Raw genomic sequence first — 53,820 nt, 5'->3', positions numbered from 1 at the left:
CACTCATTTCAATCTCCTGTTCAACCATTGCAGGCACCGCCGCAGCCTGTTCATGATATGAGGTTCTGCATATCCGACAGCATCGCCAGAATATGAAGAACATAGCTTATGTTCAGAATGCATTCGCCTTCAGCCACCCCCCATTTCTAGGGCCTTATTCCAGCAAAACCGACAGGTCTTATCGGTATTCAATGAAACATTGATACCAAATACATGACCACTCAATCTTGCGAAGCAGCGGAAAGCACTCTCATTCCTGAAATATCACCCCTGATGTAAAAGTCCACTGTAATGATCTGCAAGTTTTAACAGGTGCAAAAATAAGTGTGAGTAAGCTTCACTTCTCTAGATCGAAGAAACTCTTCGCTTCTCAGGTCAATTCAAGTCACCGGTGAAAGCTGCCCATTACTTGGTCATCTCGTCGCAAACTGACACGGACGATAGTGGATAGCCGACCTTGTGGGCGGCGCGGGCGAGGAGATGGGCGGCAATCGGGGCCGTGAGGATGAAGAAGACAATGCCGGCAAACGCCCGCCCGAAGGTCGCGATATCGCCGGCATGCAGGCCAACAGCGAGCAGCAGCAGGCCGGAGCCGACCGTGCCGGCCTTGGAGGCGGCGTGCATGCGGCTATAGACATCCGGCAGGCGGTTGACGCCGATGGCGGCGATCAGCGAGAAGAGCGCACCGCCGATGATCAAGACCGAGAGAAAGAGCGCAAAGAGTGTGGCCATGCTCATGCCTCCTTGCCGGCTGTCTTGCCGGCTGTTTTGCCGGCTGGCTTGCCGGTCTTGCCGGCGGATTTCTGCTTCGACACGGGTTTCGACGCTTCACGCTTCAGGATCTGGCCGCTGGCCGCCGATTCGGCCCTGCCCGGCTGGTCTTCGCCCACCCGGCCACGGGCCAGGATGAAGCGGGCAAAGGCAACCGTGGCGAGGAAGCCGACCAGGCCCAGTGAAATGGCGATATCGATATAGAGCGTATATCCGGTCTTCAGCGCGATCACGGCGATGAAGCCGATGACGATGCCGACCAGCATGTCGAGCGCCACGACCCGGTCGGGCAGCGTCGGGCCGACCACGGCGCGCCAGACGGTGAGCAACATGGCCACCACAAGGATGAGGATGGCGAAGTTGCTTGCGAAATCAATGATCCGATCCGGTGTCATCTTGCGAAGGCCTCCATGATCTTCTTCTCGAAACCTTCGGCAATATCGCGCCGCGCGGCTTCGACATCACCGCAATCAATGCCGTGCACGTAAAGCGTCGAGCGATCCTCGGAGACATCGACCGACAGGGTTCCTGGCGTGAGCGTGATGAGATTGGCGAGAAGCGCGATTTCGAAATCGGTCTTCACCTGCAGCGGATAGGCAAAGATGCCAGGCTTTATCTCGAGATTGGGCCGGAGCACGAGGTGCGCGACCTTCCAGGCGGATTTGGCCAGCTCGACGAGGAAGAGCAGGATCAAGGACAGGATGCGGCGCGTGCGGCCGGGGCGGCCTGCCCCTTCGAACTGACTGCGCAGGATGCTGAGCGTCAACAGCGAGAGCACGAAGCCGAAAAGCAGATTGTGCAGGCTGAAGCCGCCGCTGACCACGGCCCAGATCACCGCCATCAGAACGCTGAGGGCATAAAGGCTCATGGCGCACCTCCCGGAAAGACGGAGCGGATATAGGCCGTCGGATCCGACAGGCCGGCCGCCGCCTGCTGGGTGGCGGCAATCAGGCTTTCGGGAAAGAGGCCGAACCAGATGACGAAGGCGGATAGAAGCAGGATCGGCGCCATGCGCCAGCTGGTCTGAGTGGCATCGATTGGTGGCAGCGCGGCAGCACCCTCACCCGCCGACGGGCGCCAGAAGGCGAAGAGGAACACGCGACCGAAGGCAAGCGTGGTGAGAAAGCCGGAGATCAGCACGCAGGCTGCCAGCCACCAGGCGCCGATATCGATGGCCGCCTTGACCAGCAGCGCCTTCGGCCAGAAGCCGGAAAAAGGCGGCAGGCCGCTTGCGGCGAAGAAGAGGCCAAGCGCCACTGCCGAAAACAGCGGGGCTGCCGTCCAGAGGCCCGCGACCCGATCCAGCCGGAAGCTGCCGCCGATGCGGGCGACCTCACCAGCGACGAGATAGAGCGCGGTCATCAGGAGGATGGAATGCAGGGCGTAGAAAATCGCCGCCCCCACCGCCATTTCGCCGCCGATGGCGATGCCGACCATCATATTGCCGATGCCGGCAATCACGACAAAGCCGAGCATGCGGCGGATGTCATTCTGGGCCAGCGCCCCCATGGCCCCGAGGACCAGGGTGAGGCCGGCGGTGACGGCAATGGCAAAGCTCAGCGTTTCGCGCTCGACCGGCAGCAGCATGACCATGACGCGCAGCAGGGCATAGACGCCGACCTTGGTCAGCAGGCCGGCAAACAGCGCCGAGACCACGGTGCGGGGCGTGTGATAGGAGGCCGGCAGCCAGAAATTGACCGGGAAGGCTGCCGCCTTCATCGAGAAGGCGAGCACGAACAGGGCCGACAGCGTGACCAGCGGCGCGGTCTCGGCATAGGTTGACGCCTTGCGGGCGATATCGGCCATGTTGAGCGTGCCGAAGATGCCATAGAGATAGGCGACCGCGATCAGGAAGAGCGTCGTCGCAATCAGGTTCAGCACCGCATATTTCAGCGCCCCGTCAATCTGCTCGCGCTCCGAACCGAGGATCAGGAGGCCGAAGGAGGAGATCAGCAGGACCTCGAACCAGACATAGAGGTTGAAGATATCGCCGGTGAGGAAGGCGCCGGAGACGCCGGCCATCAGCATCATCAGAAGCGGATAAAAACCATAGCGGCGGCCGCTGCGGTCAATCTCGACATGGGCATAGAGCGCTGAAGCCAGGGCGACGATGGCAGCCGCCAGCGCAAAGAGCGCCCCGGTCAAATCCACGGTGATGGCGATGCCGAAGGGGGGCAGCCAGCGGCCCATCATCATGGTCAGCGGCCCATCCGTGCCGACCTTGATGAGAAGGGCGACATTGTTCAGCACCAGAAGGGCAAGGGCCGTTATCGCGACCGGCGGATGCCAGTTCATGCGGTGGCGGATCATCATCAGGATGGCGCCGGCGGCAATGCAGAGCCCGACCGGCATGATGGCCAGCCAATCGGCGGCCGTTGCCGGGGCGGTGACAAGCGCTGCGGTGAAATCGACTGATGTGGTGGCGGGTGCAGCCATCAGGCACGACCTCCCGGATATGCGAAGGCGATCATGCTCAATACCCCATCGGCGGCAGCGGTTCGTCTGCCGGTTCGGCGACGCGCATTTCGTCGCTGTCGTCGGTGCCGAGGTCCTGATAGGCGCGCCAGGTGAGGACCAGCAGGAAGCAGAAGAAGGAAAAGGAGATGACGATGGCCGTGAGGATCAGGGCTTGCGGCAGCGGATTGGCGGCGGTCGGAGCCAGGGTATCGGCACCGGCGGGGATGATCGGCGGGATTTCGGCCGTCAGCCGGCCGGTGGTGAAGATCAGCATGTTGACCGCATTGCCGAGCAGGACCACGCCGAGCAGGATGCGGATCACCTTTTTCGACAGCATGAGATAGATGGCGGCAGCAAAGAAGATGCCGACGACGAGGGCGAAGATCGGTTCCATCAGGCGTCGTCCCTTTCTTCGAGCGCCAGCGCGATCGAGGTGAACGAGCCGAGCACGACGAGATAGACCCCGACATCGAAGGAGACGACGGTGGCGAGCGGCACTTCGACGCCGAAGAGCGTCGGATAGACCCAGATGCCGGTCATGAAGGGATAACCCAGCGGGGCGGAGATGAAGCCCGACAGCGTGGAGATCAGAAGCCCGCAGCCGGCAATCGACATGGGGTGGACATAAAGCGCGCGGCGGACGGCCCGCACCCCGAAGGCGATGCCGTAAATGGCAAAGGCGGAGGCTGCGATCAGCCCGCCGATGAAGCCACCGCCGGGCTCGTTATGGCCGCGCAAGAGCACGAAGATCGAGAAGAGCAACATCAGGGCCGTGAGGAAAGGCGCAAAACTGCGGAAGATCAGAGTGTTCATCGGGCCTTGCCCTTTTTCTTCGACGGCGCGTTGAACGGCGCAGCTTCGCCCAGGGATGCGCCAGCGGGTGACGGCGGCGCGACGCGGATGCGGATCAGCGCCAGGATCGACAGGCCCGTGATCATCACCACACCGATTTCGCCGAGCGTATCCACGCCGCGGAAATCGACGATGATGACGTTCACGACATTGGCGCCGTGGGCGATGACCTTCGAGTATTCCGAGAAGAAGACGGTGAGCGCCGGATCAAAGGGCCCCGATGTCACGGCCACCAACATGACGGCAAAGCCGATGCCGCAGGCGATGGCAAGCACCGCATCCAGCAGTGCTGCGATGGGCGGCCGGTGATCGGCAAGCGTCAGGCGCAGACGGGTCATGACCAGGGCCAGGATGACGACCGACAGGGTTTCGACCATGAACTGGGTGAAGGAGAGATCCGGCGCGCCATAGAGCAGGAAGAGCACGGCCATGGCGAAGCCCTGGATGCCGAGGCAGACAATGGCCGTCAGCCGGTCGCGGGCGGTGAGCACGGCGATGACGCCGATGACGGCAATGGCGAGCATGGCCAGTTCATGCAGCGAGGCATTTTTCGGCCAGGAGGGCATGGCGGGCAGTTCGCCATAAACGACGGGCGTGACCAGCAGAACGGCGGCGACGAGGATGAAGGTGGAGGTGATGTAGACTTCCAGCCGGCCGTTCTGGACGAAACGGGTGACGGCGACCGACAGGCGCACGAGGCCGGAGACGGCATGGTCGAAGCCGCGGTCCGGGCTCAAACCCAGCGCGGTGACGAAACGATCAATGGTCGCGCGCAGCCGGTCGAGGCCGAGATAGAGAACGGTGCCGAGGATGACCGTCAGCACCGACAAGGCGAGCGCCGCGCCGAGATGCGGGATGAGGCTGATGGTGACGACCTGCGGCTCGCCATGCACGACGCTTGCCATGGGGGACGAGATGAAGCGATGGGCGACGGACGAGAACAGTGCTGCGGCGAGCGACAGGACGGCGAGCGTCAAGGGGCCGAGCCAGAGCAGGATCGGGCCCTCATGGGCGTGTTTCGGCGTCTGCGTCTCCGCCCCGATGAAGGGCTTCAGACCGACGGCAAAGGCGATGACGAACATCAACGCATTGCCGATGACGGCAATGCCGGTGAAGAGGATGGCGCGGGGGCTTGAACCGGCAAGCGCTGCATAGATCTCTTCCTTGGCAAGGAAGCCGAAGAGCGGCGGTAGGCCGGCCATGGAAATGCCGGCCAACAGGGCTGCGGCAAAGGTGATCGGCATCAGCTTTCTGAGACCGCCGAGCCGGGTCACGTCGCGAGTGCCGGTTTCATGATCGATGGCACCGGCGACCATGAAGAGCGCGCCCTTGAACAGCGAATGGGCAACGAGATAGAGGACCGCCGCCTCGACCGCATAGGGCGTATCGAAGCCGGTCAGCATGACGAGCAGGCCAAGCGAGGCGACCGTGGTATAGGCGAGCATCAGCTTCAGATCTGTCTGGCGGACCGCCATGACCGCGCCGACAAGCAGCGTCAAACCGCCGAAGAAGGGCAGCAGGATCTCCCAGGCGGGTGTCGCGCCCATCACCGGATTGAGCCGCATCAGCAGATAGACGCCGGCTTTGACCATGGTGGCGGAATGCAGATAGGCGGAGACGGGCGTTGGCGCTTCCATGGCGTTGGGCAGCCAGAAATGGAAGGGGAACTGGGCCGACTTGGTGAAGGCGCCGCCGAGCACGAGGAAGAGCGCTGCCAGATAAAACGGGCTTTCGCGCAGGGTATCGCCGGTGAGCAGCAGCAGCGACAGCTGGCTGACGCCGGTGATGTTCCACAGGAAGAAGATGCCGGCAAGCAGGATCAGACCGCCGCCGCCGGTGACCACCAGCGCCTGCAGGGCGGCACGACGCGCGGCTTCGCGGCTGTGGTCAAACCCGATCAAGAGGAAGGAGGTGATCGAGGTCAGCTCCCAGAAGACGAAGAGCATCAACAGGCCATCGGAGACGACGACGCCGAGCATGGCGCCCATGAAGAGCAGGATATAGGCGATGAAACGCCCCTGCTCAGGATGGCCCTTCATGTAACCGCCGGCGTAAAGCACGATCAGCGTGCCGATGCCGGTGATCAACAGCGCGAAGGTGAGCGACAGGCCATCGAGCAACCAGGAGAAGGAGAGATTGAGGCTGGGCACCCAGGCATAACCGCCGGTGACGCGGCCGCCAGCCGCAATCTCGGGCAAGAGACCGGCGAAATGGAGGAAGGCGAGCAAGGGGGCGAGCGCCAGAAGCCAGGCGGCATTGGCGCCCATGCGACGGGTCAACCAGGGTGCAAGCAGGGCTGCAGCAAAGGGCAGCACCATGGCGACCCAGGTCAGATCGCTCGCTAATACAGGCATTCAACCTCCCCGTCGGATCATGCGATCGGTGGTGATACTCGGTGGTGACACAAGGTGGGTCGGTGTTAGGACATGGGATGCGTCGTCTCAAGCAAAAACGAACAAAAAGCAGTTCACGGACGCGTCAGGCCGAGGTTTGCCGTGTTTTCCCCATGTATATCAGGAATGGGTGAAGCGGCTGGACCGGCGCCCAAGCCGAAGGCTTTCCCGCGCAATTGCAGGAGCGCCGGTGCCGCCCTATCTATAGTGCAAGACCGGCCAGGCAATGCTTGGCCTGACAGAGCATTCCGATGAACACAGGCTCGCTGGAATGCTCTATCGTTTTGATTTTGCCGCATTGTCCGACGCCGAAGCGATCCCGCTCCGGCTGGAAATGCTCCAAGCGCTTGAGGAGACCCCCATGACTTTGACCCGATCCGCCACCGCGCCGCAATCGAAACTGGTGAAGACCGACGAGGAATGGCGCGAGCAGCTGACGCCGGAGCAATACCGGATCTTGCGCGAGCACGGCACCGAGCGCGCCTTTACCGGCCCCTACTGGGACAACTTCGACAAGGGCCTCTACAGCTGTGCGGCCTGCAACGAACCGCTCTTTGTCTCCGACACAAAGTTCGACGCCGGCTGCGGCTGGCCGAGCTATTTCGAGCCGGTGAAGCCTGACGCCGTGACCGAGCACCGCGACACGGCCTTCGGCATGGTGCGCACCGAAATCCGCTGCGCCAATTGCGGCGGCCATCTCGGCCACGTGTTTCCGGATGGGCCGAAGCCGACCGGCTTGCGCTACTGCATCAACGGGCATTCGATGGTGTTTACGCCGATCGAGTGAGGGGGTGAAACGGTGTGATGCCACCCGCCCTCGTCCTTCGAGGGGAGCTTGCGCTCCCACCTCAGGATGAGGGCTGATCGGTGTGCCGAGCGACCTCCGGATAAGAGCCGACCGCTGAGCCGCCCCACCTCAAGATGGGGCTAACCGGTATGCTCCGCCGCGGGCCAATTTTGATGGTGACGCCGGCTTCCCCAGATGCCCACATCACCCCTCATCCTGAGGTGCCTGCGAAAGCAGGCCTCGAAGGACCGAGGCCACAGCTACCCCGCCGATTCCAGCGTCAGCCAACCCTGCAAGCCACCGCCCTCGCCCTTCGAGGGGAGCTTGCGCTCCCACCTCAGGATGAGGGCTGATCTGTGGACGCAGCGCCAGCGGTCACCTCAACTGCCCGGCACAAGCCGTTGATTTCACTTCCCTTCTGCGAGCGCCTTCAAGCATTGCTCGAATCCGGTCAGATCGGTCCAGAGACGATCGGGCGCTGCATCATGGACGGCCACGGGGCCGCCGCGGCGGGTGACGCCGCCATGCAGCATGAGGTTTTCGATCATTTCGAAATCCTCCAGCATGGTGCCATCGGGCGCGCGCTTTCGGCCGTCTTCGGCGATGTGGACCTTGCCGTTGTAGAAGCCGGCGCTGCGGTCATAATGGCTGGCGGCGACATTGGTGTAGCAGGCGACGCGCTTGCCGGCGCCGCACATATAGCCAAGTTCGAAGACCGTGCCCGGATCGGCGGCGATGCCGCGAAAGGGGGTGAGATTGGCAATCACACCATCGGCGGCATTCATGAAGCCCTCGTCGACCTCGGAGATGTTGAGGCCGAACTGGTGTTTGGTCGGTGCCGGCGGAATGACGAGATCGCCGGGGCAGATGGGCTCGAAGCCATAGGTTCGCGTCAGCGCCGCCTTGGCATCGAGGATGGCGCGGGCATCGGGAAGGAAGACTTCGGGGCCGGCAAGATAGAGTTTGAGCGGTGTGGCGCTGGAAGACATGCGGGGGAGGATCCTGACCGTTGGGAGACGGTGATGAGGAGCAGTGGTGGACGGGCGATGCAAGCCGTGGCAGGGGCGCTTTGCGCGGTTTGCACAGGGTTTCGCTGGGGTGGGTGTGGGGCAGCGCCGCTGAGAGGGGCACAGCCTTCGGCGATCAGCGGGCGAACATCTCTTCGGCCCAGGCGGCAAATTCCTCAAGGCGCTCCAGAGAGCGATCCGCTTCCGCGCGCAGCATGAGACGCGCGCCGTACTGCACCTCATCCTTCTGCTCAAGGAGACTTCTCAGATTGGCCTCCTGCTTCGCAGGCAGTTCCTTGCCAAAGGCAGCACGCAGAAGCTTCACCACGGCCTGATGGTCACCCTGATTGATCTCGCCCTTGAACTTTGCCGTCAGGGCGTCGGCATAGGCGATGGCGCAGTTGATGACGGTCGACATGGTCGCATTGCCGAAATCGCCGGGATCGGCAAAGGCCGCGCTGTTGCGCGCCTCCTTCAGAAAGCCTCTGGCGATCTTCAATCGGGCGGACGCGTAAGCGGCATCCTTCTTCTTTGATGGCCCTGTCCTGACCATAACCCTATCCCGCCTTCGTCCGGGTTAGACCATCCGGGTGCCGCCCTGAGAGCACGACGACATTGTCCTCCACACCCTGCCACCAGGGATCACGCTCCCGCTTGAGCCTTTCGAGATCAGCACTGGAGAGGCCGAGGACATTGGGAACAAAGCCCAGGCGCTCTGCCGGTTCACGCAGATTTTCGCGCACGGACTGCAGGACGGTCTCGATGTCAGACCGGCCGACAACGACGAGAATGTCGAGGTCGCTATCGGGGCGATCATGGCCCTCTGCGACGCTGCCATAGAGGCAAAGGCTGAGGATTTCCGATGTCTGGCCGGCAGCGGCCTCCCGGATCGCTTCCAGGATCAGCGCATAGCGTTGGGCCTCCGCCTGGAACAGGGCCTCGATTGCGGGACCGAGGCAGTTGTCGCGGTTGAAGCGGTGCAGACGCGTGGTCCGCGTCCCCTCGGACGTCACCAGGCCGAAGGCTGCAAGTGCGATCAGGCCGAGCCGGACACTGCTCTTCGACGCGCCAGACCGGGCGACGATCTCAGCGCTTGCCAGCGCGCCGCCATGGCGCACCAGTTCGCGCAAGACTGCAACATTGGCATCAACGCCGAAGATGGTGTTCAACGGGTTGCGCACGGCACTTTGAAGCTGCAGCCTGGCCATGATTGCGCCCGCCCTATTCTTGATGCGCAGAGTTGATCTAATATTGAACCGATCGATCCGATATTAGATCGGAAAACATCACAAGACAAGTTCCCCTATCGCCATCCCCTGCCCGCTCGGCTAAACCCCTTGATCATGCCGACTCATTCCCTCACCGATCCGCTTTTTGCCGCAGAGGCCACGGGCACCCCGCTTGCCGTTTTAAAGCGCGTCTATGGCTATTCCGCTTTTCGCGGCAAGCAGCAGGCGGTGGTGGATCATGTCGTGTCGGGCGGCGATGCCGTGGTGCTGTTTCCGACCGGGGCTGGCAAATCGCTCTGCTTCCAGGTGCCGGCGCTGTGCCGCAGGGGTGTGGGCGTGATCGTCTCGCCGCTGATTGCGCTGATGCGCGATCAGGTGCAGGCGCTGAAAGGGTTGGGGATCCGGGCGGCGGCGCTGAATTCCACCTTGTCCAAGGAAGAGTATGTCGAGATCCGCAGAGCATTGTCCCGTGGCGAACTCGACTTTCTCTATGTGACGCCGGAGCGCTGCGCGACGCCGGGTTTCGTCGAGATGATGCAAGGGGTGGAGATCGCGCTTTTTGCCATTGATGAGGCGCATTGCGTGTCGCAATGGGGGCATGACTTCCGGCCTGAGTATCGCGAGCTGGGCAAGCTGACCTCGCTCTTTCCCGGCGTGCCGCGCATGGCGCTGACGGCGACGGCCGATCCGCATACGCGGGACGACATCATCGATCGGCTGGGGCTTCACGATGCAGAGGTTTTCACCACCTCCTTCGACCGGCCGAACATTGCCTATGAGATTGTCGAGCGCGACCAGCCGCGCCAGCAGCTCTTGCGGTTTCTTTCGCGCCACAAGGGATCGAGCGGCATTGTCTATTGCCTCTCCCGCGCCAAGGTGGAGGAGACCGCCGAATGGCTGGAGACGCAAGGCATCCGGTCGCTCCCCTATCACGCCGGCATGGACCGGGCGGTGCGCGACGCCAATCAGGATGCGTTTCTGAAAGAGGAAGAGCTCTGCCTTGTGGCGACGGTCGCCTTCGGCATGGGCATCGACAAACCCAATGTGCGTTACGTCGCGCATCTCGATCTGCCGGGCTCCGTCGAGGCCTATTACCAGGAGACGGGGCGTGCCGGCAGAGACGGCCTGCCGTCGGATGTCTGGATGGCCTATGGGATGGCCGATGTCATCCAGCGCGGGCGGATGATCGACGAAGGCGGCGCATCCGACGAGATCAAGCGGGTGGAGCGGGCGAAGCTCAATGCGCTCCTCGCCATCTGCGAGACGCCGGGCTGCCGGCGGCAGGCCATTCTCAAGCATTTCGGCGAAAGCCACGCCGGCCAATGCGGCAATTGCGACACCTGCCTGAAACCCGTCGAAACCTGGGACGGGCTGGATGCGGCGATCAAGGCGCTGGCGGCGATCTATCGCACCGGCGAACGCTTCGGCACCGGGCATCTGATCGATGTGCTGCTGGGCACCGAGAACGACAAGACCATCCGCTTCGGCCATACGGACATGCCGGTCTTCGGGGCGGGCAAGGATTTATCCGCAAAGACCTGGCAATCGGTGTTTCGCCAGCTGCTGGCCGCCGGTTACGTGCGCGTTGACCACACCGCCTTTGGTGCGCTGAAGCTGGAAGAGACGGCGCGCGCCGTGTTCAAGCGCGAGGTGGAGGTGCGCTTCCGCAAGGACCGGCCGACGACGGGCAAGGCCGCTCGCGGGGCTTCCTCCTCACGCACGGCACAGGCCAAGGCAGGGCTTGATCAGGCGGATCAGGAACTCTTCGAGGCGCTGCGCGCCCGCCGCATGGAGCTTGCCCGCGAACAGGCCGTGCCGCCTTACGTGATCTTCCCCGACACGACGCTGATTGCGCTGGCCACCGAACGGCCGATGGACGAGGATGAGATGCTCGGCATTTCCGGCATCGGCCAATCGAAGCTGGAGCGCTATGGGGAGGCGTTTCTGGAGGTGATCCTGGCCTATTCGCGGTGAGGTTGGGGGCGCGGGCGGCTATCGCGACGCCCGCGTCACCTCCTCTCCCCCACGGGGAGAGGGAGGCCGAGCGGAGGCAGGGTGAGGGGGTGGTGGGGCACGGCGTTTGTTGTACCTGACTGTGCCCCTGCTTCGCTCCCCCTCATCCGGCGCTTGCGCGCCACCTTCTCCCCGCTGGGGAGAAGAGGAAGTCGGCGAGCGACGTTAGCCTCACCCCCTGCCCTCCTTCATCCCCGGTGCACGATCTTGCACCTGAGCGCGTCGCGCCGCGTGACCTCCCTCCCCGTCACGGGCGTGACAGAATGGCATGGAACAATGGATCACGGCTGCCGTTGACTGGCTGAGAACGGGCGCTGCCGAGATGCGGCGCCGTTGGTTTGCCGTTCGGGCAGCCCTGGACCCGCGAAACGGGTCCGTGAGACACGCCCCTTAGCTCAGGAGACCATCCATGGCCCAATCAAACACCACCAATCGCCGTTTTGTGCTTGCCGAGCGCCCTAAGGGCGAACCGACGGATCAGACGTTGCGACTGGAAACGGGCGACATTCCTGAGCCTGGCGACGGGCAGATGCTGCTGCGCACCGTGTTCCTGTCGCTCGACCCCTATATGCGCGGGCGAATGAGCGATGCGCCGTCTTATGCGGCGCCGGTCGAGATCGGCCAGACCATGGTGGGTGGCACGGTGTCGCGGGTGGTTTCATCGAAGCTTGCAGGTTTCGAGCCGGGCGACTGGGTGGTCGGATTTTCCGGCTGGCAGGATTATGCGCTCTCCGACGGCCGGGGTGTGACGCCGCTTGGCGCGGAGCCGAGGCACCCGTCCTGGGCGCTTGGCGTCACCGGCATGCCGGGGCTGACGGCCTGGGCGGGGCTGAAGGAGATCGGGCAGCCGAAGGCGGGCGAGACGCTGGTTGTGGGCGGCGCGACGGGCCCTGTGGGCGCGACCGTCGGACAGATCGGCAAGATCCTGGGGCTCACCGTCGTCGGCATTGCCGGCGGGCCGGAGAAATGCGCCCATGCGGTGGATGTGCTCGGCTTTGACGCCTGCATCGATTACAAGGCCGATGGTTTTGCCGAAAGCCTGAAGGCAGCGGTGCCCGATGGCATCGACATCTATTTCGAGAATGTCGGCGGCAAGGTTTTCGATGCCGTCGCCCCCCTTCTCAACGCCCGCGCCCGTATCCCGCTCTGCGGACTGATTGCGCAGTACAATGCAACGTCGCTTCCCGATGGTCCGGACCGCCTGGGCTGGCTGATGGGCATGTTCCTGAAGAAGCGCATCACCGTGCGCGGCTTTATCGTCTTCGACGATTTCGGCCATCTTTATCCTGACTTTGCCAAGGAAATGGCGGGCTGGGTGGAGGCGGGCCGTATCCAGTATCGCGAAGAGATGATCGACGGGCTGGAACAGGCACCGCGGGCCTTTATCGGCCTCCTGCGGGGCGAAGGTTTTGGCAAGCGGGTGATCCGCGTCGGGCCGGATGCCTGACGGGGGTCTACGCTCTTTTGCGGTGGTTGGCGGGGCGGGCGGGATCCTGCGAGGCCGTCGCTATCGCGAGGGCACCTTACGATGAGGGCGTCTGCCGTTCGATACACCAATGTTTTCCCTCATCCCGAGGGGCCCGGCGCGGCCGGGCCCCGAAGGGCGAGGCCTCCCGAGAGATGGGCATGATTTGCCTCCGAACACCCAAGGAAAAGGACATAACACCATGAAAATTCTTATGGTTCTGACATCGCATGACAAGCTTGGCGATACCGGCAAGAAGACCGGCTTCTGGCTGGAGGAGTTTGCCGCCCCCTATTACGTGCTGAAGGATGCGGGTGCCGAGATCACGCTTGCCTCGCCGAAGGGCGGCCAGCCGCCGCTGGACCCGAAGAGCGATGAGCCGGATGCGCAGACGGAAGCCACCGACCGCTTCAAGGCCGATCAGACGGCACAGCAGCTGCTGGCCTCGACCACGGCCCTGTCGCATATCGATCCGGCCGATTTCGACGCGGTGTTTTATCCCGGCGGCCACGGTCCCCTTTGGGATCTTGCCGAAGACAAGGACAGCATTGCGCTGATCGAGGATTTTGCCGCCAAGGACAAGCCGGTTGCTGCCGTCTGTCACGCGCCCGGCGTGTTGCGCCATGTGAAGGGCAAGGATGGCAAGCCGCTGGTTGCAGGCCGCAAGGTGGCGGGCTTCACCAATTCCGAAGAAGAGGCTGTCGGCCTCACCAAGGTCGTGCCCTTCCTGGTGGAAGACATGCTGAAGGAGCGCGGCGGGCTTTATGAAAAGGGTGCCGATTGGGGCGTCTATGTGGTGACCGACGGCAAGCTGGTGACGGGTCAGAACCCGGCCTCTTCGGAAGAGGCGGCCAAGGCGCTGTTGAAGCTGCTTTAACGGAGACTGGGGACCTCAGGACGGGGGCACCGCGCTGGCCGCCCCTCATCCTGAGGAGCCTGCGCCAGCAGGCCTCGAAGGATCGTGCGCCCAAGCCCCCACCCGCCCCCGTCCTTCGAGGGTCGCTATCGCTCCCACCTCAGGATGAGGGCTGACCGTCTGGTGGCTCCGCACCTTGTGCCCGCTTCAGCCTTGCCTGCGCGTTCCTGGCAACCTCCCCTCCTGAAGGAGGTGGCAAAGGGAAGGCGCAGGCCAAATCTTACACCTGCAATTCCATCATCGTCAGATCCAGCCAGCGGCCGAATTTTTGGCCGACTTCGCGGTGGGTGCCGACGAGGCGGAAGCCGAGTTTTTCGTGGAGCGCGATGGAGCCCTGATTGCCGGCCTCGATGGCGGCGATCATGACGTGGATGTTGCCTGCCCTCGCCTCCTCGATCAGCGCCTGCATCAAGGCGCGGCCAAGGCCACGGCCATGGTGGTTCTTTTCGACATAGACGGAGTGTTCCACCGAATGGCGGAAGCCGTCGAAGGCGCGCCAGTCGCCATAGGAGGCGTAGCCGGCGACCACGCCGCCGACATCGGCGATCAAGACGGGGAAGCCACGGGCGCGGCGGGCCTCGAGCCAGGCGCGGCGATTGTCGAGATCAACCAGGATCTCGTTCCAGATCGCCGTCGTTTCTGCGACCGCATGATTGTAGATCTCAAGGACAGCAGGAAGATCGGCTTCAGTGGCATCGCGGATGATGAAGTCTGTGGTCATGGCTGGTACTCGCAGGCGATGGGGCACGGCAGCCCGGATGGACGAAAATGGGCGGGCGCCCTGGCAGATGATGCGGTCGAGGCGGGTGGACGGCGGAGAGGCGGAAGGCCGCAGCGGCGTCACAGGCACGCAGTGTGACCGGCGCCACTGCGCTAGCCTCCAGAAATCCGCCATCTCTTGGCGCATTGCAAGCCGCACCGCACCCGAAAGCCGCCCATGCGCCCCGTCTTCCCCAGCCTCATCTGGCACTATCTGCTTGCCCTTTTCGGCTGTGAACTGATCATGATGGCCGTGATGGAAGTGGCATCGGCGGACAGGACGATCGGTCTTGCCATGCAGGTGGCGGCTGCCATGGCAAGTGCGGCCTATGCGGGCAGCCATTTTGCGGCGGAACGAAAGCGCATGCCGGACGGGCGCGAAAGTCTGGCGGTGTCGGCGGTGCTGGTGGCACTCGGGCTTGTCTGGAACATCGGCATTCTCTCCTTGATCATCGCGACGGAGATGGTGTCGGGCGGCGGTATCGCGACGCTGATCGAAGCGCTTGGCCTGACAATCCTCAGCCTGGTGATGGTGAACACCGCCACGGCGCTTGTTGCCGGCGCGATCGTGACGCTGCCGGCCTTCCGGCTTGGCGCCGGCTGGATGGTGAGGGCTAAGCGGCGCGCCGACCGCAGGGCGCAGCCGCCGGCATCGCCGCCTGGACTGTGATCTGCGCCACTTCGCTGGACACAAAAATCCTTCATGAGCAGCGCGAAATTGATTGAAACCGCAAAGGAAGCGTGTCGATGTTTGCTCTTCTCCCTGGTCTCCTGATCCGCTATTCCGCGACCCTGATCGGCCTGCAGGTGCTGATGTTCATTCTGATGCTGGTGGCCGAGAGCCTTGGCTGGAGCGAAGACCTGTTTCGCGCCGCCAATGTCGCCGTGCTGATCGGCAGCGCCACAACGGCCGGCAATTATGTTGCCCTGCAGCTGCGCGGCCGGCCCAGCTGGCCGATGTCGCTCGGGCTTGCCTTCTTCATGTCACTGACCAGCATCCTTCTTGGCGTGCTGATGTTCGTTCTGATCATCGCGGCCGGCGGCGTGGAGATGGCCGACATCAACAGCCTGGTGGATGAGATCGGCATCGGCGCGGTCGGTGCGGCGCTGGTCTTCATCGCTTTCGGCTTGCTGCTCGCCTACCCGGTTACGCTGGTGGGTCTTCGGATCGGCGCCGGCGGCACCGCCAAGCAGATCGCCAAGGAAGAGGCGGCCAAGTTGGAAGCCGCCCCGGCGGCCTGAGCCAAACGGTTCGTGACGAACGGCGCGAGCGGCGGCGGAAGCGGCCGCTCGTTTTCGTTTGCCGCGCCTCAGGACAGGCCCAAGATTGCCGGAGGGCCGGGCCGAAGCCCGTTCTCAGCCCAGGCTGATCGCCGTGAAGACTGCCGAATAATGGACGATCGAGGCGGTGACGACAAAGGCGTGCCAGATGGCATTCTGGAAGCGCAGGCGCTCCCAGACGTGGAAGATGACACCGGCGGAATAGATGCAGCCACCGATGATGATGAGGGTGAGCGTCACGCCCGGGATGATTTCCGACAGCTGGCCCATGGCAAGCGCGCCGCTCCAGCCCATGCCGAGATAGAGCAGGATGGCAAGGCGATCATAGCGGCCGGGAAAGCGGAATTTCAGCCAGATGCCGATGATGGCGGTCAACCAGATCCCGATGAGGAGCGCCAGGATCATCGGCCGCTCCGCGCCCTGAACGAGGAAGGGCGTGTAGGTCGAGGCAATCAGGATGAAGATCGCCGAATGGTCGAAGCGGCGCAGGATCCACTTCACCCTGGAATGCGGCCACATATTGTAGGTGAAGGAGACGCCGAGCGCGATGATCAGGCCCAGGCCATAGATCCAGCTGGCGGCGATATTGGCATAGTCGGAATAGACGGTGGCATAAAAGATCAGGGCGGTTGCGCCGATCAGCGCGAAGACCACACCGATGCCATGGATGATGCCATCGGCGACCAGTTCGTGCAGATCATAGGCGCGGCCAAACTTGAAGTGCTCGGTGCTCATGGCGTGCCGTCGTTTTCCATTTCGGTTTGGTAAAGCATATTTCAGAACAATGGCGGAAAAGCCGTCTCCCGACAAGATCGGCTCAGATCATGACCGGGTCGTGACCGCCTCCGCTTGTCTGACGCTTATGCCTCGCCTACCAATCAAGTCTTAACCATAGACGACCGCGAAGAGAAAAATTCATGCGCTTCACCATACTGGCCACCTTTGCTGCCCTCGTGACCTATTGCTGGTTTCTGCTGAAGGTGGGCCAGGCACGGAAGAAATTCCGCATCGAGGCGCCGAAGACGAGCGGGAACGCGGATTTCGAGCGGGTGTTCCGGGTGCAGCAGAACACGGTGGAGCAGTTGGTGCTCTTCCTGCCCTCGCTGTGGATCTTCGGCTTTTACGTCTCGGATATCTTTGCCGGCCTGCTGGGCCTCGGCTGGACGGCGGCGCGGGCGCTTTACGCGGCGGAATACTATGCCGATGCGAAAAAGCGCGGCCCGGGCGCGGCACTCACCTTCCTGATCGGCATCGTGCTTCTGGTGGGCGGAGCGCTGGGAGCGGTGATCGGCGGGGCGTGAGGGGCGACAGCGGGCGGCGTTTGCCATATGATCGCAACGATATCCCGATGACAGGTGACCGCATGAATCGTCCCTTTACCCTCGACGAAGGATTGAAGTCCCGGCTGGCAGATCTGGCGAACTGCACACTTGCACGGAAGATCAACTGCTGCAGGAGGCCGTTCGGGACTATCTGGAGCGTGGGGACGCCAAGGCTTGGTTTCTTGCCGAGGCAGAACAGTCGTGGGCGGACTATCAGGCCGATGGCCAGCACCTGACAGGGGCAGAGATGCGCGCCTGGCAGCAAAGCTGGGGAACCAAGGATGAAAAGGCACTGTCGGAGTGCCACGACTGATCATCACAAAGCGGGCTGCGGTCGGAATTGGGCGATGCCGCGAGTTTCTCGCTCGGTAATCGCCGAAGGCCGCGATCAAGGCTAGCAGGGCCATCGAGCGATACCTGCTCAAACTCGAAACATCCCCGTTGCTCGGACGTCCCGTGATCGGTGGCCATGCGATGCGCGAGCTGCTCATTCCGTTTGGGCCTCGAAGAGGATGGGGCTGCTCGATACCAGACAGAACCTGACCGATCACTGTAACTTTTATCCTTTGGATCGTGCCGCCTGGTTCGTCTTTTCGAAATCGCAGCGCTCCCGCCATTGATATGGCAAGACATTTACGGCGCTGCCGGGCGGGAGAACGTAAAACGACATAGATCTGTAACTCCAATTGTAAGCCACACAATCCTTCAGGGCGACAGCGTGATAATGAAAATTCAGCCCAACAGGCTGAGCAAAACGAACCGAGGAGTAGAAAGAGACCTTGCTGATCTCATCAGGCTTAAACTGTTTGATCGCTTCACTCAGCCACCATTCCGCATAAACGCTCAGCGGCACGATCGAAAAAACAACCCACAGCGCAAACACAACGGACGGGCCCGCCCACTTGGGTATCGACTTCAGCTGCTCCAGCGACCTGCATTTCCGAGCGAGGACATATGCACCGACAGGGATAGCGAGAAGGTATACATCTGAAAAACAGAGTATGAATGCCAAGACAATATTCAAACCTTGGAAGAAACTGCCAAAAAATAGCGCCAAAACCAAGTACACAGTCAATGTCAGCATTGCCGCAGATTTCAAATAACGAATAAACGGCGAAGACCTCGCATCTTTCTGCATGTTCGATTTAATCCTAAATTATTGAATTTTATATATATTTTGTATTTTGGCGCAACATCTGCGCTAGGGCTCAATACGCTTCATACCGTATATTTACGCCATCCATCAGCCGAACTTGCCTCCGCGCCAGACTTGAAATCGTTTCTTACAGTGTCCGGCTCGGCATACTGAACTGCCAGATAGAAGGTCGAGCTGGCCCCAATATACGGACGCGCCTTCGTCAAAAACAAACGAGGGAGCTTTCGCCCCCTCGCCTGTCTCAATTCATTGTCGCAATGCTCAGGCCGTCTGCATGGCACCCGGACCCGGGATCGCGCCGGGGGGGCATTTGCCGAGGATGATCATGCCGAGCACTTCGTCCTTGGTGACGTCTTCGGTGCGGGCATGGCCCACCACGCGGCCGTTCTTCATGACGAAGACGCGGTCGGCGAGGTCGAAGACATCGTGGATGTCATGGCTGATCAGGAAGATGCCGATGCCGTCCTTCTTCAGCTGCTGGATGAGTTCGCCGACCTGGGCGGTTTCCTGCGGGCCCAAGGCGGCCGTCGGTTCGTCCATGATCAGGATCTGGGCGTCGAAGAGGATGGCACGCGCGATCGCCACCGACTGGCGCTGACCACCGGAAAGCGCCTTCACCGGCTCCTTGAAGCGCTGGAAGTTGGGGTTCAGGCGCCCCATGACTTCACGCGCCTTGGCTTCCATCGCGACGTCATCGAGCGTGCCCCAGGCGGTTCGCAGCTCGCGGCCGAGATAGAGGTTGGCGGCGGCATCGACGTTATCGGCGACGGCGAGCGTCTGGTAGATCGTCTCGATGCCGTATTTCTTGGCGTCGCGCGGGTTGTTGATATCGGCGAAATCGCCACGGACCAGGATGTCTCCGTTGTCGCGCTTGTAGGCGCCCGACAGGATCTTGATCAGGGTCGACTTGCCGGCACCGTTATGGCCGAGCAGGGCCACGACTTCACCCGGGAAGAGATCGATCGAGGCATCATCGACGGCGTGAATGCCGCCGAAGGAGATGGAAACGTTGCGCATTTCCACGAGGGGGGTACGATTTTCCGACATGAGTTCAACTCCCCTTACTTCGCACGGGCGCGGTAGACGGTGTCGAGCCAGACCGCGACGACGAGCACGATACCGATGACGATGCTCTGGAGCGGTGTGTCGAGACCGAGCAGAACCATGCCCGAATTCAGTGATTGCATGACGATGGCGCCGAGCATGGCACCGGCGATGGTGCCGACGCCGCCGGCAAGCGAGGTGCCGCCGATGACGGCAGCCGCAATGGTGTAGAGCTCGTCGAGCGTGCCCTGGGCGTTTGTCGCGGCGTTGAGGCGGGCGGTCGAGATGGCGGCGGCGATGGCGCAGAGTGCCCCCATCAGCGCGAACATCTTGACGGTGACCCACTTCACCTTGATGCCGGCGAGTTCTGCGGCCTCAGGGTTGCCGCCGATCGCGAAGACATAGCGGCCGAAGCGGGTGCGGTTGGTGATGAAGGCCATGACCATGGCGATGCCGATGGCAATGAGAACGGGAACGGCAATGCCGAGACCGATCTGCAGACCACCTTCCGGCCAGGCGATGCCATTGGCTTCCGCATATTTGCGGGCGAGGTTGACCGGCATGTAATAGGTGTTGGCCACATAGACGGCGCCGAGAATGGCAGCGCAGCCGGCAGCGACGAGGAAATATTCGGCCCAGACCGGGCGCAGCGGAAAGCCGAAGCGGCGGCGCTGCTTGCGGGTGTTGAGGATCGACAGCACGATCATCAGGCAGGCGACGAGGCCGACGATCCAGCTGGCGGTAACGCCGATCGAGCCATCCGCACCGCCGCCCATCAGGCGGTAGGTGGTGTCCATGGGGGCGACGGTTGCACCCGAGGTGACGAGCCAGGCGGCACCGCGCCAGACGAGAAGACCGCCCAGCGTGACGATGAAGGCGGGGACGCCGAGGAAGGCGATGATGGCACCCTGGAAGGCGCCGATGGCGGCACCCAGCGCGATGCCGGCGGAGAGAGCGATGATCCACATCATCGGATGTTCAAAGCCGATGATCGGCGGCAGGATACGCGCCTGAAGAACCGCCATGATCATGCCGACAAAGCCGAGAATGGAGCCAACCGACAGATCGATGTTGCGGGTCACGATGACCAGCACCATGCCGGTTGCCATGACAGACACCGAGGCGGCCTGGACCGAAAGGTTCCACAGGTTGCGCGAGGTGAGGAACAGGCCTCCGGACAGGAGGTCGAAGCCGACCCAGATGATGCCGAGCGCGATCACCATGCCAAGCAGGCGGGTGTCGATCTCGGTTGCTTGAAAGAAGCGTTTTACCGCTGAAACATTGGATGCCCGCGCGCCCATCGACGACGTGGCTATGCTGTTATCGGCCATTACGATTTGTCTCCCCAGTCGTAGTGCGGCTTGCGGTCGAGGCCCACGCTTCAGTCAAGCGTCGGGCTGCCGGATGGATCCGGCCTGCGGGTCGAGGCATTTTTTTTAAGTCTGCGAAACTTTGAAGCCTTGCTGCAAAGCCACCGGCGCCTTGAAGGCCTGCCGGTTTACATTCCTGCCTTCGACCAGTCGAAACGCCGCAGCGCAAAGGCTGCGACGTTCCGGCTCAAGCTCTTAAGTGCGTTATCCGGTCAGATCAGTTGCAGGCAGCAACCGAACCAGCGGCCACGCCCTGGCAGGCTTCTTCCTTGGAAATCCAGCCAGCGTCGATGACGACGTTGAGGTTTTCCTTGGTGATCGGCAGCGGGTTGATGAAGTAGGAGTTCATTTCGGTGCCCTTCGGGCCGCCGGAGAACTTAACCGTGCCTTCGATTTCGCCCATGGCCTTGCCAGCTGCGAGTTCGTTGGCGATTTCAGCTGCCTTCTTGCCGAGTTCGCGGCTGTCCTTCCAGACAGACACGGTCTGCGTGCCGAGAGCGACGCGGTTGAGAGCAGCCTTGTCGCCGTCCTGGCCGGAGACCGGAACGGAACCGGCAAGACCCTGGGCTTCGAGCGCTGCGACAACACCGCCGGCCATGCCGTCGTTGGACGATACGACTGCATCGACCTTGTTGTTGTTGGCGGTCAGGAACTGCTCCATGTTCTTCTGGGCAGCTTCCGGCTTCCAGCCGTCGGTATAGGCTTCGCCGACATTCTTGATCTTGCCGGCGTCCATGGCTTCCTTCAGGACTTCAACCTGACCGGAATAGAGGAAGTCGGAGTTCGGGTCGGTCGAGGCACCCTTGATGAAGACGTAGTTGCCTTCCGGCTTTGCTTTCAACACTTCGCGGGCCTGCATGCGGCCAACTTCCTTGTTGTCGAAGGTGATGTAGTAGGCATCCGGGTTTTCGATCAGGCGGTCGTAACCGACGACCGGAATGCCTTCAGCGGTGGCCTTTTCGATGGCCGGGCCGATGGCTTCCGAATCCTGGGCCAGAACGATGAGGGCGTTTGCGCCCTGCGCGATCAGGCTTTCGATGTCGGTGAGCTGCTTGGCAGCCGAAGTCTGAGCGTCAGCGGAAATGTACTTGTTGCCGGCGGCTTCAAGCGCTGCCTTGATGGCGGCTTCGTCGGTCTTCCAACGCTCTTCCTGGAAGTTCGACCAGGAAACGCCAACCGTCAGGCCTTCGGCGCTGGCGACAGAATGCAGGCTCACGATGACGGCAGTCGCTGCCATCAGCTTCAAAACGGATTTCATTTGTAACCTCCCAAGGTGAAAGCGGATCGCCGGAAGTACCTCCCTGCCGACGCCCCGCCTGAAAACTGCCCTGCCCCATGGAACCCCGTCCAATGGTTTTTCTCGACAGTCGAGAAAATAACTGTCAGATGTTTCGAACGCTGTCAACACGGGCTGAGGAGTGCTTGAAAAGACAGCGACCAAATGCTTTGGGAGGAGCATGCGGTGGATCAAAACAAACCGGGCGAAAAGCCCCCGATGACGACGGGCGCGAAAGCGAGCACGGAGGCCGTTCGTCAGCAAAACAATGGATTGGTGCTGAAAGCGCTTCGGCGCGACGGCCCGCTGGCGCATACCGATATCTCAGCCTTAACAGGGCTTTCGTCTGCCACCGTTTCCGCCATCACCGGCATGCTGGAAAAGGGCGGCTTGATCGAGCGGCGGGAAGTGGCAAGCGCTGGCGGACGCGGACGACCGCGTGTGCTCTTTGCCCGCCGGGCCGATGCCGCCCATGTCATCGCTGTCAGAATTTCCTCCCATGCCGTGCAATATTCGCTGGCTGATTTTCGCGGCACGATGATCGACCGCATCGAGGAGGCCCGTGATCAGGGGCCGGCCTCTGCTCGGCAGTTTCTTGAGGGTTTCACCTCAGCGCTGAACCGGCTGATTGCCCGCTCCCGCCTGCCGGCCAGCGCCATTTCCATCGTTTCGATCAGCAGCAAGGGGCTGGCCGACCGCGAGGGCGCGAGACTGTCCTGGTCGCCGGTCTTCGGCTACGAGCCGCTCGATTTCGAAGCAGCACTGCACGGTTTTGGCGAGGCGCGGGTGCATCTCTTCAACGAGAGCCTGCTTGTGACCCATGCCTTGGCGACGCGTCTGGAGAAGACGCGCGGCGTGCCGCTCGCCTCGCTTGCCACGCTCTCGCTTAGCCATTCCATCGGGCTTGGGGTGGCGCTGCGCGACCGGCATGGCGAGCTTGATGTGCGCGCGCCGAATTTCGGCCATATGCTGCATGCCGATGACGGCAAGCTCTGCCGCTGCGGCGCTTACGGCTGCATCGAGGCCTCCGCCGGCTTTTACGGCATCCTGCGCATGGCGTTTGAAGTGCCGCCGGATACGATTCCGGCGCAATTCGTGCCGCTTGCCGAGATGGAAAAGATTGCGAGCCGCGCAAGACAGGGCCACCGCGCCTCGCAATATGCCTTTCGTCAGGCGGGGCTGGCGCTTGGCGAGGGCCTGTCGCGGCTGTTGAGCCTGGCGGAAGAGACGATGCCGATTGCCATCACCGGGCCCGGCACGCGCTTCATGGATCTCCTGCAACGGGGGATCGACGAGGGGCTGAAGCAATCGCTGCATGTGAAGGTGCGCGGCGCGCCTGAGATCCTGATCATCACGGAGGAGGAAACGCTGGTGTTCGAGGGCCATGTGGACCGGGCGCTGACGGAGATCGAACAGGGGCTGGGGGGATAAGGTGGGGCCAGAGCCTCAATCGGCAGGTTTCGCCCACAGAGTCCAGACGGCCGGGCGCTGAACCGCTTTTCCGAGCCCGGCTAGGTAGAGACCGCGAACTGCGCGCAGCGCCGCCCATAGGGACACCCAATAGCCGAGATTGAAGAACAGGATGCCGCGCATTCGCCAATGCGATGCGGCCAGGGCCTCTTCGGGCGGAAAACCGAAGACCACCACGAGAAATGCGAGAAAAAGGACGCAGCCCAGAATCAGGGCGACCGTCGTTGTCTGATACTGGAAGCCAGCATGGCTCCGCTCCACCGGATCGGCGGAGGCCCTGTTTCGTGACGCACGAACATGGGCCGCAATCAACAAGGGCCAGAACAACAATCCGAACAGAAGGAAGGCATAGGTGCGGACCGTGGCGGCTTGTCCGGCACTCTTGGCGGTGATCTCAGTTTGCGACATGCATTCCCCCATTGATTGCAGATATTCCGTAACGTCCACAGCCATGAAGTGCAATCCATCACCTGCGCCTGGATGGATTGTTGATGAACAAGCGGTAGCAAAAGACAGGTGCTGTCGTGCGATCTTCCCTATGAGAATGGCAGATCAGCGTGCACAATCCGCGTATGCCTCAAGGCCCATCAGACACTGGCGACGACGCACCCAACCTGATGCTGTCTCCCTGGCGCGAGAAGCTCGATGCGGCACCTATCCGGATGGGGCGGCCAATCCGCGACAGGCCGAAGATCTCGACCACCATACGGCTGGACCAGGACGTGATCGAGGCCTTGCTGCCTTGGGTCCGGGTTGGCACAGCCAGCCAGAACCTGGCTTGCGCAGCCGGGGCTTGATCGACCGCGGGATACCAGACTATCGAGTGCAAAACGGGCGTCACGGGGGCGATTCGCCGATCGACGCGCATGCGCCGTCCAAGACGACGACGCGGGCGAAAGGGGACTGGGACTTGATTCTGCTTTACATCTACATGGGAATTTCCGGGCTGGCGCTGGGGCTTGCCGGCCTCATGGAATATCAGGGTTTGAAGCAGGAGGTTTCCGGCGCGAACGGCTTCATCTGGACCATGATCCTCATCCTGATGTTCGGCGGGCTGCTGCTGACGGCGCTGATCGACTGGATCTTCGTCGGCTTCGGTACGGCCGTCAAAGTGCTGCTCTTCGGTGCCGGATGGCTGGCCGCTGCGGGTTTTGCCAGCCTGTGCCTGATGATGCTGGGATCGAAGCGGTGAACTTCATCATCGCCCTGCTGCGGCTTGTCGGTGCCGCCTTCGTGCTCGCCCTTCTGCTGGCCTGGCTGAAAGACGGCGATGCGGAAATTGCGCGCACATTGCCCTGGACGCTCTATCCGTTTGGCGGAGGCCTGGTGGCCGCGCGCAGCATTCTCGACTGGGAAAGCAACCAGACGAGCCGGTATTTCGCCCTCGGTGCGGCCCGCATCGCCGCGTTCTTCGCCATCGTTGCGACGACCCATTTCGGCTTTCCGCATTCCGTTGCGGCCGTGGCCATTGCCTTCGTTGCCATGCTGGCCGTGGCCCGCTACCCGCTGCAGACCTGACGCCCCACCGCGCGGTACGCCGGCGCGGACAGGGAAACGACCGCGCCAGATTGGCGCGGCCGTCACAGGTCAGCTTCCGTCACGCGCCTTGCGGGCGAACTCGTTCAGTGCCGCAAAGGTCTGGTCGAAGCGGTTCTCGGCCTCTGCCTTGCGCTGGAAGTTGACGCGCTCGACGAGGATTTCGGCAGGCGTTGGCTTGGTCGCAAAGAGATCCATGACCTCGTCGATGAAATCCTTGAGCGGCAGATAGGCTTCGCGGCTGGACTGGCCGGGGGTCAACTCCGTCTGGACGGCCGGAGGGGCAAGCTCGATCACCTCGACCTTGCCGGACAAGGCGTCGCGCAGGCTGACAGTGTAGCTGTGGAGAGCGGCCTTGGTGGCCGAATAGGTCGGCGCCATGACCAGCGGCACGAAGGCCAGACCGGAGCTGACATTGACGATGGCTGCATTGTCGCGACCGCTCAGATGATCGACCAGGGCATTGGTGAGCCGGATGGGTCCAAGCAGGTTGGTGGTGATCTGGGCTTCGGCGTCGCTGAGGTCACGGCGACGATCGAGCCCGGCCTCCATGCGCATGATGCCGGCATTGTTGAAGACCACGTTGAGATCGGGGAAATCGGCGATCAGGCTTGCGGCGAAGGCCTCGATCGCGGCCGGATTTTCCATATCCACGCTGCGGGCATGCATATTCGCCCGGTCGCCAATCACGGCACGCAGCGTTTCCATGCGGCGACCGGCGATGATGACGGTGTTGCCGAGATCGTGGAAACGGTGGGCAAGTTCGGCGCCGATGCCGGAGCCGCCGCCAGTGATGAGGATGGTGTTGCCAGTCATATGCATTGGGAAAACCTCTTTGGTGTTGTGCTTGCCCAAACTAGAGGTCATACTCTCTTTTCCAAAGTAGGCACCGAAAAGATTTATACGCACCAAAAGGAGAGTGTCTGATGAGCAAGGCTTCCGAGCGGAAATTCAGGGATCCGGATCTGGCCCTGCATGGTCGCGACACGATTCCCGAGGTGGTTGATCCCGCGCTTGAGGCGCTGGTGCAGGACATTATCGGCAAGGTGGCGGACAAGTGGACGCTGCTGATCCTCGAGGCCCTGGAGGAGCATGGCACGCTGCGGTTCACCCAGCTGGGCCGGGTGGTTACCGGCATCAGCCAGAAGATGCTGACGCAAACCGTGCGGCGCATGGAGGAAGACGGGCTGGTGAAGCGCACCGTGCATCCGGTCATTCCGCCCCATGTGGATTATGCCCTGACGCCGCTCGGGCGCAGCCTGGGCGAGGCCTTTTGCGGCGTTTGGAAATGGGCCGAGAAACACCATGACGAGATCATGCGCGCCCGCCTGGCCTTTGCGGCAGCCGGGCGCACGGTGTGAGGCTGAGACCTTCAGCTATCTGCCGTTGGCGAGGCGGTGGTGCGGGCCGCGTTGCCGCGGGGCGGATGGGCGGCGGCTGCATTTGCCCATCGACGGCTTGGCCGCGCTGAGGCATAGGACTGTTCGACACACTCGGAACGGTCCCAGGCGAGAAGCGCTCCCCTCACCCGGCGGAGCCGACACGCGCGCGGACCGGACGTGACAGCGATGGAGAGACTGCGATTATCAAGATTATGGTATTGCTGCATGCAGCAGATGGGCTGGAATGGCAGGCGCCGCCGAAGGGCACGAGCCTGAAGACGCTGAGTGAAGCCGAAGCCATGGGCTTCATCATGATCCGCGGCGAGTTTCAGAAACGCCAGTTCCGCCTGACCGGGCTCGGCTTCGACCATGTGGAACGCGACCGGAGACGGCTGGAGGCGCGGCGGAAGGATTGAGGATCGGGGATTAGGGATTGGGATGTGGGCGCGGTGCGTCCAATCAATGCCCTTGTCCAGTCCCCGAAACCCGCCCGGAAGGCCCAAGCGGGTCTCAGCTTGATCTTTTCCGATCCCTTTAGAACTTCACGGTGTAGTTCGAGCGCAGCCAGACCGACGGGTCCTGCCCTTCAGTGGTCGCGTTGACCATGAAGGAGGCGGTGCCGCTGCCGAGATCGACTTCGGCGCCCACGCCGCCGCGCAGCCAGAGCTGCTTCAACTCCGCACCATCAATGCTGAAATCGCTGATGCCGGTCAGCGTGCCCGTGGTGGCCGTTGCCTGATCCTCGAACTGGTAGCTCACCTCTGTCTTGGCCAGAAGGCGAACCGTATCGCTCATCGGGTGGACGAAATCGGCGCCGAGGCGGGCGATTGTGGAGTGATCGCTGGTCTCGTCATAGCTGACCGGGAAGGAGCCGCTCTCTTCCGTATAGGCATCCACGGTGGTGCGGGCATAGGAGAGGCCGATGTAAGGGGTGATATCGGTATTGGCCACATTCGCCGCATTCAGCCAGTCGAGCCGGATCTTTGCGGCCCATGTATCGGCATCGGTGCTGCCATCGGAACTGTCCGTTATGGTTCCGTTCATGTAGCCGCGCGACGTGTCGATATTGGTGCGGCCGACATAGCCGCCCAGGGTGAGATAGAGGTTCGCGCCGAGATCGGCGGTGACCTCCGGCGAGAGGAAGAAGCCTCTCTGCTTCACCCAGCCGCCGGCATCCAGATCCTGATCGGAATAGGTGCCGCCGACCGAAATGCGGGCCGTCACACCATCGGTGATGCCGTAGCCCAGGCCGAATTCGCCGAGCGCCAGTCCGCCCTTGGAGATATCCGTGTTGTCGTATCCGCCGTCGACCGTGCCCCAGACAGCGCGTTCCCCCGCACCCAGCCGGTTGCGCATGGGATTGCCCTGCGCGCCGAACATCACGGTATTGGCGCTGGAGACGCTGTTTTGCACGGTGCTTGATGCAGCCTGAACAACCGTCGGATAGAATTCGGACTCGGTGATCACGCCGCTGATGTCGCCAACGCGGGCGATATAGATGTCATCGTCCTGGGTGGCGCCCATGACGACATTGCCGTTGTCGGAAATGAACTCGGCATTGTAGCTAACAAAATCGGGGGTAACGCCGGCGTCGGCAAGCCAATCCTCGATTGATATCATGCCGGTCGCCTCGGACCAGCGGAATCCCTGCTGAACATAGCCATCCGTGGAGGAATAACCGACGACATAAGCCCCGTCTGCGCTAACCGCTTTGGCTTCGGATTCAGCAGACTCGCCCGGCTCAGGTGCATAAAGCACGCCGAGGTTTGTCAGTGTCCCCTGACCTGTCGCGTCCACGGCATAGCGATATGCGTAGATCGGGGCCACACCACCATTCGGATCGGACATGTAACCGCCTCCGACCAAGACGGCGCCATTGGCTGACATATCGCTCAGGACCATGCTTTGGCCGACCTCGAGGGCGCCGATATCCGTCATGCCGCCGTCTTTTGTCCAGCGGAAGACTTGATATGGCCCATTCAGTGGGCTGCCCACGCCGGCCACAACCGAACCATCCGTGCTGACGAGCGAAGAATAGGAGTATTGATAGAGGGTATCGATATCGGTGACCGCATTGAGCTTCGTATCCCAAATCATCGCATGCGACTGGTTATCAGCCAGGCGCTCCAGCGAACCGACAGCGAAACGTCCATCCGGCGTGCGGTCAATCAGGTTTGTGCCCAGATAAACGCCGGGGTCCGTCGGCGTGAAGGTGAAGACACCATTTTTCCAGATGAAGGACTGCAATATACCGCCGCGCTGCGTGAAGCCGAAGGCGCTACCATCATTCCCGACCCCGTTGATGCCGGAAAGGCCATCCGTATCAGAATCGACAATCTGGTACTGGCCGTTCTTCCAGATGAAATCGACGTATTTTCCGGCGCGCTCATCAAAGTAACTGCCGATAACATAGGTGCCGTCGCGGCTTAGACCGTAGGCTTCCAGATTGCTTGCACCCGCAGGCGGCGCCAGCGTGATCGTTTTGGCGCCGAGGTTGGAAACCAGGCGATACGACCTCATTGCGTCGCCTGTATCGGGATCATAGGTCGTGACGGATTCCAGATAGACCGAACCGCTCGCATTCATGTCGAGAAGCGATTTTGACGACAGATTGTCGGCATGAGCCGTGCCCAAGCCGGCAACAAACACCAAAGGAAAAAGGGAAATCAAACCGTTCCGGGTCTTGCTGTTCATTTGAAACATGCCTTCAATATCCGCATCTTCGACCTGCCGTCTCCGCAGATCGCGCCATCACATCGGCGGCATGGCGCGTCGCAGGCGCACGATGTGATTCAACTCTGGTTTGAGTTTAGCGATGATGACCGATGTCGAGAACGTCCAAAACTGGTCCTTTTCCTCTTCTGGTTGAAACCCGCCTCTCATCCCCCGGAGGATGGAAGCGGGTCTGCAGTGTCCATCAGAAGACAGCCCTTACCGGGCAAAGCGCTTGGCGCCGGCCACGCACAGGATCACCGCCAGCGTCACGGTCAGCATGCCCCAGGTGACGGTCTCGTTCAGCAGGCTTGCGGCAAGGGCAAGGCCGAAGAAGGGCTGGAGGAGCTGCAGCTGACCGACGGCGGCGATGCCACCTTGCGAAAGGCCGCGATACCAGAAGACGAAGCCGATCAGCATGCTGAACAGCGAGACATAGGCGAGCCCGAGAAAGGCCGGTGCTTCGATCCCGGCAAAGCTTTCCGGCATGGTGAGGAGGCTGATCAGCAGCATGAGCGGCAAAGCGAGCACCAGTGCCCAGCAGATCACCTGCCATCCGCCAAGCGTGCGCGACAGCTTGCCACCTTCGGCATAACCGAGGCCGCAGGCGATGATTGCGGCGAGCATCAGAAGGTCGCCCTTCGGGGAGGCCGTCAATCCCTGAACCAGGGCATAGCCGACGACGAGCGCGCTTCCGGCCACAGAAAACAGCCAGAAGGCGGGTCTTGGTCTTTCGCCGCCCCGGATCACGCCGAAAATGGCCGTCATCAGCGGCAACAGGCCGACAAAGACAATCGAATGGGCCGAGGTGACATGCTGGAGCGCCAGCGCGGTGAGCAGCGGAAAACCGATGACGACGCCGGCCGCGACGATGGCGAGCGAGAGAAGTTGCGGCCCCGTTGGCCGCTTCTGCTTGAGCGCCAGCAAAAGGACTAGCGCGAGGATGCCGGCGATGGTGGCGCGCGCGACGGTGAGGAAGACCGGATCGAACTGCATCACCGCGACGCGGGTGGCCGGCAGCGAGCCGCTGAAAATCAGCACGCCGATCAGGCCGTTGATCCAGCCGGCCGTTGTCCGGTTCATCCTCTTGTCCACGGGCTGCGCCCCCAGATTTGCCATTGTCATGTCCACTGCCCTTTCCAATTTCATCTGGCGCATCCGACCCGTGCGGCCGGTCTTGCCCTGGTCCTCTATCGGCCGGGGGCGCTGGCACAACCAGTGACAGTCTGATACAGTTTCGCAAAACTGTTATGGATGTCAGGGCAATACAGATGAGCGAAATGGTGACGGCGCAGGCTCGAACCTCCGGCGGCGAGGGAACGAAAACCCGGGTCGCCATGGTGATGGACACGATCCGGCAGCGGATCGCTGGCCGGGCGCTGACGCCGGGGGAAAAGCTGCCTTCGGTGCGCAATCTGGCCTCGACGCTCAAGGTGTCGGTCTCAACCGTGGTGGAGGCCTATGAGCGACTGGTGGCGGAGGGCGCGATCCTGTCTCGGCGGGGATCCGGCTTTTACGTCGCCAACCAGGCCGCGCCGTTTGCGCTTGCGGAAGCCGGGCCGAAGCTCGACCGCGCCATCGATCCCTTCTGGATTTCGCGGCAATCGCTGGAGGCGATCGAGGACAATCCGAAGCCCGGATGCGGCTGGCTTCCGCCCTCCTGGCTGCCGGAAGAGAGCTTCCGCCGGGCCTTGCGCACCGTCTCGCGCGGCGATGGCGCCGTGCTTGCCGATTACGGTTCGCCGCTCGGCCTGCCGGCCCTTCGCCAGCTGATTTCCCGGCGCATGGCGGATCACGGCATCGAGGCCTCGCCGGACCAGATCATGCTGACGGAATCGGGCACGCAGGCGATCGACCTGATCTGCCGCTTTTTGCTGGAGCCTGGCGATACCGTCCTGGTCGACGACCCCTGCTATTTCAACTTTCACGCCCTGTTGCGGGCGCATCGGGCGAAGATCGTCAGCGTGCCCTACACGCCCTGCGGCCCTGACATCGAGGCCTTTGCCGCGGTCGTTGCCGAATATCGGCCGCGCCTCTACATCACCAATTCCGGCATTCACAACCCGACGGGCGCCCTCCTCTCGCCGGTCACTGCGCATCGGGTACTGAAGATGGCCGAACAGTTCGACCTGACCATCATCGAAGACGACATCTTTGCGGATTTCGAACATGCGCCGGCGCCAAGGCTTGCCGCCTTTGACGGGCTGGACCGGGTGATCCACATCGGCAGTTTTTCGAAAACGCTGTCGGCCTCGGCCCGTTGCGGCTTTGTCGCGGCGCGTCCGGAATGGATCGAGGGGCTGACGGATTTGAAGATTGCCACCTCCTTCGGCGGCGGACGGCTGACCTCGGAGCTCACTTTCCATGTGCTGAGCGACGGCAGCTATCGCAAACATCTGGAAGCTTTGCGCGCCCGGCTGGCACTGGCCATGCGCCAGACCTCGACGCGGCTGAAATCGCTTGGCATCAGGCCCTGGATCGAGCCACAAGCCGGCATGTTCCTGTGGTGCCAGCTGCCGGATGGCGCGGATGCGGCAACGGTTGCACTGGCCGCCCTCGAGCAGAATGTGGTCCTCGCCCCCGGCAATGCCTTCAGCCTCGCGCAATCGGCCACCAGCTTCATGCGTTTCAATGTCTCGCAGACACTGGATGACAGGGTTTTTGCGGTGCTGGGTGCGGTTCTCAGGGAGGGTTCACGGCGGGCCGGAACGGGACTGTCCGACGGCGAGGGAGCCGCCATTCGAGCATCTGGCACGGTCATTGCTCGACACGCGATTGGATGAGCTGAAGACAGAACCAGCTTGTCTGTTCACCGGCGAACCGCTCCGCTATGGTATCCCCAGCGAACAAGCGATGATTTCTGAGGCCATGCAGACACCGACGATCAGCAATCAAAGCATGGAATATTTCCGTGCCAAACGAATCGACATGGTCATCGCTCCAGTCTTCGGGAAGTCGGAGATTTCCATGGCCAGGCTGTCATGCGGCACGCGAGGCCACGGTGTCATCGATCCGCCCGCATATGAAGACGCGTTTTTCCTCGCATTCAATCTTCGCGATTACGAAGGCGATCTCTGGGTTGACGGAAAGAAGGTGCACACCAGCGTCTCCAAGCGCGGCAATTTCACAATCTACGATCACCGGCGATCTTGGCTTGCCGACATGAAATCGCCGTTTGATGGCCTTGGGTTTCATATCCCTCGTGCGGCGCTTAAGGCCTACGAAGAGGATTTGGGCGGGAAGCATATCGACACGCTGCATGCCGCACCTGGGCGCGATATCGAAGACGATGTCGTTCGACGGCTCGTTGGTGCATGCCTTCCCGTTCTGGAGAACCCCGGGAGAGCGACCCGTCTGTTCCAGGATCATATCGCTGCTATCCTGACCTTCCACATTTGCGCGACTTACGGTGGCGCAAGCCTGCGAAAGCCCTGCCAAGGCGCACTTGCCCCATGGCAAAAGAAGCGGGCACTGGACATGCTCGAAGCGGACCTGACGGCGGACGTTTCCTTGTCGACAATTGCATCTGCGTGCGGCCTTTCCCAAGGCTATTTTTCCAGAGCGTTCAAGTTATCGACTGGCCACGCTCCGTATCGCTGGGTGATCCTCAAGCGCGTTGCAAAAGCAAAAGATCAGCTTCGATCGACTGACCTGACGATTGCCGAGGTGGCGTTTACCTGCGGTTTTTGTGATCAGTCGCATCTGACCCGGGTGTTTACCGCGCATGTCGGGATGACACCTCTTCAATGGCGACGAATGTCCAGGTAACGAGATCACCACCTCTCTTGGTAAGGTCGCGATCATCCAAAATGCGTAATTTCCTTACAAGAAACGCGGCTTCTCGTTCGCGATAAGGGTTGTGCCCAAAACTTTGCAAAACGCAAAGTTTAGATCGCAGGACACGAAAATGACTCAGACATTGCCCCCATTTACCCGACGCGGTGCGCTGCTCTCCGCCGCGGCTGCTGCTGCGTATGCTGCGCTCCCAACCGCTTTCGGTATGGCCGCCAACGCTGTGTCCCCAACCGCTATCGAAGGAGATTGGACGATGGCTACTGTTACAACCAAAGACGGCGTCGAGATTTTCTATAAAGACTGGGGTCCGAAGGACGCCCAGCCGATCATGTTCCACCATGGCTGGCCTCTGTCCTCGGACGACTGGGATGCACAGATGCTGTTCTTCGTCTCCAAGGGATACCGCGTTGTCGCCCACGACCGTCGCGGTCATGGCCGCTCGGCTCAGGTCGCCGACGGTCATGATATGGACCACTATGCTGCGGATGCATTTGCTGTCGTGGAAGAACTCGACCTGAAGAACGCCGTCCACATTGGCCACTCGACGGGTGGCGGCGAAGTTGCCCGCTACGTCGCCAAGCATGGCCAGACGGCCGGTCGCGTCGCGAAAGCTGTCCTTGTCTCGGCAGTTCCGCCGCTAATGCTGAAGACCGACAGCAATCCCGAAGGACTGCCAATGGAAGTCTTCGACGGGTTCCGTTCCGCTCTTGCCGCCAACCGCGCGCAGTTCTTCCGGGATGTGCCGGCAGGCCCGTTCTACGGCTTCAACCGTGAAGGTGCCAAGGTTCATGAAGGCGTGATCCAGAACTGGTGGCGTCAGGGCATGATGGGCGGCGCTAAGGCCCATTACGATGGGATCAAGGCCTTCTCCGAAACCGACCAGACAGAAGACCTGAAGGCAATCACCGTGCCGACGCTGGTGCTTCACGGTGAGGACGACCAGATCGTTCCAATCGCGGATTCGGCGTACAAATCCTCCAAGCTCTTGAAGGATGGCACCCTGAAAACCTATCCGGGCTTTTCGCACGGCATGCTGACCGTCAATGCAGACGTTCTCAATGCCGATCTGCTGGCATTCATCCAGAGCTAAAGGAGAAGAAGGCTGCAGCAGCCCTGCGGCCTTCTTTAACTCCGCGACCATCACCAACCTTATCCGCACACCCACAATGGCCCTTTCGTTGCTCTTTGGTGGGGCAAAGCTGATTAGCTTTGCAGCCAACATTTCCGAGGCCTTGGCGACAGGATAAAACTGATGATGACCGCTCTTTTTTATGACGACGCACCTCACCCGGCCTCAGGGTCTTGCGAAAGCTTGCGCTCGGGCGTGTGATCCGTCCATTCCAGATTGTGTAGTGGCGGGCCGAGGGGTTTTGGTCTTATAGAGGGGCCAAAGCGATATCTGCGGCGCCGAAGGGCGGCGCGTTCAGGAAAGACGGATCGATGCGCACACTCTGGAAAAGCCCGGTGACCCTGATCGGCATCGGCGAAGACGGCGAGGATGTCGTGGTCGATACCACGCTCGGCGCCTCCTGGGCTTTGATCGAGGACTGGCCGCTGGAAGAAGGCCCAGTGCTCGACAAGGCGCTTGCCGTTTGCGCGGCGGTTTCGAATGGCAAGGCGAAGGACGAGGATGCGCGTCAGGCGCTGCTTGCCGCCGCGCTGGAAGCCGGCGTCAAGGTCAAGACCTGACGCTGGCCGCGACGCAAACGCCGACCCTGATCACTCCGCGACTGGCGGAATAAGCGTGGTCGTCTGGACTTCGGCAAGTTCTTCCGAGGTTTCTTCGGCAGGAACAGGGCTTGCCGGGACGTCGGCGACAGCCTCACCGGTTGTATCGCTTGCCGGATCGCCCGTCGTGTCTCCGGCGGTATCATCGCCGGTCGTGCCGTCATCGACGGTGTCGTCCGTGGTTCCGTCTGTCGTGCCGTCATCCGTCGGCGGAGGTGCGACAGCCGCAAGTTCGTCGCGGATCTGATCGATCTTGCCCGACAGCCGCGCCGACGCCGAGCACCGATTTCGCCCAATCGAGCATGCTATCATCGACCACCGTGCCGGGCTTGGCGGCGGCCTCAAGGGCGGCCCTCAGGGCATCGTCACTCAGTGCGGGGTCTGTGGGCAGCGTATCGACGCCACTGGCCAATTCATAGGTAGCATAGGCTACGGCGAAGTCGCGGATCGCAGCCATGCGCGGATCAGCCGCGTTCATATAGGCCTTGTAATTGCGGTTCAGCGAGTTGAGACCCTTCAGGCTCGCCTGGAGCGGGCGTTGCGGCTTTTCCTTGGGCACGACCGACACGGCAACATCTGTTGTCGGCGGCTTCGGCGCCTTGCCCGCCTTCTGCTTGGTCTGCCTGGTCTGCTTTGCCGGCTTCGGCGTGCCGGAGAGGCTGGCCAGCGCCTCCGTCAGCGGGTCTGATTTCGCCCGACCCTGCTTGGATGCCGCAGAGTTTCCCCTTGTCTTCGATGTTGCGCGGTCTGCTGAGGATGCGGCACCTTTTCCCCCGGATGCGCCGCTGGACTGGCTGCTGCTCTTGTCGCGGCCGCCATTGCCACCTCCATTGCCACCCCCATTGCCGCCGCCCTTGCCTTCCTTGGCCGACAGGCCCGCGACGACAAAACCGGCTCCGGCCGGATCATACGACAGCGGTGCTGCGGCAACGACCGCAGACAAACAGGCAAGCAGCGCAAGCTTGGACTTCGACATGAGGGCTCTCCAATCGCTCTTTGACTGGCTTTCCGCCCGTCACTTCAGCACAGCCTCGCATCCAACACTTAGATATACGCTAATTGAGTCAGTATGATTTTAGGGGTTTCGAAAGTCGGAATTGAAGACCTGCTTCGCCATCTGCCAATGCTCGCCTTACATCAGCCCCAGGGTGATGGCGGCCAGGACCAGGTAGCGGCCGAGCTTGGCGATGGTGACCAGTGCGAGGAAAACAGGAAAGGGCGTGCGCAGCACGCCTGCGATCATGGTGATGGGATCGCCGATGACGGGCATCCATGCCAGCAGCAGCGACCAGAGGCCATAGCGGCGATACCAGGCTTCGGCGCGCAGAAGGCTCTTTTCCGAGACCGGAAACCAGCGGCGGTGGCGGAAATGTTCGATGAAGCGGCCGATCAGCCAGTTGGCGACGGAGCCCAGGACATTGCCGAATGTGGCGACGGCCAGAAGCGCGAGGAGCGGCTGGCGCTCGGCGAGGATGAGGCTCACCAGCACAGCCTCTGACTGGGCGGGCAGAAGCGTCGCTGCAAAAAAGGCAGCGGCAAACAGGCCCGAATAGGTGGCAAGATCGGTCAACACCGCCGAGGTCTAGCGTGAAGCGCCGGGGGTGGCAATCGGGACCGGAGGCAGCTTGAGCCAAGCCAAGCGGATGCGAGCTGAGCGGGGCCAAGCCAAGGCGAGCCTAGACCCGAGACGGTCAGGCCAGGCTGACCCAAGCCAAGGCGAGGCTCAGCCCCTTGAAGTCTTGGGCAGGCTGCAAGCCAGGCCAAGCGCGAGCGATACCCCGGCGCAAGACAGCGGGACCAGGGGGTCACCAATTCAAGACACACCCGGGGCACACCAGGACACACCCGGGGCTCGCCCGGGGGGCACACCCCGGACACATCTGTGGCACGTCCCGACACGCCCGGGGGCACCGCCCAGTTTTGGCTTACCCTCACCGCACGTCGGAGGGGCTGCGTCGCCGTTATGGCTTGATGGTGGTGCCTTCAACACGGGCGCCGACTTCAAGACCCTTTGGGCCCTGATCGCGGACATGATGCGGCGTCGGGGTGGTGATCACGCCGTGGTCCGGATCATGCACGTCCTGGCCCTTGATGCCGCCGCTTGCGGTTCTGGTCTCGTCTTGCGGGTTGCGGGTGGCGCGCTCCTGGCCTGCTTCATCGATGAGCCGGTCGAGTTCCGCGTCGGACATGGCTGTCAGATCAAAAGGAATGGGCATATTGGTCTCCTTGGGAGAGGGATTGTGGGTTCCAGACCTTCAGAACGCGCGAAACGGACAATTGTGCCGGGGAAATCTGGGCGTGCCACTCCGGTTGGAAAGGTCAAGATCGGCCCGCATTGGTCAGGCTTGAACAATTGCCAAGGCAAAACGAACATGCTCTATGGGCGGAGAATCCCGGCCGACGGGGGCTAATCGAGGGGAGCGGGTTCGTTGACGGGCTGGGGACCAAACATCGTTCTGGGCTGGTTCCGCAAGCTGCAGATTGCCAGCATCGCGCTGCCCATATTCGGCTGTCTGATCTGGGGCGCGATCTCCTTCAGCGATCAGAACCAGGCGGCTGGCGATCACGCACGCGACAATGTCGCTCTGGTGCGGCAATATCTGCAGCGCATCGTCGAGACCGAGCAACTCAAGCATCGTGCCGCCACCAGCCGCGCCGCCGGAGAGCCGGTCGAGTTCCTCCGTTCCGAGAGTTTTCATCGGTTTCTCGCCAGCATCGACGACCGCCAGCAGAAGGCCTATGGCGTCGCAATCATGACCGTCGACGGCGAAATGATCGCATCGAGTGTCACCTATCCGATCAACCAGCGGGTGCCGCAGCGCGATTATCTCGACGCGGTGCGGGATGGCAATCCGCTGTATATCGATCGCATCCGGCTGGAGCCGAATGGCGAGGATGCACTGATCGTCGCCACGCCTTTCGTGACACCCGGATTTCGCGGCGTGATCGTCTCGTCCATGCCGGCCGATGAGAGCCGCAGCTTCCTGCGGGATACCGCCGTTCGCAAGGACGAAGCCGCCTCGCTGATGCGCGATGACGGCAAGCTGCTGATCCGGCGCGAAATCGAGGACCCCTCCTGGATCCCGGAAACATCACCCTCGCGCCGAAGCCTTGCCATGTCCGATCAGGGCCTGTTCACCACGGTGGCCGTGACCGACAAGATCGAGCGCATCTATGCCTATAGCCGGCTGGGGTCGCTGCCGCTTGTTGCCAATTTCGGCGTGCCGACGGCGCTTGTCTGGCAGGAGACGTTGAAGCGCGCCCTGCCCGTCTGGCTGCTGATGGTGGCGATCGGCGCCTTCAGCTTCATCATTGGCGGTTTTGCCCGGCGCAGCATTCTGACCCAGCTGATATCGGAGCGGCGCAAGCTGCAACTGGCGGAGGCCGAACGGCTGGCCGAGCAGCGCGAGCAGCTGATGCGCGAGATGAACCATCGGGTGAAGAACAATCTTTCGATGATCAACAGCCTGATCAGCATTCAGGCGCGCAAGGGCAGCCTCAATGCCCGGGACCTGCAGATGCGCGTCCAGGCTCTGGCCGAGGTGCATGACCTGCTCTACCAGTCGGATGATAATGAGCGGATCGATCTTGGCGACCTGTTGCGGCGCGCCTGCAATCCGGCGCTGCTGATCCCCGAGGATCGCGAGATCCGCTTCGAGGCCGATCTGCCCGACGGAATTCTTCTATCTGCCGACCGCGCCTCGCCGCTTTCACTCGCCGCGCTTGAGCTCGTCACGAATGCGATCAAGCATGCCTTTACCGACCGGCATGCGGGCCTGATCCGCCTGACGCTGGCCCTGGAAACAGAGCCGAACGGAGACGAGACGGGGGTGCTCACGGTCTCTGATGATGGTGTTGGGTTTGCGGAGGCCACCACACGGCGCTCCGGCACGGCCATGGTCGATGCCTTTGCCCGGCAGGTGGGCGGCGAGATCCACCGCGACACCTCGGTGGGCACGACCTACACGATCCGCTTTCCGCTTTGAAACGCCAAACGGGACGGAGGTCATCCGTCCCGTTTGATTTTTTAGACCGCTGCCCCGTCACTGGCCTCGTGCATGGCCGATCAGCGGGTGCGCTCAGGCCGCGCGGTCACGATAACCGGCGGTGACCTGACGGCTGACCGTCTTGAAGCGCGAGATCGAGCCGTAGAGTGTGCGGGCGGCTTCGGCCAGCGTGCTGGCGGCGGCATTGGCTTCCTCGACGGTTGCGGCACTCTGCTGGGTAACCTTGTCGAGCGAATTGATGGCGCTGTTGATCTCGTTGATGCCGATGGCCTGTTCGCGGGCGGCGGTCGACATGGCCTCGACGTTGCCGTCGATATCCTTCACCTGGACGACGATCTGCTCCAAGGCCTGACCGGTCTTGTCCACGAGTGCCACGCCATGGCTGACCGCATTCGATGCCTTGGCGATCAACGCTTTGATTTCCTTGGCGGCATTGGCGGAGCGCTGGGCCAGTTCGCGCACTTCCTGGGCAACGACGGCAAAGCCCTTGCCGGCTTCCCCGGCGCGGGCCGCCTCGACACCGGCATTCAGCGCCAAGAGGTTGGTCTGGAAAGCGATTTCATCGATGACGCCGATGATGTTCTCGATTTCACGCGACGACGTCTCGATTTCGCCCATGGCGGCAGTTGCCTGCCTGACGACAACGCCCGAAGCCTCGGCATCGCTGCGGGTTGCACTGACAATCTTCGTGGTGGCCGCCGTGCGCTGCGACGTATCCCGCACGGTTGTAGTGATCTGTTCGAGGGCGGCTGCCGTTTCTTCAACCGTCGCTGCCTGACGCTCGCCCGACTGTGCAATCTGCGAGGAGATCTCGTTGATGACGGTTGCATTTTCCGCAAGCGACTGCGCGGCTTCCATGATTTCGCGCATGGAGTCGTTCAGGGCAAGGGCCGCACTGTTGAAATCCTGGCGTGTCGCTTCGAGCACGGGATCGACGGCCTCGGTGACCTGAACCGTCAAGTCGCCATCGGCCAGACGCTTGATCGCGCCGGCAATGGTGGACACTGCCTTCATGCGGCCGGTGATATCGGTTGCCACCTTGATGACGCGGTAGACCTGGCCGTGCGAGTTGATAATTGGCGTGTAGGCCGCCTGGATCCAGACCTCGCGACCGCCTTTGCCATAGCGGACGAAATTGCTGACCGAGGGCTTGCCGCTGCGCAGACTGTCCCATAATTCGGAATAGGCCGAAGAGGCCACATAAGCCGGATCGCAGAACATCTGATGTTTTTTGCCGGCCACTTCATCGAGCGTATAGCCCATTGCCTTCAGGAAATTCGCATTCGCGGTGACGATCGTGCCATCCGGCTCGAATTCAATGATCGCCTGCGATTCATCGATTGCCCGGATGCGGTTGGCATCGTGAAGCGAAACGGTCTTTGTGGCGGTGATGTCGGAAGCGATCTTCAGGACGCGGACGACCTTGTCGCCATCGAAAACCGGATTGTAGCTGGCTTCGATCCAGACATCTGCGCCGGCCTTGCTCTGGCGGCGGAACTGGCCCTGCTTGTGCTTGCCAGCGGCGAGTTCACTCCAGAAGCGCGGATACTCCTCCGATTTGACAATGCCCTCTTCACAGAAGATGCGGTGATGTTTCCCGATAATTTCCTCACGCGAGTAACCCAGCGCATTGCAGAAATTTGCATTGGCATCGAGGATCGTGCCATCCGGCTTGAACCAGATCAGCGCCTGGGTATTGGAGATCGCTGCCATGTCAGCAGCCAGCTTGTTCGCGTGGAGAAAGTTGGAAATGGCCATGAGCAAGGTCTTTCGCTTTGAATTGACCATACTCAAGCATGGATTGCGTTAATGTTCCCTTATATTGACCGCTTAAGCGTCAACGCAGATTCATCCGAAGCCCTGCGTTGAACTATAAATGCGCGCCAAAAGAGCGCCCCCAGAGTGGCCTGTCACAGCCACCTAAGCGCTCATTTTTAAACACTCAAGCGCATCCGGCCGCAGGATCTCAAAGGGTCATTTTGTCCCTTGGATGCGGGCTGTCCTCATAGGCACCCCAGACCGACTGGTCGAAGTTGATCGTGGCGCCGGTCATCAGGCCACTTTCCGCCGACGAGAGATAGGCGCAGGCTCGCGCAACCTCGGCCGGATCGACCAGGCGACCGAAGGGTTGGCGGGCGGCGGCTTGCTGAAGCCAGTCCTCGGAGGCGCCGTGATATTCGCGCTGAATCCGGTCCTCGCCATCGCTCGACATCCATCCGATATTGAGGGCATTGCAGCGGATACGGTTCTTCAGCAGGCTGAAGGCGACATTGCGGGTCAGCGTATCGAGTGCTCCCTTGGAGGCGCAGTAGGCGGCGATGAAGGGCTGGCCGGCCATGGATGACATCGAGGAGATATTGACGATCGTGCCCTCGACGCCATCGCGCAGCATCAGCTTCACCGCATCCTGGATGAGGAAGAAGGGGGCCTTGGTATTGACCGCAAAGATCTTGTCGAACAGCGCTTCATCCGTGTCGAGGATCGTGCCGCGATCGGTGAGCGCGGCGACATTCACCAGTGCGTCGATGCGACCGAAGGTCTGGTCGGCGGCCGCAATCACGGCGCGGCAATCTTCGACGCGGCCAAGATCGGCGGCGACGAAGGTGACCGGCGTGCCATAGCGTTCGGTGATCTCCTTCGCCTTTGCCTCCCCCTTGTCGCGCCCGCGCCCGCAGATCACCAGACCGCCGGCACCCCGTTCGGCAAAGAGCCTGGCCACTTCGGCGCCGAGCCCTTGCGTGCCGCCGGTTACGACGGCGATCTTTCCATCCAGCCTTCCCATGTCGCTCTTCATCCTCCCTGTCATGGCTTGCTCCGTCATGCCCCGCTCTTTCATGCCCCCCTCTTTCATGGCTTGCGCTTTGACGCCTGGGTATCCACGAGGATTGCGAAGGCCTCAGGCTCCATCCCGGCCTCAAGCGCTTCGGCCATCATGGTGTTCTGCGTCTTCGGCGCAAGGCCGCCGACCGGGGGATCGCGATCCAGATTGGTTGGAAAGGCGTAACCTTCCGCCGTGGACGCGATCGCATTGGCGATCTCGGCTGGCGTGAGCGAAGCTGAGTTTCGCGCCGACAAGAGGGCCGGATAGACGGCCTTGCACATGGCGTCGCGATCCACCGTTTCCATGGCGCGGCCGAAGGCCGAGGAGACCTGCAAGAGGTTTGCCATGCGCCAGATATCGCTGGAGACATTGTTGCCGGCGCCATGCATCAGGGCCGGGTTGAAGAAGACGGCATCGCCCTTTTCGAGCGGCAGCTGGACATGGTGGCTGGCGAAATGCGCCTGGAATTCCGGCCGGCCAAAGGCGAGATAGCCTTCGAAGAAGCTCTGCGAAAACGGCAGAAAGAGCGTCGGGCCGCTTTCGAGCGGCATGTCGCAATGGGCAACCGCACCCTGCAGCGTGAGCACCGGCGAGATGGCATGGATATGCCCCGGATAGGCCTGCATCTGATCCGGCGACATGAAGCCGAGGTGATAGTCGCGATGCGGGACCTGCGCCGTGCCGCCGGGGTTTACCCGGTTCATCTGCGCCGTCATCTGATAGCCCCGGCCGAGCCAGGCTTCAGACGCCATGGCAAGCGCTTCGGAGGCATAATAGCCAGCGAAATTCTCCGGGTCGGCGAGTGCGTGTTTCTGCAGCGAGTTCCAGATGCGGTCATTGGCGCCCGGCTTGGCGAAGTGATCGCCGGCGGCCTTGCCCGCTTCCTTCTCTGCCCTGACGATGGCGTTGAAGACATCCGTTGCGCGATCGACCACCGCAAGGTCGGCCATGGCGCGCTTGATGACGATGACGCCGGGGCCGGTTGCGAAGGCATCCACCCATTCGGCCATCAGCTCGCGGCGGCGTTCGGGATCGCGGGCGGCCGCGCGCACCGCCTCGCCGTCATAGATCAGAACGTTCTTCTCGACGCCACTGGCGAGCGGCCAGTCAGCGAGATTGGTCTTTTGCGCCACGAGCGCCTTGAAGGCATCGATACTGCCGGCATCCTTGTCGAGCCAGACCTTCTGGCGGCGGCGGCTGGTCAGGGTTTGCGTGTCCATGGTCGTCCTCCCGTTTGTCTCTTCCGGGCTTGACCATAGCCAAGAGAGAGCGGAGACATGAGTGGGCAAACACCTCAAAAACACCTCAAGGTTTCGCCGATGCGCCCGCCCTTTCCGCTCAAGGACATTGCCCTGCAAGCCGGCCTCAGTCTCGCCACCGTCGACCGGGCGCTGCATGGGCGCGGGCATGTGGCGAGAGCGACGGGCTTGCGCATCGAGGCCGCGATTGCGGAACTCGAGCGGCAATATGCCGAGGCACGGATCGGCGGGCGGCGGCTGGTGCTCGACGTGGTGATGGAGACGCCGCAGCGCTTTTCCAATGCCGTGCGCGCCGCCTTCGAGGCGGAGCTTCCCGGCATTCGGCCAGCGACGATCTCGGCGCGTTATCATGTCGCCGAGACGATCAGCGAGGCCGAATTGCTGGCGATCCTCAAGACCATTCGCAAACGGGGCAGCCATGGCGTGGTTCTGAAAGTGCCCTCGACCCCGGCCATGGCGGAGATGGCCGGGCAGCTGATGGAAGCCGGCATTCCGGTGGTGACGCTGGTGACCGACCTGCCCGCCCGCGCGCGCACCGGCTATGTCGGCATGGACAACCGGATCGCCGGAGCGACCGCCGCCTATCTTCTGGCGCGCATGGCAGGACCTTCGGCCGGCACGGTTTTGCTGACGCTGTCGAGCGCTCGGTTTTCCGGCGAGGAAGAGCGCGAACGCGGCTTTCGCGCCGCCCTGTCGAAGGACGCTCCACATCTGGCGGCAGTGACAATCTCGGAAGGTTTTGGCGTTGACCGGACGACGGGGGCTCTGGTGCGGGCAGCCCTTGCCGCGCATCCCGACATTCGCGCCGTCTATTCGATCGGCGGCGGCAACCGGGCGATCCTGAAAGCCTTTGCCGAGGAGAAGCGCCGCATCGACGTGCTTGCCGCCCACGACCTCGACAGCGACAACCGCGCCCTGCTGTTCGAGGGAAAGCTCACCTTCGTCATCCACCATGACCTGCGCCAGGACGCCCGCAGCGCCTGCCAGTTGATGATGGTGCATCACCGCATGCTGCCCGCCGACTTCCGCATCGCGCCCTCACGCGTGGCGATCGCAACGCCGCATGAGGGGGTGTGAGGGGCGTCAGTCGTCGCGACGGATCATGCCGGAGATGGCGGCGGCAGCGATGGCGGTGACGACCCAGCGGGCCAACTACAGCACTCCCTGACCGATGGGACCTGAGACGCGCCAAGCACGTCTCAGGTCGATAACAGGTCCAGAAGTTTATCAATCTGCGTTTGTTGTGAAGAGTCTGGCAGAACAGCCGGGTCAGGCGCTGAAGCGCTCAACTGTTTGAGCAGTTGGTCAATGAAAGTGTTCTCGCCTGGCAATATGTTGTAAGCTGACAGTATGCTTCCGACGTTCTCTGAGGACAGTTCTCCCTCAAAGTAACCTTCGTTTCGAAAGATCATGACGTCAGATATAAAATCGAATGCTTGTTTAACTGATGCCTGATCAGCCTGTGCCGGCGGCAATCCGTCGTCATCAAGCACCACGGGAACGTCCCCCAGTACGAGAAGGTTGTAGCCGGTCAATTGCTTGAACAACTGGGCGTCAGTATCAGACGGCAGGATCCAGCCTTCAGTGCCGATGAGACTGAAGCTTTCGCCGTTCAGTTCAGTGATAACCGCGCGCGCCGCAAAGCTCTTTTCGGACCAGCTTTCACCCTTTATGTTGTAGTTATAACTGCCATCTTCATTCTCAGTAATCCGATCGTTTATTTCGGGATCTTTGCGCAGATTTTCGAGCATCTGCTCCAGATTCGGCCTCTGTTCGGACGCCGCGGTATTGGCCGACTGGGTTGTGGTCACGTAGGGCGATGAACTGTAAGCGGACTGTACCTGCATCCACATAACCTCGAATAGAATAATGGCACGGAGTTAGATAGAATTCGCACCTTAGGGTTGCGCGCTTGCGTGTAGCTTTTGCTTCGCGCCAGACCATCTCCATCGTTCCTATAAGCACAAATGCACGCCTTCCGTGAGGGAGGCGGCTCAACGGCAGAGAGGATGGTGCGTTCGAGGGTCGGTGCGTCGGCTCATCTCGCTTGCACTCCCTGACCGGTTATTCGGCGGGACCGAGGGCAGGTTGCCTTCGAGGTTGTCGGTATCGGTTTAAGTTCAGATCAGCATGCTCCCCCCAGCGGTTCAAGGTGAGCGCGTCACTAGCTGCGGGGTTCGCCGCCTGCAACCACAGGAAGGCAATGCGCTTGTGGCCCCCTCACCCGGCCTCCGCTTCGCTCGGCCACCCTCTCCCCGAGGGGAGAGGAGCAGTGGCACGCGCTGCGGCGAGTGCAGAATAGGAAAAAGCCGCCGGGTTGCCCCGACGGCTTTTGAAACTCTGCAATCCGGCTGATCTCAGACGAACTGGCTCAGGCCCGGGACCGAGGAGACAACTTCGTCGACGACGTCGGCGCCGGCATATTCGCGGGCGACGGCCATAGTTTCCTTGGCGAGGGAGGAGATTTCGCCCATGCCGAGGCCCTGGGACATCAGCTGCTGGCCAAGACCCATGATGCCGCCGCCACCGATGGCGCTCATCAGGCCGCCGAGCAGGCCGCCGCCGCCGGAACCTTCGCCGTTATGGGCAGCCACGAGGGCGGCCGCACCCGGGATCGATTCGATCATCTTGGCGACCGGGCCGTCGGCTGCTTCGCGCTGCAGGAAACCGAGCATCATGCCGAGCGCCTTTTCGGCAACGTCCGGGGCGATGCCGACCTTGTCGGCGATACGGGTAACGAGTTCGCTCATCTGTTCAAATTCCTCCTGGTCGTGATTTTTTGACGTTAACGTCAACGTAATGGAAGTCATCGCGGAACTCAAGTGGAGTGCCTCGCCCTCCCCCGAATTTCGCGCCGGAATCCGGCGACCAAAATTGCGCGCTGAGGGACATCCGGTCGCGTCTCCCGCAGAACCGGGAAATCCGGCCGAACGTCACGCGACGGCATGGGCGACCGTTGTCGATGTTCCATACTATCCGTATAAGAGCAAGCTGAAGTGTTGATGACACCGCTTCGCTGGGCGACGCTCACGGAGCCTCTGGGAGACGCATGCGCATGCTGCAAGAAGGTTCGCTCTATCTCGGCACCAGCCGCAATCCGGACGACAGCCTGAACAAGGGCGAATATCTGGCGCTGAAATATGGCAACCGCCATGGCCTCGTGACCGGCGCCACCGGTACCGGCAAGACGGTGACGCTGCAGGTGCTGGCCGAGAGTTTTTCCGAGGCCGGCGTGCCGGTATTCGCCGCCGACATCAAGGGCGACCTTTCGGGGATCGCAGCCATGGGCGAGCCGAAGGACTGGATTACCCAGCGGGTGAGCCAGATCGGCTTTACCGATTATGCGCCTTCCGAATTTCCCGTGATCTTCTGGGATCTTTACGGCGAGAAGGGCCACCGGGTGCGCACCACGGTCGCCGAGATGGGGCCGCTTCTCTTGTCGCGGCTGATGAACGCCTCGGAGGCGCAGGAAGGCGCGCTCAACATCGCCTTCAAGATTGCCGATGAGGGCGGCTTGCCGCTGATGGACCTCAAGGATCTGCAGGCGCTGCTGACCTATATGGCCGAGCATGCGACCGAGCTTTCCAGCCAGTTCGGCCTCATCTCCAAGGCCTCGATTGCCACGCTGCAGCGCGGACTTCTGGTGCTCGAACAGCAGGGCGCGGAGAATTTCTTCGGCGAGCCGGCCCTGAAAGTCACCGACATCATGCGCACCACGCATGACGGGCGCGGCGCGATCTCGATCCTGGCCGCCGACAAGCTGATGATGAACCCGCGTCTCTACGCGACCTTCCTGCTCTGGCTGCTCTCGGAACTCTTCGAGGAACTGCCGGAGGTGGGCGATCTCGACAAGCCGAAGCTGGTCTTCTTCTTTGACGAGGCGCATCTGCTGTTCAACGACGCGCCGAAAGTGCTGACCGAGCGGGTGGAACAGGTGGTGCGCCTGATCCGCTCCAAGGGCGTCGGCGTCTATTTCGTCACCCAGAACCCGCTTGACGTGCCGGAGACCGTGCTCGCCCAGCTGGGCAACCGGGTGCAGCACGCGCTGCGCGCCTATACGCCGCGCGAGCAGAAGGCGGTGAAGACGGCGGCCGATACTTTCCGGCCCAACCCGGCCTTCGACTGCGCCGATGCCATTACGCAGCTCGGGATCGGCGAAGCGCTGATTTCGACGCTCGAGGCCAAGGGCATTCCCTCCATGGTCGAACGCACCCTGATCCGGCCACCATCGGCCAAGGTCGGGCCGATCACCGATGCCGAGCGGCAGACGGTGATGAACCTCTCGCCGGTCGCCGGGCAATACGACATCGATCTCGATTCGGAATCGGCCTACGAGATCCTGTCGGCGCGGGCCAAGAAGGCGGCCGAGGCGGAAGCGGCCCGGCAGGCGGAAGCGGAAAAGCCGGCCGAGGACGACAGCGCCGCCGGCCGCTGGACGCTGCCGGGCTTTGGCGACGAGCCGAAGGAGGCCTCGACCGGCGGCACGACGAAGCGCAGCAGCGGCTATCAGCGCGAGACGGTGATCGAAGCGGCGATGAAGAGTGCCGCCCGTTCTGTTGCGACCTCCGTCGGTCGTGCGCTGGTGCGGGGCATTCTGGGCAGCCTCAGACGCTAGAGGCGACTGGCTCAGCGAATCGCGCATGCGGTGGCGGCAGACCGGCCGGCACCGCACATCAAAGCCGCGATTTTCACCAGAGAGAGCAACCGGCGGACACATTGCCTCGCCGGATCACCGGCAGGGCAGGCTCTATCAGCAAAAACTTATGGGTAAAACCTCATCCAATCACGCAGATTTTGTTCATCTCTGGACAAGGGCTCTCGTGTTAGGTTGCCGCTGCGTGATAGAAGTTTTGCACGCATGTTGCGTCGCGTTGCGTCAGAAGGTGAAGCTTGAACAGTGACCTCGACAGTCTCGTACTGGTCAACAATGCGCGGCGCGCGTTGGACCGCGGCCGTTTCGAGCTGATCTATCAGCCGATCTACTCGGTCAACCAGCGGGAGGTCGCAACCGTCGAGACCTTGCTTCGCTGGCGCATGCGGCCCGGCCATCTCACGGCAGCGCAGGATTTTTCCGCCATCTTCGGCGATCGCCGCATGGCGCTGTCGATCCGCGATTTCGTGCTGGCCACGACGCTGCGGCAAGTGGCGCGCTGGCATGCAGACGGCCATGTGGTGCCGCGCATCAGCGTCAACACCACCGCTTACGATCTGTGTTCGACGGATTTTGCCTTCAACCTCGCCGCCATGGTTGCCGATTTCGGTCTGAAGCCGCAGATGCTGGAAATCGAGGTCGCTGAAAACGCCCTGCACGGGCCGGAACGGGGCCAGGTGGCCCTGGCGCTGGAAGGGCTGCACTATGCCGGCTTTTCGCTGGCACTGGACAATTTCGGCGCCGACCATGCCGCCTTGAAGGCACTCTGCCATCACCCCTTCAGCCGGTTGAAGATCGATCGCCAGCTGATCCGCAACGCGCTGCGCAGCAAGATCGACCGGGCCATCGTGCGCAGCGTGATTTCGCTCGGCCACGATCTTGGCCTCACCGTGACCGCCTCGGGCGTGGAAAGCGAAGCGCATATGGAAGCCGCCGTTCGGCTCGGCTTTGACAGCGTCCAGGGCTTCTTCGTCTGTCGGCCGAAAGAGGCCGATCTGGTGCCCCGGGTCTGCCATGTGCTCAATCTGCAGGGACAGGCCGGCTAAGGCCGCCGCGTTTTACCCCGGTTGGTGACGCCGGACCGGTCATGCTATGGCTCCTGCATGACAGTCTTCATCTATCTGGCCGCAGCTCTTGCCGAGATTTCCGGATGCTTTGCCTTCTGGGCCTGGCTGAAGCTGGATCGCTCCGTCCTCTGGGTCCTGCCCGGCCTTGCCTCGCTCGGCCTGTTCGCCTGGCTTTTGACACTGGTGCCGGCGGATGCCGCGGGCCGCGCCTTTGCGGCCTATGGCGGCGTCTACATTGCCGCATCACTGATCTGGCTGTGGCTTGTCGAAGGACAAAGGCCCGACCGCTTCGACCTTGCCGGCGCTCTCGTCTGCCTTGCGGGCGCGGCCATCATTCTTCTGCCGCAGCGCGGCTGAGTGCCCGGCGACAGCCCCGCCCCTCAAAAGGCAGGATGCCGGCTTGCGAAATTTCCGTATATACATAAACTATGATCATCGTCTGGGATGAGCCGAAACGGCAGCAGAATCTGGCGAAGCATGGACTCGACTTCGCCGAGCTCGATCTGACGTTCTTTATGCGTGCTTCGATCCGGACAGCGAAAACCGGTCGCGCGATTGCCATCGGTGAGTTGCAGGGGCGGCTTATCATCGCGGTGGTCTTTCTTCCCATGGGCCGCGAAGCCATTTCCGTTATCTCAATGCGTCCGGCCAGCCGTCGGGAAAGGAGCAAGACATGACACGTAAGTTTTCCTCGGCCCGCCCGCTCACAGATGCGGAAGAAGCCGAAATTCAGGCGATGATTGCGTCTGATCCCGACAATCCGGAAATTACTGAAGAGGAATTGAAGGAGTTCCGGCCCTTCCGCGAGGTCTTCCCCGACCTTGCCGAGGCAATCGACCGCAAGCTGGGGCGGCCGAAGGCTGAGACGCCGAAAAAGGCGATCAGCATCCGGCTCGATCAGGAAGTGATCGATCGCTTCAAGGCAAGTGGCGAGGGCTGGCAATCGCGGATGAACGAGGCGCTGCGCAAGGCGGTGGGGCTGTGAGGGCCGGTGCCCTTCGACCCGCAAAACTTCACCAGCTGCTCCAGCCCTCGACCAGCATTAAGGCTGCCACCGCCATCAGCAGCCAGCCGGCGGCGCGGCCGATCCAGATGGTGATCTGCGGTTTGGAGATTAAAGCATCCCGGCCCCTGGCGGCGGCAAAGGCCAGTCCGCCATAGACCAGCGCCTGCAAGATCAGCGTGAGCGCGCCCATCAACAGCGCCTGGCGCCAGAAGGGGCCGTATTCGGGGCGCATGAATTGCGGATAGACGGCGAGAATAAAGAGCCAGGCTTTCGGGTTGAGAAGGCAGGTGATGAGGCCTTGGGTGAAGATGCGGGCCGTTCGGTGCAGCCTGGATGCCTCGATGCCGTCGATGACGATGGCGCTTTTGGCGAGCGTATAGCCGATCCAGATCATGTAGGCGGCACCGATCACCAGCATGGGGGCGGCAAGCTGCGGAACGAGGGTGGACAGCGCCGTGACGGCGATGGTGCCGAAGAGGGTGTGGAAGGCGCCGCCGAGCATGATGCCGGAGGTGGCGGCCATCCCGGCGCGGCGGCCGCCGGTCAGCCCATTGGCGACCACGAAGATCATGTCCATGCCGGGCACGACGATGATGCCAGCGAGCAGAAGCGTGAAAAGCCAGAGGTTTTCGGCATAGCTCATGTCAGTATGTTCTCCTCGGACGCTGAAGGTTGCAGCGGGCAATCACCTGTTTTCAATGGGTTGCGGATGCTTTACACAAGGCTCCTGACAGAGTTCTGTCAGGAGTGATGGGGATCATCCATGCGCAAGGCGTCCCGGCTGTTCGAGATCATCCAGATTTTGCGGCTGGCGGCCCACCCGATAACGGCGCTTGAGATCTCGAAAAAATTGGAAGTGAGCGAGCGGTCGATCTACCGCGATATCGCCGCCCTTCAGGGCATGCGCGTGCCGATCGAGGGCGAGCGCGGCATCGGCTATATTCTGCGCCCCGGCTTTCACCTGCCGCCGCTGATGTTTACGCCGGAGGAGACGGAGGCCATCGTGCTGGGCATGGCGCTGACCAAGCGCACGGCAGACCGCGAGCTGCGCGAGGCATCTGCCCGCGTGCTCGACAAGATCGCAGCCGCCCTGCCCGCCCCGCTCAAGGAGGCGATCGTCTCGCGCGCGCTCTATGCCTGGGGCCGCGTGGCGGAACCGCCAGAGGCCATCGACTTTTCGATGATCCGCCGCGCCATCCGCGACGAAGAGAAGCTCGAGATCGATTATGTGAGCGAGAAGGGCGAGGCGACGACGCGGCAGATCCGGCCGATTGCGGTGATCTATTATGCCGAGACCACCGTGATCGTCGGCTGGTGCGAATTGCGCGACGGCATCCGCAATTTCCGGGCCGACCGCGTGAGCGCCTGCCGGGCAACGGGCACGCATTTTCGCCGGGAGGGCGACCTGTTACGCAAGCTCTGGGTGGCGGGGTGGGATAGGTCCGGCCAGAGCATAAGAAGCACCTGAGCGAAGCTTCAGCGGCTTGGTCCGAGATCCCCGTTATCGGTTGGCGGCGCGGTCTGCCTGGCTCAAGCCGTCATAACCCCAATCGGTCGAGGGAAGCTCATGCACCACGACATAGGTTGCGGCATGGAGCTCCGGCCATTCGGCGCGCAGGAGCGTCATGGCATTTTGCAGGAAAGCCCTCTTCTCCTTAGGTGAATTGGTGCCTGCGGTGACGAAGACTTCGAGATGGGCTGCCGTCGCTTGCGGCTCTCCGCCGATTGTCCAGCGGCTGGCGGGCGTGGCCTCGATCAGAACCGAGGTGAGGTCGTGGCGCTTGGCGAGGTCTCGGGCAATGAGGTCGGTCAAGGCCTGGGCGAGATGGTCTTCGCGGTCGGGACGCTGCGGGCGGTAGGTCAGGCGGGCAAAGGGCATTGTTTTTCTCCATCGGGACGTGACGGAGGCAGGATAATCGCGTTAATCTGAAGAGATATCGCGCTTATGCGCGTTCTGACTTGAGGAAAGCTCATGATTGCCGATCTGCCCTCGCCCCTGCTTCGCAGCTTCGTGGCCGTCGCCGATTGCGGATCGCTGGCGGCTGCGGCTCAACGGGTCAATCGCAGCGAATCGGCGCTCAGCCTGCAGATGCAGCGGCTGGAGGACATTATCGGGCAACCGCTGTTTGACAGGGATGGCAGGGCGCTGAAGCTCAATGGCACGGGGAGCTGGCTGCTTGCGCATAGCCGCGCGATCCTGGCGCGGATCGATGCGGCGCGGGCGGAACTGGCGGCCGCCTCACGCCCACCGCTGCGGCTTGGCGTGGTGCAGGATTTTGTCGCGCCAGTCTTGAGGCCGGTGCTGGAAGATCTGCGAAAAGCAGACAGCGCTGCCCAGTTTTCCATCGTCATCGGCAGCACCAGCGAATTGCTGCAGGCGATGAGCGAGGACCGGCTCGATACGGCGGTCTGCGTCAGTGAATTGGGAAGCGTCGGCAGCGGGGGCACGATCTTGCCGATGGCCTGGTTCGGGGAAAGACACCTGCTTGACGATGAGGTGGTGCCGCTGGTCAGCATCACGCCGCCCTGCCCGTTTCTTAGCGCGGCCACCCGTGCGCTTGATGCGGCGGGACGGCCATGGCGGCTGTCGCTGGTGACGCCGAGCCTTGATGGGGTGAAGGCTTCCGTTGCAGCCGGTCTCGGCATTGCCTGCCGGACAGAGGTCGGCATGGGGCTGCGCCCCCTCATCGACCGCGGATTGCCGGATCTTGGCGAGATCCGCTATGCGGTGATGGAAAAACGGCCCGGAAAATCCGGGCCGTCAGACGCAGCCCTCAGTATGGCCGCGCATCTTTCGTCGGTTGGTCAGCGCTGAAGGCTCAGGCGACCACAGCCATCCGCCGGGCCTCGCGGAAGGACACGAGGCGTCCGCGAGCTTCATCCCAGAGAACCAGCTTCACGCAGGCGAAGCTTTCCTTCAGCGTGATGCGGCTGATGGTCTTCAGCTCCGGGTGATCGCGCAGCACTTCCGGCAGACGGTAGAAGGGAATCTTGCTCGACAGGTGATGCACATGGTGGACGCCGATATGGCCGGTCAGCCAGCGCAGGCCCCAGGGCAGATCGTAATGCGAGGCGCCATGGAGCGCTGCATGCTGGAACTGCCATTCCGGCGGCGCCGACCAATGCGTATCCTCAAACTGGTGCTGGACATAGAAGAGCCAGATACCGGCGGCACCGGCGAGGAGCACGATGGGCAGATGGACGGCGAGGAAGCCGCCAAGGCCGACGGCCCAGATCATCACGGCGGCAAAAACCAGCATGCCGAGATTGGTCGCCATGGTCGAGACCCAGGGGAGAGCGCCGTCCTTCATCATGCCGATCGGCAGGCGCTGCTTCAGCAGGAACACCCAGGCAGGGCCAATAACAAAGAGCACGACCGGATTGCGATAGAGGCGATAGCCGATGCGGCCGAGACGCGAAAGGGCCTGATATTCGGCGACCGTCAACGTGGTGATGTCACCGACGCCACGCTCTTCGAGATTGCCGGCGGTGGCGTGATGTTCGGCATGCGCCCGGCGCCAGTAATCATAAGGTGTGAAGGTCAGAACGCCGAGCACGCGGCCCGTCCAGTCATCCATCGAGCGGCGGGCGAAGAAGGCGCCATGGCCGCAATCATGCTGGATGATGAACAGGCGCAGCAGGAAGGCTGCCGCCGGAATTGTCAGCGCCAGTCCCGGCCAGAAGGCGAAGTGCCAGCTTGCCCAGGCGCCGGCCCAGAGCAGGATGAAGGGCACGATCGTGACCGCAAGTTCGAAGCTCGAGCGCTTGAGATCGGGCTTGCGATAGGCGTTGACGATCTTCAGCCAAGCCTTGGCATCCGGCGTTTCGTCTTCAAGCGGTGCATCGGGGCGGTAGTCGAGGGCGGCGCTCATCGGGCAGCTCCACTGGTTTGGGAGGGGATGAGCGGCACGACACATGCGCCGGCGGAATTGGATGCGAGGGCGGCGCAAGACGCAGGGCTTCCAAGGGAGAGGCCCTCAGCAATAGTCATGGTCGGCTGGCTTTCGTGGTGGGAGAAATCGTCCCGGGCCCAGGGGGCATCAGGTGCCCTCCCCTAGCAGATCACAAGGCGCTTGTCGCCATGGAACTCCGCAAAGGCACAGGCTGCGACGTTTTCGCCTGCGGTGGCTTACCCCGGCAGGCGCTTGTTCTGACTTGCAAAACGCCCCGGCCTGAACAGGCACGGGGCGTCTCGATTGTCACTTCGAGCGGAGATTCAGCCGACGAGCGGCCGCTCACGCCTTACTTGGCGGGCTTGATCGTCGCCAGGATCTTGCCGACTTCCGGC

General features: G+C 62.1%; 58 protein-coding genes and 1 pseudogene (2 of these 59 only partly in view). 26 read left to right on the top strand and 33 right to left on the bottom strand.

Annotated elements, in window-relative coordinates; genetic code table 11:
* The 8 genes from ACSV9I_RS07835 to ACSV9I_RS07800 all read right to left on the bottom strand — a co-directional run.
* Positions 1-7, bottom strand: partial view of a MucR family transcriptional regulator gene (locus ACSV9I_RS07835; protein WP_054159621.1) — the beginning only. Its footprint begins 422 nt before the window's first position; 7 of the gene's 429 nt are visible here — the first part of the coding sequence; its start codon is at positions 5-7; its stop codon lies beyond the left edge, outside the window.
* Positions 8-405: 398 nt separating this feature from the next.
* Entirely contained in the window at positions 406-732 is a 327-nt protein-coding gene (gene mnhG / locus ACSV9I_RS07830) for a monovalent cation/H(+) antiporter subunit G (protein ID WP_054159596.1), read from the bottom strand.
* A 2-nt stretch (positions 733-734) separates the two neighbouring features.
* Complete coding sequence (locus ACSV9I_RS07825) at positions 735-1,166, bottom strand: cation:proton antiporter (protein ID WP_438328224.1); 432 nt, start codon at positions 1,164-1,166, stop codon at positions 735-737.
* A complete protein-coding gene (locus ACSV9I_RS07820) occupies positions 1,163-1,639 on the bottom strand; it encodes a Na+/H+ antiporter subunit E (protein WP_438328222.1) in 477 nt (158 codons plus the stop codon). Before ACSV9I_RS07820 ends, ACSV9I_RS07825 begins: the two co-directional genes overlap by 4 nt.
* Positions 1,636-3,207 (bottom strand): Na+/H+ antiporter subunit D, encoded by a 1,572-nt coding sequence (locus tag ACSV9I_RS07815; protein WP_438328220.1) that lies wholly within the window; start codon positions 3,205-3,207, stop codon positions 1,636-1,638. Before ACSV9I_RS07815 ends, ACSV9I_RS07820 begins: the two co-directional genes overlap by 4 nt.
* A 37-nt stretch (positions 3,208-3,244) precedes the next feature.
* Positions 3,245-3,622, bottom strand: a complete 378-nt coding sequence (locus ACSV9I_RS07810) for a Na+/H+ antiporter subunit C (RefSeq protein ID WP_438328218.1) — start codon at positions 3,620-3,622, stop codon at positions 3,245-3,247.
* Positions 3,622-4,041 carry a Na+/H+ antiporter subunit B gene (locus ACSV9I_RS07805; RefSeq protein ID WP_054159601.1) on the bottom strand — a complete coding sequence of 140 codons (420 nt, stop codon included), beginning with the start codon at positions 4,039-4,041 and terminating at the stop codon, positions 3,622-3,624. The genes ACSV9I_RS07810 and ACSV9I_RS07805 overlap by 1 nt, the downstream gene beginning before the upstream one ends.
* Positions 4,038-6,434, bottom strand: coding sequence for a putative monovalent cation/H+ antiporter subunit A (locus ACSV9I_RS07800; RefSeq protein ID WP_438328217.1), 2,397 nt, complete (start codon positions 6,432-6,434; stop codon positions 4,038-4,040). The genes ACSV9I_RS07805 and ACSV9I_RS07800 overlap by 4 nt, the downstream gene beginning before the upstream one ends.
* A gap of 400 nt (positions 6,435-6,834) precedes the next feature.
* On the opposite strand from ACSV9I_RS07800, the gene msrB reads away from it, so the two are divergent.
* Positions 6,835-7,260, top strand: a complete 426-nt coding sequence (msrB, locus tag ACSV9I_RS07795; RefSeq protein ID WP_438328216.1) for a peptide-methionine (R)-S-oxide reductase MsrB — start codon at positions 6,835-6,837, stop codon at positions 7,258-7,260.
* Between the two features lie 407 nt (positions 7,261-7,667).
* On the opposite strand, the gene ACSV9I_RS07790 is transcribed toward msrB, so the two are convergent.
* The 3 genes from ACSV9I_RS07790 to ACSV9I_RS07780 form a co-directional block, all read right to left on the bottom strand.
* On the bottom strand, positions 7,668-8,249 hold the full coding sequence (locus tag ACSV9I_RS07790) for a nucleoside 2-deoxyribosyltransferase (protein ID WP_438328215.1): 582 nt from the start codon (positions 8,247-8,249) through the stop codon (positions 7,668-7,670).
* 154 nt (positions 8,250-8,403) lie between these two features.
* Positions 8,404-8,820: a hypothetical protein gene (locus tag ACSV9I_RS07785; RefSeq protein WP_438328214.1), complete on the bottom strand. Its 417-nt coding sequence runs from the start codon at positions 8,818-8,820 to the stop codon at positions 8,404-8,406.
* 4 nt (positions 8,821-8,824) lie between these two features.
* Positions 8,825-9,475: a nucleotidyltransferase domain-containing protein gene (locus tag ACSV9I_RS07780; RefSeq protein WP_438328213.1), complete on the bottom strand. Its 651-nt coding sequence runs from the start codon at positions 9,473-9,475 to the stop codon at positions 8,825-8,827.
* 135 nt (positions 9,476-9,610) lie between these two features.
* Here ACSV9I_RS07780 and recQ point away from each other — a divergent pair, with 135 nt between their 5' ends.
* The 3 genes from recQ to ACSV9I_RS07765 all read left to right on the top strand — a co-directional run bounded on the left by recQ (position 9,611) and on the right by ACSV9I_RS07765 (position 13,851).
* Positions 9,611-11,470 carry a DNA helicase RecQ gene (gene recQ / locus ACSV9I_RS07775; protein ID WP_438328212.1) on the top strand — a complete coding sequence of 620 codons (1,860 nt, stop codon included), beginning with the start codon at positions 9,611-9,613 and terminating at the stop codon, positions 11,468-11,470.
* A gap of 448 nt (positions 11,471-11,918) precedes the next feature.
* Complete coding sequence (locus ACSV9I_RS07770; RefSeq protein WP_438328211.1) at positions 11,919-12,956, top strand: NADP-dependent oxidoreductase; 1,038 nt, start codon at positions 11,919-11,921, stop codon at positions 12,954-12,956.
* A gap of 220 nt (positions 12,957-13,176) precedes the next feature.
* Complete coding sequence (locus tag ACSV9I_RS07765) at positions 13,177-13,851, top strand: type 1 glutamine amidotransferase domain-containing protein (RefSeq protein WP_054158929.1); 675 nt, start codon at positions 13,177-13,179, stop codon at positions 13,849-13,851.
* A 259-nt stretch (positions 13,852-14,110) separates the two neighbouring features.
* On the opposite strand, the gene ACSV9I_RS07760 is transcribed toward ACSV9I_RS07765, so the two are convergent.
* On the bottom strand, positions 14,111-14,611 hold the full coding sequence (locus tag ACSV9I_RS07760; RefSeq protein ID WP_438328210.1) for an N-acetyltransferase family protein: 501 nt from the start codon (positions 14,609-14,611) through the stop codon (positions 14,111-14,113).
* Positions 14,612-14,827: 216 nt separating this feature from the next.
* Between ACSV9I_RS07760 and ACSV9I_RS07755 the strand changes: the two genes are divergently transcribed.
* Positions 14,828-15,319 carry an ABZJ_00895 family protein gene (locus ACSV9I_RS07755; RefSeq protein WP_438328209.1) on the top strand — a complete coding sequence of 164 codons (492 nt, stop codon included), beginning with the start codon at positions 14,828-14,830 and terminating at the stop codon, positions 15,317-15,319.
* A gap of 77 nt (positions 15,320-15,396) precedes the next feature.
* Positions 15,397-15,891 carry a hypothetical protein gene (locus ACSV9I_RS07750; RefSeq protein WP_438328208.1) on the top strand — a complete coding sequence of 165 codons (495 nt, stop codon included), beginning with the start codon at positions 15,397-15,399 and terminating at the stop codon, positions 15,889-15,891.
* A gap of 114 nt (positions 15,892-16,005) precedes the next feature.
* On the opposite strand, the gene trhA is transcribed toward ACSV9I_RS07750, so the two are convergent.
* On the bottom strand, positions 16,006-16,665 hold the full coding sequence (gene trhA, locus ACSV9I_RS07745) for a PAQR family membrane homeostasis protein TrhA (RefSeq protein ID WP_438328207.1): 660 nt from the start codon (positions 16,663-16,665) through the stop codon (positions 16,006-16,008).
* 182 nt (positions 16,666-16,847) lie between these two features.
* Between trhA and ACSV9I_RS07740 the strand changes: the two genes are divergently transcribed.
* Entirely contained in the window at positions 16,848-17,231 is a 384-nt protein-coding gene (locus ACSV9I_RS07740) for an MAPEG family protein (RefSeq protein WP_438328206.1), read from the top strand.
* A 580-nt stretch (positions 17,232-17,811) separates the two neighbouring features.
* Here the strand turns inward: ACSV9I_RS07740 and ACSV9I_RS07735 are convergent.
* The 4 genes from ACSV9I_RS07735 to xylF all read right to left on the bottom strand — a co-directional run bounded on the left by ACSV9I_RS07735 (position 17,812) and on the right by xylF (position 22,080).
* Positions 17,812-18,390 carry a hypothetical protein gene (locus ACSV9I_RS07735; protein ID WP_438328205.1) on the bottom strand — a complete coding sequence of 193 codons (579 nt, stop codon included), beginning with the start codon at positions 18,388-18,390 and terminating at the stop codon, positions 17,812-17,814.
* Between the two features lie 279 nt (positions 18,391-18,669).
* Positions 18,670-19,455 carry an ATP-binding cassette domain-containing protein gene (locus ACSV9I_RS07730; RefSeq protein ID WP_438328203.1) on the bottom strand — a complete coding sequence of 262 codons (786 nt, stop codon included), beginning with the start codon at positions 19,453-19,455 and terminating at the stop codon, positions 18,670-18,672.
* Positions 19,456-19,469: 14 nt separating this feature from the next.
* On the bottom strand, positions 19,470-20,783 hold the full coding sequence (locus tag ACSV9I_RS07725; RefSeq protein ID WP_054156788.1) for a sugar ABC transporter permease: 1,314 nt from the start codon (positions 20,781-20,783) through the stop codon (positions 19,470-19,472).
* A 256-nt stretch (positions 20,784-21,039) separates the two neighbouring features.
* Positions 21,040-22,080, bottom strand: coding sequence for a D-xylose ABC transporter substrate-binding protein (xylF, locus tag ACSV9I_RS07720; RefSeq protein WP_438328202.1), 1,041 nt, complete (start codon positions 22,078-22,080; stop codon positions 21,040-21,042).
* A gap of 237 nt (positions 22,081-22,317) precedes the next feature.
* On the opposite strand from xylF, the gene ACSV9I_RS07715 reads away from it, so the two are divergent.
* A complete protein-coding gene (locus tag ACSV9I_RS07715; protein WP_438328542.1) occupies positions 22,318-23,529 on the top strand; it encodes an ROK family protein in 1,212 nt (403 codons plus the stop codon).
* Positions 23,530-23,544: 15 nt separating this feature from the next.
* Here ACSV9I_RS07715 and ACSV9I_RS07710 read toward each other — a convergent pair whose 3' ends face one another.
* On the bottom strand, positions 23,545-23,976 hold the full coding sequence (locus tag ACSV9I_RS07710; protein ID WP_438328201.1) for a hypothetical protein: 432 nt from the start codon (positions 23,974-23,976) through the stop codon (positions 23,545-23,547).
* A 149-nt stretch (positions 23,977-24,125) separates the two neighbouring features.
* Between ACSV9I_RS07710 and ACSV9I_RS07705 the strand changes: the two genes are divergently transcribed.
* The 3 genes from ACSV9I_RS07705 to ACSV9I_RS07695 are packed head-to-tail and all read left to right on the top strand — an operon-like array spanning position 24,126 to position 25,086.
* A complete protein-coding gene (locus ACSV9I_RS07705) occupies positions 24,126-24,365 on the top strand; it encodes a hypothetical protein (RefSeq protein WP_438328200.1) in 240 nt (79 codons plus the stop codon).
* The gene (locus ACSV9I_RS07700; RefSeq protein ID WP_438328199.1) at positions 24,362-24,760 is read left to right on the top strand and encodes a hypothetical protein; all 399 of its coding nucleotides are present in this window, start codon (positions 24,362-24,364) and stop codon (positions 24,758-24,760) included. Before ACSV9I_RS07705 ends, ACSV9I_RS07700 begins: the two co-directional genes overlap by 4 nt.
* Complete coding sequence (locus ACSV9I_RS07695; RefSeq protein WP_438328198.1) at positions 24,757-25,086, top strand: hypothetical protein; 330 nt, start codon at positions 24,757-24,759, stop codon at positions 25,084-25,086. Before ACSV9I_RS07700 ends, ACSV9I_RS07695 begins: the two co-directional genes overlap by 4 nt.
* A 69-nt stretch (positions 25,087-25,155) precedes the next feature.
* Here the strand turns inward: ACSV9I_RS07695 and ACSV9I_RS07690 are convergent, their stop codons facing one another.
* A complete protein-coding gene (locus tag ACSV9I_RS07690; RefSeq protein WP_054156778.1) occupies positions 25,156-25,926 on the bottom strand; it encodes an SDR family oxidoreductase in 771 nt (256 codons plus the stop codon).
* Positions 25,927-26,030: 104 nt separating this feature from the next.
* Between ACSV9I_RS07690 and ACSV9I_RS07685 the strand changes: the two genes are divergently transcribed.
* A complete protein-coding gene (locus tag ACSV9I_RS07685; RefSeq protein WP_438328197.1) occupies positions 26,031-26,465 on the top strand; it encodes a winged helix-turn-helix transcriptional regulator in 435 nt (144 codons plus the stop codon).
* A gap of 233 nt (positions 26,466-26,698) precedes the next feature.
* Entirely contained in the window at positions 26,699-26,902 is a 204-nt protein-coding gene (locus ACSV9I_RS07680) for a hypothetical protein (RefSeq protein ID WP_054156777.1), read from the top strand.
* Between the two features lie 118 nt (positions 26,903-27,020).
* Here ACSV9I_RS07680 and ACSV9I_RS07675 read toward each other — a convergent pair whose 3' ends face one another.
* Both ACSV9I_RS07675 and ACSV9I_RS07670 read right to left on the bottom strand, forming a co-directional pair.
* On the bottom strand, positions 27,021-29,180 hold the full coding sequence (locus tag ACSV9I_RS07675) for an autotransporter domain-containing protein (protein ID WP_438328196.1): 2,160 nt from the start codon (positions 29,178-29,180) through the stop codon (positions 27,021-27,023).
* 237 nt (positions 29,181-29,417) lie between these two features.
* Positions 29,418-30,281 carry a DMT family transporter gene (locus ACSV9I_RS07670; protein ID WP_438328195.1) on the bottom strand — a complete coding sequence of 288 codons (864 nt, stop codon included), beginning with the start codon at positions 30,279-30,281 and terminating at the stop codon, positions 29,418-29,420.
* A 188-nt stretch (positions 30,282-30,469) separates the two neighbouring features.
* Between ACSV9I_RS07670 and ACSV9I_RS07665 the strand changes: the two are divergent.
* The 4 genes and pseudogenes from ACSV9I_RS07665 to ACSV9I_RS07650 form a co-directional block, all read left to right on the top strand.
* Positions 30,470-31,885, top strand: a pseudogene (locus tag ACSV9I_RS07665) (PLP-dependent aminotransferase family protein); the annotation flags it as partial.
* Positions 31,886-31,973: 88 nt separating this feature from the next.
* The gene (locus tag ACSV9I_RS07660; protein WP_438328194.1) at positions 31,974-32,966 is read left to right on the top strand and encodes a helix-turn-helix domain-containing protein; all 993 of its coding nucleotides are present in this window, start codon (positions 31,974-31,976) and stop codon (positions 32,964-32,966) included.
* A 280-nt stretch (positions 32,967-33,246) separates the two neighbouring features.
* A complete protein-coding gene (locus ACSV9I_RS07655; protein WP_438328193.1) occupies positions 33,247-34,083 on the top strand; it encodes an alpha/beta fold hydrolase in 837 nt (278 codons plus the stop codon).
* A gap of 350 nt (positions 34,084-34,433) precedes the next feature.
* Positions 34,434-34,682, top strand: coding sequence for a DUF982 domain-containing protein (locus tag ACSV9I_RS07650; RefSeq protein ID WP_438328192.1), 249 nt, complete (start codon positions 34,434-34,436; stop codon positions 34,680-34,682).
* 238 nt (positions 34,683-34,920) lie between these two features.
* Here ACSV9I_RS07650 and ACSV9I_RS07645 read toward each other — a convergent pair whose 3' ends face one another.
* The 3 genes from ACSV9I_RS07645 to ACSV9I_RS07635 all read right to left on the bottom strand — a co-directional run bounded on the left by ACSV9I_RS07645 (position 34,921) and on the right by ACSV9I_RS07635 (position 36,937).
* Entirely contained in the window at positions 34,921-35,697 is a 777-nt protein-coding gene (locus ACSV9I_RS07645) for a hypothetical protein (protein WP_438328191.1), read from the bottom strand.
* Between the two features lie 156 nt (positions 35,698-35,853).
* Positions 35,854-36,291, bottom strand: coding sequence for a YqaA family protein (locus tag ACSV9I_RS07640; protein WP_438328541.1), 438 nt, complete (start codon positions 36,289-36,291; stop codon positions 35,854-35,856).
* A 391-nt stretch (positions 36,292-36,682) separates the two neighbouring features.
* Entirely contained in the window at positions 36,683-36,937 is a 255-nt protein-coding gene (locus ACSV9I_RS07635; RefSeq protein ID WP_438328190.1) for a hypothetical protein, read from the bottom strand.
* A gap of 213 nt (positions 36,938-37,150) precedes the next feature.
* On the opposite strand from ACSV9I_RS07635, the gene ACSV9I_RS07630 reads away from it, so the two are divergent.
* Complete coding sequence (locus ACSV9I_RS07630; protein WP_438328189.1) at positions 37,151-38,707, top strand: sensor histidine kinase; 1,557 nt, start codon at positions 37,151-37,153, stop codon at positions 38,705-38,707.
* A gap of 93 nt (positions 38,708-38,800) precedes the next feature.
* On the opposite strand, the gene ACSV9I_RS07625 is transcribed toward ACSV9I_RS07630, so the two are convergent.
* The 3 genes from ACSV9I_RS07625 to ACSV9I_RS07615 all read right to left on the bottom strand — a co-directional run bounded on the left by ACSV9I_RS07625 (position 38,801) and on the right by ACSV9I_RS07615 (position 42,769).
* Positions 38,801-40,486, bottom strand: a complete 1,686-nt coding sequence (locus ACSV9I_RS07625) for a methyl-accepting chemotaxis protein (RefSeq protein ID WP_438328187.1) — start codon at positions 40,484-40,486, stop codon at positions 38,801-38,803.
* A gap of 208 nt (positions 40,487-40,694) precedes the next feature.
* Positions 40,695-41,522 (bottom strand): SDR family oxidoreductase, encoded by an 828-nt coding sequence (locus ACSV9I_RS07620; RefSeq protein WP_438328540.1) that lies wholly within the window; start codon positions 41,520-41,522, stop codon positions 40,695-40,697.
* A gap of 53 nt (positions 41,523-41,575) precedes the next feature.
* Entirely contained in the window at positions 41,576-42,769 is a 1,194-nt protein-coding gene (locus ACSV9I_RS07615; RefSeq protein WP_438328186.1) for a phytanoyl-CoA dioxygenase family protein, read from the bottom strand.
* A 99-nt stretch (positions 42,770-42,868) separates the two neighbouring features.
* Here ACSV9I_RS07615 and ACSV9I_RS07610 point away from each other — a divergent pair, with 99 nt between their 5' ends.
* Positions 42,869-43,885, top strand: a complete 1,017-nt coding sequence (locus ACSV9I_RS07610) for a LacI family DNA-binding transcriptional regulator (RefSeq protein WP_438328185.1) — start codon at positions 42,869-42,871, stop codon at positions 43,883-43,885.
* Between the two features lie 122 nt (positions 43,886-44,007).
* Here the strand turns inward: ACSV9I_RS07610 and ACSV9I_RS07605 are convergent, their stop codons facing one another.
* Positions 44,008-44,655: a hypothetical protein gene (locus ACSV9I_RS07605; protein WP_438328184.1), complete on the bottom strand. Its 648-nt coding sequence runs from the start codon at positions 44,653-44,655 to the stop codon at positions 44,008-44,010.
* A 510-nt stretch (positions 44,656-45,165) separates the two neighbouring features.
* The gene (locus tag ACSV9I_RS07600) at positions 45,166-45,558 is read right to left on the bottom strand and encodes a hypothetical protein (protein ID WP_438328183.1); all 393 of its coding nucleotides are present in this window, start codon (positions 45,556-45,558) and stop codon (positions 45,166-45,168) included.
* Between the two features lie 305 nt (positions 45,559-45,863).
* On the opposite strand from ACSV9I_RS07600, the gene ACSV9I_RS07595 reads away from it, so the two are divergent.
* The 5 genes from ACSV9I_RS07595 (at position 45,864) to ACSV9I_RS07575 (ending at position 49,511) form a co-directional block, all read left to right on the top strand.
* Positions 45,864-47,423 (top strand): helicase HerA-like C-terminal domain-containing protein, encoded by a 1,560-nt coding sequence (locus ACSV9I_RS07595; protein WP_054156824.1) that lies wholly within the window; start codon positions 45,864-45,866, stop codon positions 47,421-47,423.
* A 275-nt stretch (positions 47,424-47,698) separates the two neighbouring features.
* Complete coding sequence (locus ACSV9I_RS07590; protein ID WP_054156765.1) at positions 47,699-48,505, top strand: EAL domain-containing protein; 807 nt, start codon at positions 47,699-47,701, stop codon at positions 48,503-48,505.
* A 57-nt stretch (positions 48,506-48,562) separates the two neighbouring features.
* Positions 48,563-48,883, top strand: coding sequence for a YnfA family protein (locus ACSV9I_RS07585; protein WP_438328182.1), 321 nt, complete (start codon positions 48,563-48,565; stop codon positions 48,881-48,883).
* A gap of 71 nt (positions 48,884-48,954) precedes the next feature.
* The gene (locus ACSV9I_RS07580) at positions 48,955-49,203 is read left to right on the top strand and encodes a BrnT family toxin (protein WP_438328181.1); all 249 of its coding nucleotides are present in this window, start codon (positions 48,955-48,957) and stop codon (positions 49,201-49,203) included.
* Positions 49,200-49,511: a BrnA antitoxin family protein gene (locus tag ACSV9I_RS07575; protein ID WP_438328179.1), complete on the top strand. Its 312-nt coding sequence runs from the start codon at positions 49,200-49,202 to the stop codon at positions 49,509-49,511. Before ACSV9I_RS07580 ends, ACSV9I_RS07575 begins: the two co-directional genes overlap by 4 nt.
* 28 nt (positions 49,512-49,539) lie before the next feature.
* Here the strand turns inward: ACSV9I_RS07575 and ACSV9I_RS07570 are convergent, their stop codons facing one another.
* Entirely contained in the window at positions 49,540-50,175 is a 636-nt protein-coding gene (locus ACSV9I_RS07570; RefSeq protein WP_438328178.1) for a LysE family translocator, read from the bottom strand.
* 120 nt (positions 50,176-50,295) lie between these two features.
* Between ACSV9I_RS07570 and ACSV9I_RS07565 the strand changes: the two genes are divergently transcribed.
* Positions 50,296-51,000: a helix-turn-helix transcriptional regulator gene (locus ACSV9I_RS07565; protein WP_438328177.1), complete on the top strand. Its 705-nt coding sequence runs from the start codon at positions 50,296-50,298 to the stop codon at positions 50,998-51,000.
* Positions 51,001-51,033: 33 nt separating this feature from the next.
* On the opposite strand, the gene ACSV9I_RS07560 is transcribed toward ACSV9I_RS07565, so the two are convergent.
* Positions 51,034-51,411 (bottom strand): tautomerase family protein, encoded by a 378-nt coding sequence (locus tag ACSV9I_RS07560; RefSeq protein WP_438328176.1) that lies wholly within the window; start codon positions 51,409-51,411, stop codon positions 51,034-51,036.
* Positions 51,412-51,504: 93 nt separating this feature from the next.
* Here ACSV9I_RS07560 and ACSV9I_RS07555 point away from each other — a divergent pair, with 93 nt between their 5' ends.
* The gene (locus ACSV9I_RS07555) at positions 51,505-52,347 is read left to right on the top strand and encodes a LysR family transcriptional regulator (RefSeq protein WP_438328175.1); all 843 of its coding nucleotides are present in this window, start codon (positions 51,505-51,507) and stop codon (positions 52,345-52,347) included.
* A gap of 4 nt (positions 52,348-52,351) precedes the next feature.
* Here the strand turns inward: ACSV9I_RS07555 and ACSV9I_RS07550 are convergent, their stop codons facing one another.
* The gene (locus ACSV9I_RS07550) at positions 52,352-53,404 is read right to left on the bottom strand and encodes a fatty acid desaturase (RefSeq protein ID WP_438328174.1); all 1,053 of its coding nucleotides are present in this window, start codon (positions 53,402-53,404) and stop codon (positions 52,352-52,354) included.
* Between the two features lie 370 nt (positions 53,405-53,774).
* Positions 53,775-53,820: the 3' portion of a histidine kinase gene (locus ACSV9I_RS07545; RefSeq protein WP_438328172.1), read on the bottom strand. Its footprint extends 446 nt past the window's final position; the window shows 46 of its 492 coding nt (coding positions 447-492); its start codon lies beyond the right edge, outside the window; it ends in the stop codon at positions 53,775-53,777.

The organism is Rhizobium sp. G187, assembly GCF_051549525.1.
GTDB lineage: Bacteria > Pseudomonadota > Alphaproteobacteria > Rhizobiales > Rhizobiaceae > Allorhizobium.
Note: the sequence above shows the minus strand (reverse complement) of the source record. Positions and strands in the feature narration are given on the sequence as shown.

Coding starts and splice junctions, on each gene's coding strand:
- mnhG (WP_054159596.1), bottom strand. CDS start 732: ATGGCCACACTCTTTGCGCTCTTTCTCTCGGTCTTGATCATCGGCGGT.
- ACSV9I_RS07825 (WP_438328224.1), bottom strand. CDS start 1,166: ATGACACCGGATCGGATCATTGATTTCGCAAGCAACTTCGCCATCCTC.
- ACSV9I_RS07820 (WP_438328222.1), bottom strand. CDS start 1,639: ATGAGCCTTTATGCCCTCAGCGTTCTGATGGCGGTGATCTGGGCCGTG.
- ACSV9I_RS07815 (WP_438328220.1), bottom strand. CDS start 3,207: ATGGCTGCACCCGCCACCACATCAGTCGATTTCACCGCAGCGCTTGTC.
- ACSV9I_RS07810 (WP_438328218.1), bottom strand. CDS start 3,622: ATGGAACCGATCTTCGCCCTCGTCGTCGGCATCTTCTTTGCTGCCGCC.
- ACSV9I_RS07805 (WP_054159601.1), bottom strand. CDS start 4,041: ATGAACACTCTGATCTTCCGCAGTTTTGCGCCTTTCCTCACGGCCCTG.
- ACSV9I_RS07800 (WP_438328217.1), bottom strand. CDS start 6,434: ATGCCTGTATTAGCGAGCGATCTGACCTGGGTCGCCATGGTGCTGCCC.
- msrB (WP_438328216.1), top strand. CDS start 6,835: ATGACTTTGACCCGATCCGCCACCGCGCCGCAATCGAAACTGGTGAAG.
- ACSV9I_RS07790 (WP_438328215.1), bottom strand. CDS start 8,249: ATGTCTTCCAGCGCCACACCGCTCAAACTCTATCTTGCCGGCCCCGAA.
- ACSV9I_RS07785 (WP_438328214.1), bottom strand. CDS start 8,820: ATGGTCAGGACAGGGCCATCAAAGAAGAAGGATGCCGCTTACGCGTCC.
- ACSV9I_RS07780 (WP_438328213.1), bottom strand. CDS start 9,475: ATGGCCAGGCTGCAGCTTCAAAGTGCCGTGCGCAACCCGTTGAACACC.
- recQ (WP_438328212.1), top strand. CDS start 9,611: ATGCCGACTCATTCCCTCACCGATCCGCTTTTTGCCGCAGAGGCCACG.
- ACSV9I_RS07770 (WP_438328211.1), top strand. CDS start 11,919: ATGGCCCAATCAAACACCACCAATCGCCGTTTTGTGCTTGCCGAGCGC.
- ACSV9I_RS07765 (WP_054158929.1), top strand. CDS start 13,177: ATGAAAATTCTTATGGTTCTGACATCGCATGACAAGCTTGGCGATACC.
- ACSV9I_RS07760 (WP_438328210.1), bottom strand. CDS start 14,611: ATGACCACAGACTTCATCATCCGCGATGCCACTGAAGCCGATCTTCCT.
- ACSV9I_RS07755 (WP_438328209.1), top strand. CDS start 14,828: ATGCGCCCCGTCTTCCCCAGCCTCATCTGGCACTATCTGCTTGCCCTT.
- ACSV9I_RS07750 (WP_438328208.1), top strand. CDS start 15,397: ATGTTTGCTCTTCTCCCTGGTCTCCTGATCCGCTATTCCGCGACCCTG.
- trhA (WP_438328207.1), bottom strand. CDS start 16,665: ATGAGCACCGAGCACTTCAAGTTTGGCCGCGCCTATGATCTGCACGAA.
- ACSV9I_RS07740 (WP_438328206.1), top strand. CDS start 16,848: ATGCGCTTCACCATACTGGCCACCTTTGCTGCCCTCGTGACCTATTGC.
- ACSV9I_RS07735 (WP_438328205.1), bottom strand. CDS start 18,390: ATGCAGAAAGATGCGAGGTCTTCGCCGTTTATTCGTTATTTGAAATCT.
- ACSV9I_RS07730 (WP_438328203.1), bottom strand. CDS start 19,455: ATGTCGGAAAATCGTACCCCCCTCGTGGAAATGCGCAACGTTTCCATC.
- ACSV9I_RS07725 (WP_054156788.1), bottom strand. CDS start 20,783: ATGGCCGATAACAGCATAGCCACGTCGTCGATGGGCGCGCGGGCATCC.
- xylF (WP_438328202.1), bottom strand. CDS start 22,080: ATGAAATCCGTTTTGAAGCTGATGGCAGCGACTGCCGTCATCGTGAGC.
- ACSV9I_RS07715 (WP_438328542.1), top strand. CDS start 22,318: ATGACGACGGGCGCGAAAGCGAGCACGGAGGCCGTTCGTCAGCAAAAC.
- ACSV9I_RS07710 (WP_438328201.1), bottom strand. CDS start 23,976: ATGTCGCAAACTGAGATCACCGCCAAGAGTGCCGGACAAGCCGCCACG.
- ACSV9I_RS07690 (WP_054156778.1), bottom strand. CDS start 25,926: ATGCATATGACTGGCAACACCATCCTCATCACTGGCGGCGGCTCCGGC.
- ACSV9I_RS07685 (WP_438328197.1), top strand. CDS start 26,031: ATGAGCAAGGCTTCCGAGCGGAAATTCAGGGATCCGGATCTGGCCCTG.
- ACSV9I_RS07680 (WP_054156777.1), top strand. CDS start 26,699: ATGGTATTGCTGCATGCAGCAGATGGGCTGGAATGGCAGGCGCCGCCG.
- ACSV9I_RS07675 (WP_438328196.1), bottom strand. CDS start 29,180: ATGAACAGCAAGACCCGGAACGGTTTGATTTCCCTTTTTCCTTTGGTG.
- ACSV9I_RS07670 (WP_438328195.1), bottom strand. CDS start 30,281: ATGAACCGGACAACGGCCGGCTGGATCAACGGCCTGATCGGCGTGCTG.
- ACSV9I_RS07655 (WP_438328193.1), top strand. CDS start 33,247: ATGGCTACTGTTACAACCAAAGACGGCGTCGAGATTTTCTATAAAGAC.
- ACSV9I_RS07650 (WP_438328192.1), top strand. CDS start 34,434: ATGCGCACACTCTGGAAAAGCCCGGTGACCCTGATCGGCATCGGCGAA.
- ACSV9I_RS07645 (WP_438328191.1), bottom strand. CDS start 35,697: ATGTCGAAGTCCAAGCTTGCGCTGCTTGCCTGTTTGTCTGCGGTCGTT.
- ACSV9I_RS07635 (WP_438328190.1), bottom strand. CDS start 36,937: ATGCCCATTCCTTTTGATCTGACAGCCATGTCCGACGCGGAACTCGAC.
- ACSV9I_RS07625 (WP_438328187.1), bottom strand. CDS start 40,486: ATGGCCATTTCCAACTTTCTCCACGCGAACAAGCTGGCTGCTGACATG.
- ACSV9I_RS07620 (WP_438328540.1), bottom strand. CDS start 41,522: ATGAAGAGCGACATGGGAAGGCTGGATGGAAAGATCGCCGTCGTAACC.
- ACSV9I_RS07615 (WP_438328186.1), bottom strand. CDS start 42,769: ATGGACACGCAAACCCTGACCAGCCGCCGCCGCCAGAAGGTCTGGCTC.
- ACSV9I_RS07610 (WP_438328185.1), top strand. CDS start 42,869: ATGCGCCCGCCCTTTCCGCTCAAGGACATTGCCCTGCAAGCCGGCCTC.
- ACSV9I_RS07605 (WP_438328184.1), bottom strand. CDS start 44,655: ATGCAGGTACAGTCCGCTTACAGTTCATCGCCCTACGTGACCACAACC.
- ACSV9I_RS07600 (WP_438328183.1), bottom strand. CDS start 45,558: ATGAGCGAACTCGTTACCCGTATCGCCGACAAGGTCGGCATCGCCCCG.
- ACSV9I_RS07595 (WP_054156824.1), top strand. CDS start 45,864: ATGCTGCAAGAAGGTTCGCTCTATCTCGGCACCAGCCGCAATCCGGAC.
- ACSV9I_RS07585 (WP_438328182.1), top strand. CDS start 48,563: ATGACAGTCTTCATCTATCTGGCCGCAGCTCTTGCCGAGATTTCCGGA.
- ACSV9I_RS07580 (WP_438328181.1), top strand. CDS start 48,955: ATGATCATCGTCTGGGATGAGCCGAAACGGCAGCAGAATCTGGCGAAG.
- ACSV9I_RS07575 (WP_438328179.1), top strand. CDS start 49,200: ATGACACGTAAGTTTTCCTCGGCCCGCCCGCTCACAGATGCGGAAGAA.
- ACSV9I_RS07570 (WP_438328178.1), bottom strand. CDS start 50,175: ATGAGCTATGCCGAAAACCTCTGGCTTTTCACGCTTCTGCTCGCTGGC.
- ACSV9I_RS07565 (WP_438328177.1), top strand. CDS start 50,296: ATGCGCAAGGCGTCCCGGCTGTTCGAGATCATCCAGATTTTGCGGCTG.
- ACSV9I_RS07560 (WP_438328176.1), bottom strand. CDS start 51,411: ATGCCCTTTGCCCGCCTGACCTACCGCCCGCAGCGTCCCGACCGCGAA.
- ACSV9I_RS07555 (WP_438328175.1), top strand. CDS start 51,505: ATGATTGCCGATCTGCCCTCGCCCCTGCTTCGCAGCTTCGTGGCCGTC.
- ACSV9I_RS07550 (WP_438328174.1), bottom strand. CDS start 53,404: ATGAGCGCCGCCCTCGACTACCGCCCCGATGCACCGCTTGAAGACGAA.